The sequence below is a fragment of the Emticicia agri genome (assembly GCF_004168285.1).
GTDB lineage: Bacteria > Bacteroidota > Bacteroidia > Cytophagales > Spirosomataceae > Emticicia > Emticicia agri.
The window spans coordinates 1-52,679 of sequence record NZ_SEWF01000046.1 but is presented as its reverse complement, the minus strand read 5'-3'; the positions used below and the strand labels follow the sequence as shown (position 1 = coordinate 52,679).

Genomic DNA, 52,679 nt, shown 5'->3' with positions numbered 1-52,679 from the left:
TGTATTATCAGAAAAGGATCGTATCAATTTCATTCGTAAGGCATTTGTACTCATAGATTTGCATGGCAAACTATTGATAGCCGATAGAGAGTTTATAGGAAAAGAATGGTTTAGCCATTTGCTTGCCTTTGAGTTAAATTTTGTTATCCGCTTACGTAAGGGGATGTATCGTAAACCAATCGAAGATAGTGGCTACAGTTATGAGGAATTAGAGATGAAAGCAACAAGAAAAGGCTATTCTCAGGCTATTTTTACTGTTTGTGGACAAAAATACAGAATTGAGATGTGGCGTTCTGATAATAAAGGTGAGCCTATTATCTATTTGATTACCAATGTTTTAAATAAAAAAAGAATCGGAAAACAGTATGCAAAACGTTGGAAAATTGAATATTGCCGCTTCGGCGGTCCGATTTAAGCATATGAAGACTAATGGATTTAACTTAGAGGATATGTCATTAACTGATTTGAAAAAAATCCGTTTGATGATTAGCTTAGTAGTTGTCGCCTATATTTTAGCAATAAGGGAAGGAATTATTCAACAAAAAGTGCAAAAAATTAGAACAATAAAATACAAAAATGGAGATAAATATCCTGCCGTCTCTATTTTTAGAAATGGATTGCAAGCTATTAGTAATTGTATAATTAGCTGGTTTGATTTGAACAAATATTTGTCCTTTATTAAGAAAAAAAAATATTCAATAATCCAAATTGTATAGTAGTATATATGTAGATATAATTTTGCCCATTAAACTATTCGTTCAGAAAACAGTTAGTTAAAAAAACTGCTATTTAGGTATCAAGCCTATAAGTACCCAAGCCTTTAAATATTAGAAACTGATTGGATTTATCGGCAATTATCGCTTAGTTTAGACCGAAAAAATCACGTTTAGCCATTTTATAAGCATTAAATACCCGACATTATGTTTCAATTTTTACACAATGATGCTGACTCTGAAATAATTGAGGGGATTTTAAAAGGTGGAAGAGAAAGACAAAAATGCGAAAATATACTCTACGAAAAGTATCTGTACTTTATCAAAGAGGGTGTCAGGAAACATCAAATTGAAGAACATGAATCTGCTTCTGTTTATTCAGACACCATATTAAGTGTCATTGACCACATTCTCGGTCGTCGGTTTGAAGGGCGTGCTTCTTTAAAAACTTATATTTATCAAATTTTTTCAAACCAATGTGTTTCCCTTATCAGAAAAAAAGCGACAAACAGGGCAGCGCCAACTTTTGACACCGTTTTACTTTCTGAAATAATGTATTTAATGGGCGATGATACCCAAAGTATTATTCAGCAAATAATTGAACAGGAAGAGGAAACAACTTTGTTACAAAGGCTTGATGCCGTAGGTAAAAAATGCAAAGAATTATTATTATTATGGGCCAACGGGTACTCTGATAAGGAAATTCTTGATATGCTCACTTATAGCTCTGTTGATGTAGTAAAGGTGAGTCGTATGAGATGCATTGATAAACTTAGAAAAACTTATTAGTCATGGAAAATGAATTAGCTTTAATTGAAAGCTTTTTTAATAATGAACTTTCTGAACCTGAGCGTCAGGCGTTTGAAACAAGGTGTAAAACCAATCAGGCTTTTGCCGAAACTGTTGCACTCTATGTAAAAACTAAATATGGTTTTACACAACTACAACGAGCCAAACGCAAAGCAGAATTTGAAGAATTAAGAAAAAAACATAAAATGCCGGTAATGGCTACTGCTGCTGTAAAATACTCTATTGCAGCCATCATAGTTATTTGTATTACTATACTGAGTTGGTGGTACTTGTCAGAACCGAAACTCACAGAATTGGCCGATGCATACATAAAAGAAAATTTTTCGACTTTAAGTACCACCATGTCGGCAGATAAAGATACTTTTAAAAAGGCTATTTCGCTTTTCAACGAGGGGCAATTAACAAAAGCGGCGGCTATTTTTGATAGCCTGGCAGAGTACAATAATCCTGAAGCCCTGAAATATGCTGGTATCTCCTACTTACGTCTACAAAAATATTCGCTGGCACTTGAACACTTTGCAACACTACAGAAACAGAATCTACAATCAAATCCGGGTACGTTTTATTATGCCCTTACCCTTCTGCAACGCAATCAGAATAATGACCTCACCGAAGCAAAAAAACTCCTTGAAAAAGTACGTAACGAAAAAACAGAAGGCTGGCAGGAAATAGAAAAATGGAGCTTATAAAAAAAATCAGATTTTTTGTTTACCTATTTTATTAAACAGCGACTAACAGTTAAAATAGGAAAATAAGTTCTCATGAATCCTTAAATGACTATTTGCTAAATTGACTAAATCAAACAGGCAGAAAAGCCTTAACCAGATTGCTGAATTATTAAAATTAAACCTCTGGGTCGTAAAAAAGACTCCTTAACAGCTTTTGCGATAATTTCTATAACCAAACAAAATTGGTTTCGTAATAATCCGGACTGATGCTTTAGAAAAAGCGTTTGAAGGGTTATTGCGTTGCTCAAACAGAAACAACTGCGTAGCTGTGACTAAAAACCATATTAAAAATACAATTATTTGTAACGCTATTTTTATAAACTTAAAATTTGCGGATTAACCTGAAAAGATGCTGTTTACCTATTAGAGTCTCTTAAAAGTACCTGTTCATTAAGGCAATCGTATATTTTGCGTATAGACTGATTCGTATATCCCAATAGATATATTGCTGTGACTAAATTCTATTCCAGAGAGGAGTATAGCTGTCTTTTCCCTCTGTGAAAATCAAACAGGGCATTGCCTTATCAATTCTTATTTCTAAGATTAAAGGGTTATAAAAACAATTGTTTTGTCAGGAATAGTATTCCTGACAAACAAAGCCCTATTGTCATTTTTTTAATAAATACGCCTTATCAATAAGCATATATGACAGCTGATTAAATCAGATGGGGCTATTGCTTTGCATTTACAGAGAATTTCACACAACATAATAACCAGAATCAAATACCTCATAAGTATGAGTTAAAACCCGCAAACGCTTTGTACTAAAAGTTACTTTCATGTGAATACCAATTTGAAATCTGATAAGCATTTATTTTTCAGACAAGGCCGTGCTATGTCTTTTCATAAGGATTCTATGAAGTTTTCAATCAATTATTAATCATAAAACCAAATCTCGCACAATGAAACAGTAATCAAATCTCCGGTAAAAAGCTGTGTACTAAAAATTCCCTTTGATGTACTACACCTGTTAAAATCTGATAGCTGCCCATAAGCCAGCTAAGGCTATGCTTTTGCCCTTTTCGAAGGGATATGTGACTAATTACCTCAAATATTAATCAAAAAACCCAAAATTTCGTAAAAAATGGAAGAAATCTGGAGTGCCAATTTTGCAGACTGGAAAATAGAAGGCCAGGAGCTATTTAAAGATGCTGTTTCGTTAGACGGCGATACCATCAAAATTTCTGATCAGGAAAACCCAATGGTAAGTTATACACTTACTTCGCCACTCATCAATGCCTTAGATAATCTGACTTATACTGATGGTTTTACTGATATTGCTATTGTGGCCAATGTAAAACTATTCATCAATCAAGGCGACAACGCCTTCATTTGTATCCACAACGCACACAATGATTTCTGGTTGAATTATCAGGTTTTCGGAGACTCAACGCTTGTAAGCAGCACGCCTAACAGTAAGAATCTTTATGACATTATTGTGCCCGTGCTTACTTACGACAGCAATGAAAGCACAGATGTGCAGGTAGTACTTAAGCCGCAGGCCAACAGCGATTATGATATTTTAGGCGCAGTTACTCAGCTTAAACTGAGATTAGTGATAGACCATACTATGACTCCGCCCCAAAAGTCTTATTTCGAGGTCAGAAACCTGAAAATCATGGGACAACCGATCTCTGCTTTAGAAGCATTAGAGGGAGAGCCAGATCCTGGTACGGGTGGGCCAAAAATACCTCCACCACCAATCAGATAAAATGCTTGGTAGTTTTAAAAAAATAGAATAAATTAATGGGTGCTTAACCTGGTTAAGCACCTATCCTTAGCTCATTACTTATGAATAAAACTTTAATACTCTTTTTATTTTTTATTGTTTTTAGCCTAACTGACAAGTCATCTGCCCAATGTCCATCAGACAGTAGCGTCAAGGCAGCTATAAAAAAATCAGCCTCTCTCCCACTTGATCAGAATATCGCTCAGTTAGAGCGCCTATATAAAACTTCACTGACTTGTGCAACAATTCAGGATTCTACCAGAGGGAATATTTGTAGCAATCTCACCTACCATTATTACTTAAAAAATGATGCACATAAAGCCCTACCTTACATTAAGTTGAGTCTTAAACAATGGGAAAGTTACGCTAAGCAGAAACCGTTAGGCCTTACTTATGCCGCCTATGGTGCAGGGGCTTACCATCATCTCTTCCAGAATTACCTGGAAGCCATTAAATATTATAAACTAACCATTCAATATGCTACTGACCCCTATTGGAAAGGCTATTCATTGAAACTAATTTCAGATCTGGAATTAGAATTAGGTGATTATGAGAGTATGCTCAATTCTTTAAATAAAGCAGAGCGTTTTGCCGAAAACTCTAATCAAAGCCATTTGCTGCAGCTCATGAGTCAGATTTATAATAGCAAAGGTATCGCTTACAGTAGGTTAGAAAATGAGAAAAAAGCGATTGAAAGTCTTCAGATAGCACAGAACTTTTACCAGAAATCTTTTCAGATTTCGAAAAATGATGATGGCGAACTAAAAGGGAATATCTATGCCAATATGGGTATCAGCTATTATAACCTGAAAGACTTTAAACTAGCCGAGACCAATCTGAAGAGAGCGGAGCAGGTTTTTATTCAACTCAGATTTAATTATTTAATCCCCATGCGGATTCACAATAATCTGGGGATTTTATATACCGAGTTTCATAAATACAAAGAAGCAGATAGGGTTTTCAACAAAGCCATTACTGCCCTTCAAGGAAAAAAAAGCGTAGAACTTAGTAGAGTTTATCTGAATTATGCCACTAACCTGCGTGAAGAAAACAAAGTAGATTCTGCTATCAAAACCTTAGAAAAAGCCCTGATGGCGTTTCCTTTATTAGATATTAAGAAACAGAATTTCGGTATAATCAGAAGTAAAAGAACGCTTTTTTATATATTGAGAGATTATGGCAAAAGCCTGTTGATAGCTTATCAGAAAAACAAAAAACCGGAAGTATTGAGCCGCTCGATTCAATACCTCTCTTATGCTGATCAGTTACTGAACCTGATGCGACAAGAACATCAGGGGCAACAATCCAAGAGTTTCTGGCGGGAACACTCCCGTAGCCTTTACGAATCAGCCATTGAGGCTTGTCGTTTAGCCAATGATTCTCAAAAAGCTTTTTATTTTCTGGAAAAATCGAGAGCTATTTTGCTGTTAGATGATTTAAAAGAGAATAATGCCCGTCAATTTTTATCGACACAAGAAAAATTAAAAGAAAAAAATTATCAGGACCAGATTTTTGAATTGCAGACCCAACTCGAAAAACAAACCGAAAATTCGGCACTCTACAAAGAAACTTACAAAAAACTATCGGAAGTTAAAGACCAGTTTACCGGGTTCAAGAAAGATTTAGAAAAACGATTTCCTGCTTATTATGCAGCCAAATATAACGAAGACTTCAAAGATTTAAGCACCTTGCAGCAATGGCTTCAGACAAGTCAGCATCAGGCTTTTATCACTTACTTTGTAGGCGATAGTGCTACATACGCCATGAAAATAAGCCCCGAAACAACTAAACTGATTAAGATAGCCAAAGACCAACAAAATCTTAGCAGTCGGTTTATGAACTTTTGCAGTAATATCGACTCACTTAATAAATCTTTCCCTGATTTTTTAATCCTCTCAAACCAGTTATACACTCACCTGATTCAACCGCTTGCATTAACGGAAGGGAGAATCATTATTTCTTACGACGACCATTTTTTGCCCTTTGAGGCATTCAGCCGTACAGCAAAGAAAGCAGACTTCCTGATACAATCCTTTGCCATCAGCTATGCTTATTCAGCAAATTTTCTTTTAAAGAGTATTGAAGCTAAAAATCAACAAACCTCATGGTTTAATCGGACATCTTTTCTGGGTGTAGCTCCCGTTAATTTTGCCAGAACACTTTCAGTTGATAAACTGCCTCTATCGGCCACTTCTTTAACCAATATTGAAAAAACATTCAGTGGCCATTTACTTCTGGGAAAAGAAGCATCCAAGCATGCATTTATGACTCAGTTTCCTGATTATCGGCTGGTGCAACTATATACTCACGCCGATACCACCCATAAAGGGCCTGTTTTTTATATGCAGGATACTCCTGTATTTGTTTCAGAGATTAATCATGCCCAGACTATCAAGACCGAAATGATTGTTTTATCAGCCTGTAAAACCGGATTGGGGAAAAATATTAAAGGAGAAGGAGTTTTTAGTTTGTCAAGGAGTTTTTCTGCTTTAGGTATTCCCTCATTGATTACTACTTTATGGAGTGTTGATGAGAAATCAACCTATAGCCTGACAGAATTTTTTTATTCGTACCTGAAAGACGGCCTACCCAAAGATGTTGCTCTGCAAAAAGCAAAGCAAGCATTTATGCAGGCAAACAACCGTAATTTATTGCCAACCTTATGGGCATCTTCTATTCTGATAGGAGATACTACTCCTGTTGAAAAACCGGATACAGGGCTTATAATTCTAACAGGTGTTTTGCTTATAGGGGTTGGCTTATTTTTACACAAGAGATACAGGAAATGATATGGTAATAAAAACAAACATTTTTGTTTACGTAAGAGAGGGTTCAACGACTAATGTTCATTAACTGAACATTAACCTTTACGCCCAATGACATATTTTGACTGCTCTGAAGACATCATGCAGATAGTATATCTGGAAGCCGATGTTAATTATACTATCTACCATTTTTTTAACGGAAAAAAAATCATATTACCTACCACCCTTAAACGCCATGAAGCAAAAGAAAATCTGAGGCACTTTCTGCGGGTACATCGTTCTTTCTTACTCAACCCCGATTATATTATTGGCATGCGTAAAGAAGGCAAAAAAGTAAGCATCCAGATGGTAAACGGTAAAGAAGTTTTGGTTTCTCGCAGAAAAAAACCGATAATCAAACACCTGAAAAAACAGCAATTCCTTATTGCCTGATTAAATATTTTATAAAGCCATCAGTACTCGTTAACTGGTGGCTTTTTTATCGTTTTCCCCATCCCTGAAACCTTATTTGTAGCCCTCCCCCTTTCAGCATCTACCTATTTCTTAATAAAAATATAACAGTACTTCTTATCTATTGCGGCATTAGTTTCCGTCTTTTACGGCTCTAACCATTACAGGTTACAAATTTTGTTAAGGTATTGTGCAGAAGAGTTTTCAATGTGTAAAGTCGAAATCATCTGATGTTTCATATCTAATCCATCATCTAAAATGTTAATCAATGAAAAAATCAGTATCATTCATTTATCTTCTATTATTCGTTTCAATCGTTGGTTTTGCGCAAAAACAAAAGAAAATACAATACCCCAGAAATATTATTTTATTAATAGGCGACGGTATGGGCACGTCTCAAATCTTTGCCGGAATCGCCGCCAGTAAACTCCCGCTCAATATCGAACGGAGCAAGGTGATAGGCTTTCATAAAAACCAGGCTACCAACAATTTTATCACAGATTCGGCAGCAGGTGCTACTGCTTTTGCCACCGGAGAAAAAACCTACAATGGTGCCATTGGTGTAGACAAAGACAAGAAAAGCCTGACTACGATTCTGGAAATTGCCGAGCAAAAAGGGCTGGCCACCGGACTGGTTGCTACCTGCAATATTACCGATGCCACTCCTTCATCGTTTATTGCCCATCAGCCTGCAAGAGCCATGATGGACGAAATTGCCGCCGATTTTCTTAAAACAGATATAGATGTTTTTATTGGTGGTGGCCGGAAACACTTTGCACAGCGTAAAGATGGTAAAAATCTTGTTGAAGAGTTGCGCGCAAAGAATTATCAGATTGCCAATTCGATTGAAGAGGTACAAAAAGTTACATCTGGCAAACTGGCGGGTTTTCTTGCAGATGAAAATCCGGTAAAAATATCAGAAGGCAGAGGAGACCAGCTTTTAGTTTCAGCACAAACAGCCCTGAACATACTGAAACAAAACAAGAAAGGCTTTTTTCTGATGGTTGAAGGCTCACAGATAGACTGGGGCGGACACGCCAATGAGACACAGTACATTGTGAACGAAATGCTTGATTTTGACAAAGCCATTGGTGCGGCCTTCGACTTTGCCGATAAAGATGGTAATACTTTAGTAATTGTAACAGCCGACCATGAAACAGGCGGTTTTTCTATTAATGGGGCTAAAGATGGCATAATAGACGGTAAGTTTACTACCAAAGGTCATACGGGAGTAATGATTCCGGTTTTTGCTTATGGCAAGGGTGCCGAACTATTTTCGGGCATCTATTTCAACAATGATATTTTTCATAAAATGAAAAAGGCGTTTAAGTTCAAATAAAGAATAGTTTGGCTAAACTGATAGAAGAAAAGGGTTATCTAAACTATGCTTTTGAGATAACCCTTTTCTTCTATTAATTCACGGGTAAATTCTTGCTGATATTTTGTAGTAAAAGCACGTATGAGGACAATTATTGCTCCATTCATGCAACTCATTTAATAAAACCGTGTCATTAATGAAAGAACATAACCTTTTGTATGGCAAAAGCCCTGAACCGGAATCTTTGGGTTGATTATTTACGCTCGGCACTTACCGTATTGGTAGTGGCACATCATGCCAGTTTGGCCTACACTACCTTTGCCCGATTTGATAAAGTAGCTTATATCAGGTCAACGCATGCCGTTGTAGATAAAAAAAGATGGATAGGGCTTGATATTTTTGAGAATTTCAATGATGTCTTCTTTATGTCGTTGATGTTTCTGATAGGAGGTCTGTTTCTAATTAAAAGTATTGACAAAAAGGGCATAGCTGTTTTTATTAAAGACCGGTTTTTCCGCCTGTTTTTACCTTTTATCAGCTTAGGCACTTTACTGATGCTAATAGCCTATTTCCCGTCTTATTATCTTGCCAAAGAGAATACTCATCTGATTGCGTATGTGAAAGATTTCTTTGTAGTTGAGCAATGGCCTGTAGGCCCGCCGTGGTTTATATGGGTGCTGTTTGTTTTTAATATATTACTTGCCTTATTACACTCTACCATCAGGAAAAATAGTAGAAACATCGCTCATTTTATTACTTTGCTTCAGAATAAACCCGTGTTGTTTTTTATATTCTGGTGGGTAATCACCTGGTTGCTCTATGTACCAATAGCCTATAACATAGGTGCAGGAACATGGACAGGCTTTGGGCCATTTGATTTTCAGTTAAGTAGAGTTCTGCTTTACTTTGGCTATTTTATGCTTGGGGTTTCCATAGGCACTACCAATTTTAATCAGCAATTATTTGCGCTTACTTCACCTATTATCAGGCAATGGTGGCTTTGGCTCTTACTTGCCTTATCTGCATATACTTTACTAACTATTGTTGAACAAAAAGAAATATTAGCCAACATGGTAAAGACCAATCAATTAGGCAGTTTAAGTGGGTGGATGATTTATTTTAGTATCTATACTGCTTCATGTACACTCAGTAGCATTGCATTCTTAACAACTTTCAGAAAATTCGTACAAACATCGTTTTCATGGTGGAACTCGTTGACCGAAAACGCTTATCTCATTTATCTGACCCATTATATTTTTATTACCTCAATCCAGTTTCTTTTATTGACTTATGACATGCCTGCTTTTGTGAAATTTCTGATAACTTTCATCATTTCTCTGACTTTAAGTTGGGGATTGAGTATTTTATTACGAAAGATTAAAGTAATTAATCAGTATCTGTGAGTACAGGTTAAAAGCTATAAAATTCACAAAGCTAATATTAGTTAAATACTATTCTTATGATGAATCTCCTTTCTTAGTCGATAAGTCAAACAGTTAGGGAGATATTTTCAAAAACTCGTATTATTATCCGGTTTTTTGTCGACAAAAGGCTAAATCAATACTATTGCTACTTTTATCATATAAACTGCCTGATTTAATCTACATCGTAATTTTCTTAAAAAAATACCATATACCTTTGACTCAACAAATCAAAATCATCATTCATTTAAAATAATAAAACAATGAAAAAGTCATTCTTAATTTTAGCTCTTAGCTTATTCGCAGTTAGTTTTAGTTTTGCCTCTGCAGAAACACCTGCTATTGTAGCAAAAAAATCAGATCCAAAAATTTCAGTTCAGGATATCAGCAATTTAAGGCTGAAAGTTCTTTTCGCCAATGTTGAAAAAAGTACCGCAAGTGTTCAGATTTATAATTCCAAAGGCGATGTTTTCTATCAGGACTTGAGCGAAACCGATAAACCATTGGTATTAAACCTTTCGCATTTAGATGATGGCACCTATACCTTAGCAGTTGTTTCAGGTAGCGATAAATTATCTTACGATTTCAATATCGAAAGTCAGGTAACCCGTGTAGCAGTATTGAAAAGCAAATAATCGGATGTGTGAGTGGAAAGAAGGGCAAAGGTCGAAAGGTCTTTGCCTTTTGTGTTTATTCAACTATATAAATACTCAAAACCTTTTTAGACTACATAACTATTAAAAAGTCACAAGAAACAGGATATTTTTTTTGCAACAATTGGCTATCAGTATGTCAGGATAGATTTTTTTCAATGTATTATACCCAAACGGCTTATTAGTACCAAGCACTTTGCTATTATATCCCTGATTTCCCACAATTCCCCCTCTCCTTTCCCAACCATTCTACCTTTATACGTATCTTCTTAAAGATTCATCAGTTTTTTCAGAACCTTTGTAGCATTTCAGAATTACAGTACGACTTATCATCAAAAAACCATTAAACATTCACAAAACAATGAAAATGATGAAATTTCAAATCCGCCTGTTACTCGTAACCCTATTATGCGCTGTTTTGGCTTTTTCTTGCAGCCAGGATAACAAAATTGAACCGGATAAGAATAGTAAGCTACAAACCAATGAGCAGGAATATAACCGGATTCTTAGTACCCGCTCAACTTACAGCGGAACTACTTTTGAAATTACCAAAGTAACAAGAGAGGGAAATGTAATGAAGATTGAAGTAGAAGGGGGTTGTACCGAAGCCAATTACAAGATTGTATGGAATGGAATTGCTTTGATGTCTTACCCTATGCAGACAGGAATAGTAGTAAACTATGAAGACAAACCCGGTGAAACCTGCACCGACCCCAAGAAATTTACTTTAGAAGTTGATATGCTGAAACTCTTTGGTACTACCGATATAATTGTACATGTAGCCAACGGCTCAAAAGTAAAAGATATTTCGGTTGACCCTGATGGTTCGGTCAGCGACAGATAATTTATCAAACTTCAAAGTTCAATTTTCTACTTCTGCTGGTCTTTCATCAAACAAAGACCAGCTTTTATTCATATACCTGTGGAATGCTTGTCTGATTGTACCGCACAAGAGAAAACCTGGATTGAGGGCTGTGCCCAACACAATGCTGTTTCGCAGGAAAAGCTATTCAAACATTTCTTCGGTTTTGCTATGGGTATTTGTCTGAGATATCTGCCCGACAAAGCCCTGGCGCAAGAAGCACTCAACGATGCTTTTCTTAAAATCTTCAATCTGTTACCTTACGAATACAAAAAACTATCGTCGTTCAGGGCATGGGCAAGAAGAATTATCATTCATACGGCCATTGATTATTTCAGAAAAGAAAAGAAACATTTTTACCATAACGACCACGACCTTGAAGAGTCTTCCCAACAGGAAAACTTTTTTGACAGAGAATCAGCCGAAGAAATTATCCGGTTGCTGAATCAGCTACCTCCTTTGTGGAAAGTAGTTTTTAACTTATACGAAATAGAAGGCTATAGTCATGATGAAATTGCGCAGATGATGCACATTCCGGCTTCGTCTTGCAGAACCTATCTGACACGCGCCAAACAACAATTAAGGGTATTGATTAACACTCATAACCGAACAATGCAGTAAAATGGAACCTATTGATAAACAAACCATTGAGAAACTGAGGGCGTATGAAACTTCTTATCAAGAGGAAGCATGGGAAGAGTTTGAGCGATTCAGAAAGAAAAAGAAAAAAAGACCAGTGATTATTTTCTGGAGAATGGCCGCCGGAATAGCCATAAGTCTCACTCTTGGTTGGGGAATATATACAATCAATCAATCAGATGGTGAGCATATGACTGTAAGAGCAAGGCAACAACCCCACAATAAGTCTAAAATTGAAGATTCTAAAACCAACAAAAATACCTTAACTGAAAGTATAACTATCAGCCAGAAACCGGTCAATTCACAGAATCAGCTTACTGAAAAATCGGATGCTGTGAAAAATATTGAAGCAAATAGCGCATTAAATATGGGCAAGAAAGACGAAAATTTAAGCCTGAATAATTTGACAGAAGAAAAGCGTTTTCAGCCTGACTTGCTGCAACCACACATTTTTACGGGAGTTTTAATAAGACCCAAAAGACCTTTTATGCGTCCTTATACGAAGCAAGAATCAGAAGAAAACACCGAAAAGAAAGCCAATCCTCTACAACTAAGTATTGCCATTGCCGGCCTGGCCAATCAGGCTGCCAATATAGTAACTCAGCAGAATTTCGGATTGAGAGGAACTACTGAAATTGCTTTAAGTAACAAAACAGAGTTAAGTACAGGTATCTATATAGGTCGTGAAAATCTTAATTTACTCAATACTACTGTTCCTATGTCGTCTCCTATGGGTATGCCTCGGTTGAATCAGGCCAATTATCATTGGCTTAATGTAGAAGTACCACTTAATGTACGCTATCGTGTATGGCAAAAAGGTTCATTAGCCTTCAGTACACAGGCAGGAGTTTCTATGATGGGAGCATTTAACCAGACCTCTCAGCTTTTCTATGAAAATCAGCGGACAGTTGTATTGGTTTCAGTAAGCGAGAATGGCCAGGTGCAGGAAGTAAAAACTACTGTGATTGACAAAGAAGTAAAAAACAATAGCAGTAATGCCCAAAGAATAAGTTTAGGCACAGCCCTTAATTTCTCGTTGGGTATTCACTATCCTTTAGGTAAAAACCAATTATCGGTTGAGCCTTTTTTCAAATATCCTATCGGTGCATTTACTGCCGAAAAACTACATTACAGTACCATTGGGGTACAATTGCGGTGGAGCTTAACTATAAAGGAAAAAAAGTAATTCACGCAAAGAATTTATCTTCTAAACTTCCTTACTTTCTGCTTTTATGCTTTTCCAGCCTGTTTTAATAGTTAAAATGTTCAAAATGAGTTAAAGAAAGTCGAAAATGAGATAACCCCTGTGTTGGCTCATACCATAGCTTTGTAACATCAATTATCTATTGAATATTACATGCAAAGCTATGAACAACGATTTGCTTATTACTATTGACAAAGGCACAACCATCAGATCGAGTCAAATATTAATGCTCAAGGCAGACATTAACTATACCAATATTCTGATGGATGATGGAAGCACGATTCTCTCTTCCAGAACATTGGGTATATTCGAAAAACGGTTATATAGCTATTCGTTTTTCAGACCAAACCGCTCTGTTATTATTAATCTCAATTATATAGCAAGTTTTCAGAAAGAGTCTTTCACCATTAAAATGGAGAACGACGAACTCATCAGTATTTCAAGAAGACGAACCAAACAGTTTCTCAGAAGAATTTAACCTGATTATTCGGTATAAAGAGCTTTCGTGGTAGAAAGAATGGGATTACAGAGAGTGAATTCATAAGCTTATTATGGGTTCCTCTCTTTCCTCAGACTATCTGAACGAGCACTATTTTCAACCCATAAACTACTATTAAGTAAAAAATTTATAAGGGTTTGGTACTATTGAGTGAATAACCATTGATTAAAAGGTATTTGATGTTTTTTCAGATACCTCTTTTTTTATAGACCTTCCAGTAATAGCCTGATATTGGCAATCACTGCCTTGGCATCGTCCCGGTGAATGTAATGCCCGCTATTAGCCAGATAAATTAATGCGCCTCCTTTAGATGAAGAATGTATCAATTGCAACCATCGCTGTATATTCTTTGAGTTTTTTACATGAAAAAATCGCTCATGGTCATAGTCTGTGCTACGGTTAGCTACAGGTACTTCAAATTTCCCACCCACAAAAAAGTAAACAGGCACATTGGGTAAAGGCAAATTCTTGATTACTGCAAAATCTGTGCGTCTTAATTCGGCTAATTCCTGTCTTTCACTCCAGGGTCCGAAATTCAAAGAATCTGAACGGGAAGCTACCTGTTTAGGTTGATACAGGCGGTTATACATCATTTCATCGATTCGCTTTTCAGGCACGCCTATTTCTCTGAAAATCTGATTCCAGTCGTCTTTAGATTCAGTAAAATCTGCCGGGTCAACAAAAACCAGCCCTGCTATTTCATCCGGATAATACCCTGCAAAACTTCTGGCATAAAGCCCCCCCATTGAATGACCTACTACTACATACGGAGGGGGTATATTCATGGTCTTTAATAAGGCTTTCAGGTTTTCAGCCGTTTGCTTGGGTGTGGGCATCTGATAAATCTTGTCCGATTTCTCTACGCCCTGCCTGTTATAAGCAAATACGGGCGCTGATTTTGCTAATTCGTCAATGACTGTATTCCAGCTACCTATGCCTACACCCATACCATTTTCAAAAACAAGCACGGGGCTATTAGGTTTTCTGGTTTCAAGCCCTTTGGTAAAAACGGCGAAGTTCTTTCCGTTTACATTCACTGATTTTTCCTGAGCATCAGAAGTAAATACGAGTAGAAACAGGAAGAAGTTGAGGATGTTTTTCATTTTTTGAGTTTAGCTGAATGAGAAACTGTTTATCTTTGGAAAGATATTAAAAACTGAACTTAATACCCTAATTTTCACCTAAAAAATTAGTTGTACAGGTTTTATTGATTACAGTACAGACATTTCTTACTCTAATGACCCTTTATGAAAAAACTATTCCTTTTACTGCTCACTATTGGTTTGTTCTCAAACGACAATTATGCCCAGACAGATAATCAAATCGTTTTGGGGAAAATTGATAAGGTATACTCAAAAATACTGCATGAAGAACGGTCTATTCTGATTTATACCCCCACTAAAGACACGGACATTTTTACCAAAAAAAAGTATCCTGTTGTCTATTTATTAGATGGTGATGCACATTTTTATTCGGTTGTGGGTATGATTCACCAACTAAGTAGTGTCAATGGCAATACCATTTGTCCGGAAATGATTGTGGTTGGGATTCCGAATACTGACAGGAGAAGAGACCTGACCCCCATACAGGATAATACTTCCTCAAAGCCAACAGGTGGGGGTGAAAATTTCATGGCATTTATTGAAAAAGAACTTATACCACATATTGATTCGGTGTATCCTACCCAACCTTATAAAATGCTGATTGGGCATTCTTTTGGCGGTTTGACTGTAATGAATGCCCTGATTAATCATACCCATTTATTCAATGCTTATGTAGCTATAGACCCGAGTATGTGGTGGGCTCAGATGCGTTTTTTAAAAACTACAAAAAAAGCATTGACCGCTAACAAATACGCAGGAGTATCTCTTTACTTAGGCATAGCCAACACCATGTCTGACGGAATGACTCTTGCCAGACTCGCCAAAGACAAATTACCGGATAATAATCATATTCGTGCGATTTTCGAATTAAACAATCATCTGAAAGCCAATAAACAAAACCAGCTAAACTATAAAAGTAAATATTACCACACCGACGACCATAGTTCGGTACCACTAATAACTGAGTATGACGCACTTCGTTTTATTTTTAGCTATTATCCCGTAAAACTCACAACGAAAGACTATGATGATAACCCTCTTTTAGCAGATAAATACCAGAAACATTATGAGCTGATTTCTAAGCAATTTGGCTATCAGGTAAAGCCCGATGAGGAATCTATCAATAATATGGCATATCAGGCGCTTGGTTCAAACCAGTTTAAAAAAGCCGAAGGGTTATTCAAGCTGAATGTGGCTAATTATCCCGAAAGTTTCAATGTATATGATTCTTATGGCGATTATTTTGTAGCCAAAAAAGATACCGCTAATGCCATCATACAATTTAAGAAAACGCTGACGCTCAAAGACCACCCAGACATCAGAAAGAAATTAGAAGAGTTAACCAAAAAATAGGTCTTTTTTGTATCACGATTTTTCAAATCATCGCCCATTAAACGCAATAATTATTAAAAATATCAGTCTTTCATTAGCATAGGCATATTAACAAACCTCTACCTATACTAATGATTTGAAAAACACATATTTTTTAAATCATTACTGACAATTACAATTAGTACTTGGTGTGCTTACAACGCCCATCAGACATGGGGCACTTCCAATATATCTACCTGAACGTTTACCTATACTCTGGCAATATTTCTGACATTCTGCATCACAGGCTGACCCTTGACCTACATCAGTTACTGTTTGGCCCGGCGAACAGGTACAACAACAATCGCTCAAAGCAATGGCCCATAACAATTGCGTTTCGATACCTGTAATCTGGGTATGAGGTAATATAGAATTCATACTCCCCAGTGTTACCATAGAAAATCCACCAAAGTTGAATTGCGGGATACATCGGGCATAAGGAGCTAAAGCATTACTGGCAGTAGTTAAATGATTGGCTATTACCGACTGAATATTGGCAGGCATGGGTACTGCCCTACATTGCTGACTACTTGCCCAGGCCTGTGCAGCCCCTAAATGCACGCCTCCTACATACAAGGAAAGCATACTGACCCCATTGTCGCAACTCAGGCGCAGGCTTTGCACAACAGCCTGTAAGTCTCGTATAATACCCTCGGTTTGCTGAACAATCTGCTGAGAAGATGCCGAGGGAAGCATACTTCTCAGGCCTGTAATACGGTTTCTGTCAAACACAATACAGCCCATCATTTCTAAAGTAGCATTAAGCAGAACAAGGGCAGCATCACAAGCGGCAATGGCTTCTGCAGATAACCGTCCTGGTTCGGTAGCTGCTCTGCCCCATACAGTACCTAACGACTGGGAAGCATAATAAAAAGTAGATAGCTCGCCTCTGCAAAGTTTTTTTGTTATTCCTCCAGCCACTACAGGGCCGCTTGTGCCTGTCTTGGTCCATACCTGATTATTCCATGTAAGCTGGCTTCCGTTTGCTGAGAGGGTGGCAGTAGTATTATTCCATTCAGGCACTAAAATAGAAGTTGCCCCTGTAAAATAGCCACTTACTTTTTTACCCTGAAAATTGATAAAGAAAAAGATATTATCCTGCTCAATGGTATAGGCTCCTTGTCCATTCACTGACCAACTCCCGCTGATATTCGGAAACCCCGAAAAAGGGCTTTTTGTCCAGAGTTGATTATTCCATAAAATGGCCTGTCCATCGGTGGTAAGTACTGCAGAGGTATTCCATTCTTTGGCATATAAAGTATAATTGTTGGTAAAATACCCATTACTACTGGAGCCGCTAATGGCGAAAACTATAGAATTGCCATTTTGTGAAATACTGGCTCTCTGGTCAGTTTTTCCGTTAATATACCATGTGCCGCTCAATGAGGTTTGCGCTATACTGATTTGTAAAGACAGAGTACCAATGATACACAAGGTCCAAAAGGGTGTTTTCATACAATTAGCTATTAAATAAATAATAAAGCAAGAAAGGGTTTCTATATACAGGCTAAAAATAATGAGTAGAGAATACTTGAGGCAATCCCCTCTGGAGGGTATATTTCTTGTTATTACAACAGAGGTTAGTGCATTTTGCTATAAACATTAAACAAATTTCACTTTTACCAGTTTTATTTAGAGCTTTTGGCTTTATGTGTTAGCTATTTTATAACCTGATTACCTTAAAAAATTTTGTCATGCCTTTAAAAAACCATCTCTCCCCACTTTTCCTGTGCTGTCTATTCATTTCTCAAAGCATTTTCGGGCAAATACTCAAACCCGGATTTGATAAAGCAGAATATATTGAAACCCTGAAGATTAATCAGAAAGTACATATTGCCCTGAGCAAATGGACAAACCCCAGCGATGTGCCAGACCCACAGGAGTATAATTTTCTCTATCGCTCTCCGGTAGTAGCTTTTGACAATATATGGGACTTATGGGTACATAAAACCAAGCCATTGGCAGTTGTTTCGGTACAAGGCAGTATTCAGACCGAAGCCAGTTTTTTAGCCAATCTTTATGCTGCCATGATTCCTGCCAAAGGAGAATTACAGTTAGATAAAGACTTCAGGTTTATCTATACCCTTTCAAACAATCCCAAAGCGGCGGTGCATGTGGGTTGGTTTGTGGCAATGGCTTATTTGTCAAAAACCATTGAACATAAAATAGACTCTTGTTATCAAGCGGGAATCAAAGATTTTATTCTGACAGGCCATAGCCAGGGTGGAGGCATTACTTTTCTACTGAATGCTTATCTCGAAAATCTGAAAACAGCCAAGAAACTCCCACAAGATATCCGGTTTAAAACTTATTGCAGTGCGGGCCCGAAACCGGGTAATTTATTCTTTGCGTATGATTACGAAAACATGACTCAAGGCGGTTGGGCTTATAATGTAGTAAATACAGCCGACTGGGTGCCTGATGTACCTTTTACTGTGCAGACCGTTGATGATTTTACGGCTGTCAACCCATTTTATGGCGCAAAAGCCTTGATAAAAAAACAGAAGTTTCCAAAAAATATAGCTCTGAAGCACGTATATAAGCAAATGAGCAAGCCCAGCTTTAAAGCCCAGAAAAACTATCAGAAATACTTGGGGAAGATGGTTTCGATGGCAGTAAAAAAACAAATCCCTGATTTTATTACCCCTCAATATTACAATAGTAATTATTATGTAAGAACCGGAAATACCATTGTGCTATATGCCGACGACGAATATTTTAAATTATACAGTAACGACCCTAATAATCAGAATATATGGCAACACCATTTGCCAAAACAGTATCTGTATCTAATAGAGAAAATGAAGTAGGGAGGTTTTTCTATGCGGGTTAGCCTATGGCGTATTTCCGTTATTGATACTCTTCAGGGAACACAGTAATTTTACATTAAAAATATTCTGCCATGAAAAACACGCTACTTCTTTTATTACTACTTGTATCGGCAAAATTAGCCGGGCAATCGGTTACTATTCTGCCTACTTCTGCTGATAGTCCATTACAAATCCGAAAAAATGCCATAGGCTTAGACCATCGTAATGCTATTGGCTCGGTAGGTGTGGGGACTTATGCCAGTGCCGAAGAAGGTTATATCCAGACCCATACCAATCATCCGCTTGCATTCAGCACAAACAATACGGGTGCGCAATTGATTTTAAAAACAAATGGCTATTTTGGTATAGGCACAGATAGCCCTCAGTACTTATTAGACCTGACCCACAGAGCAAGAATAAGAACCAGTAACCAGACAGCCGGAATCTGGTTTAGTAAATCAAATAACCATGTAAATGAAGGTGCCTTTTTTGGCAATCTGAACGATACCCAGACAGGTATTTATATCGGTAATAACTGGCGTTTCAGCTTAAGTGATGCTGGTGTAGTGAATATTCCGAATCTGGCAGGTACCGGTACCCGTAATGTTGGGGCAGATGCTAATGGTAATCTGGTGGCATTAGCTGCGCCAAGTGCCGGCACAGTTGGGTTTTCTATTGCTGCCTCTGCGCCTATTACAATTCCGGGCAACAACACTTATATTTATATTGGTGGTAATGAAATTGAATATAATGTTGGTAATGCCTGGAGCAACAATCCAAATCAGTTTACAGCTCCTTCTAATGGTTTATATCATTTTACAGTAAAATTATCCTGGGGAGGTCGTGGAAACGGGCACAGAGCTTTATTTCTTCTGAAAAATTATACCGATTACATCAAAGGTAGAGCAGATTTTCCCGGAAATGACCAACCATTAAAACAATATTTTACAACCACTATTTATTTGAATGCCAATGATAAGATTCAGTTAGTAGTTCAACAAAACTCCGGGTATGACATTGGTTTAAGCGGGGAGTTGTTTGATACTACCGTTTTCAGCGGATTTAAGATAAATTAGCATACATCAGATTTATTAATGTAAATTTTTAAAGAAATTTTATAAATATTTTCTGAAAATTGAAATTTATGGTAAATTTTGAGTCTCAATATTATCTGTCCCTTTTACAACCATAAACCCATCAGAAAATGAGCCTTATTGTTACCATCATTGTTGGCGCCATTGCAGGTTGGCTGGCTGACCTCGCCTTTAAAAGTTTCAGTTTATCTCTTGTGTATCAGATACTCTTAGGCATTGCCGGAGCGCTTGTAGGCCATTGGCTATTAGACGGAGAGCTACACACCATGCTTGGTTTACCCGACATACTAAGCCGAATCGCCGAAGCATTTGTGGGTGCATCGGTAATTTTATTACTGGTCATGCTGTATAGAAGATATTCAAAAAAAGCGTGATACGCTTACAAGGATTAGTACCGTGCTTCGGTACTAATCCTATCCAAGTGCAATCATCTCATAGTTTGCCATACCTTTTTTGGCTCTCTTTTTAATACCCGGTCTCTCAGCTTCAAAAATGGTTTCTCAACCAGTTTATTCAGCAGCAATGCCGCCAATACCGAAGTAATCATACACAGTACAAACATCCATACACTCTCTTTAGCTATACTTAATTTGGCCAGTTGTTCTTGCGAAACATGCACTACAACTTTATGTGTCAGGTAAAGTGCATAAGATAAGGCCGCAATATGAGAAGTAATTTTTGAGGAGAACCTATATAAAAATACTTTCGGGCTAATCGCTGCCATCACTCATATTCAAGGCGGATTAAATGAAAGCCCGATTTACTTATCAGATAAAGCCAGTGAGGGCTTGGAAACATGAGGCTGTAATGGCAATAAAAACAGAGAAAATGGCCAATGCAAGCAGATGTGTTCAAGCCCGGTAAACTTTTGTTTATTAGAGAGTTTTTTCAACTCCCGGTGTAAGGTCATACAATTTTTGGGGTGTTAATTCGTGCGTATCAGGAAAGCTGAATTTAAGGACAATTCACCCGAAAATCAGGCATAAATATAGGCTAAAGCGTTTTATTTTTTTTAATATGTGTACCATTACTACTTTTTAGCAATGAGCAATTAAATAAATATTTTATTGTTAAAACAAATGTTATATTTGCTTCTTAACTTTCTCTTCTTATGCCTAACCCGTTAATTTGTTTGTTGATAGACGATGATCAGGATGATCAGGAAATCTTTATACTGGCTTTAGAAGACTCAGGTCTGAATATGCAGTGTGTCATTAGCCATAATGCCAGCGATGCCCTACAAAAACTCATTGAAGACGACACTTTTTTACCCAATTATATTTTTCTTGATTTGAATATGCCACGTATCAATGGCATACAATTACTCACCGAAATAAAGAAAAATTCTCGCCTCAAACACATTCCTGTCGTTATTTACTCTACCTCTGCACACCCTAAAGACAAAGAAGTTACCCAAAAACTGGGGGCGGCTGCTTTTATTACCAAGCCATCAGGCATTAAAGAACTTTCGCAGATACTAAAAGATTTGTTTCAAACACATGTACAACCTGCTTACTAATAAGCGCTAAACACAGGGCACTCAGACTATGAAAAATGAAGCCGTAAAAATTATAAAAGCCAAGAAAAAATTTATTCTCGAACAATGGTTTCAGAATCAGGTAGAAAATGATGGTTTACGAGAAGATTTAATTACCAATGAAGACCAACGTATCCAATCAGAAGAATTACTGAATTCATTCGCTGCCAGTCTCAGTGAGTCTAACTTTGATAATGCTCAGTCGAGAGATTTTGAGAAAGTGGAAGAAATCTTATCAGGCATTGCTATTGCCAGAGCCAGAAGAGGTTTTTCACCACGTGAAACCGGTGCTTATGTTTTTAGCTTAAAATCGGCTATCTTAAAAACATTATCAGAAGAGATTTCAGACGCTAAGGTATTATATACCGAGAGTATGCGTATCAATAGCCTTTTAGATAATTTCAGTATCGTTACTTTCGAAACTTTCATCAAAGGCCGGGAAGATGTGATTCTTCGCCAGACAGATGAGATTACTGAAATATCTACACCTGTTATTAAGGTATGGGATGGTATTCTGGCTTTACCGATTATCGGTACACTTGACAGTTCTCGTACCCAGATAGTAATGGAAAACCTTTTACAGGAAATTGTTGAAACAGGTAGTTCTATTGCTATTCTTGATATTTCGGGGGTACCAGCCATAGATACGTTAGTGGCTCAACACTTAATTAAAACGGTAAGTGCGACACGCCTGATGGGGGCAGAATGTATCATTAGCGGTATTCGTCCTGAAATTGCACAAACGGTTGTACACTTAGGCATTGATTTATCTGAAATCATTACCAAAGCCAGTTTAGCCAGTGCCTTAAAAACAGCTTTTGGTATGTTAGAATTAGAAGTAAGAAAAAAGGCCGTTCCTAAAACTATATAATACACCTTGCAGTACACATAAATTTGTATGGATAGAATTCCTATTCTTAAGATGGGTGATTTTTTGTTGGTCACCATTCAGGTTGATTTATATGATCAGTTAGCCGAAACACTTGAATCAGATTTAGCACAGATGGTAAAAAAGTACAGCTCTAAAGGAGTACTGATAGATATCTCTGCTGTATCAATCATTGATTCTTTTATGGGGCGTATTCTTGGGAATATCTCCAATATGTCGAAAATCATGGACGCTGAAACCGTAGTAGTAGGGATGCAACCTGCTGTGGCTATTACCTTAGTCGAGCTGGGCTTACCTCTGAAAGGCATACATTGCGCTCTGAATGTCGAAAGAGGAATGGAATTATTACGTTCTAAAGTTATACTCGACACGCCAGAAGACGACGAAGATGATAGTAACCCTGAGTAAAGACAGTATCAGGATAGCCAGAGAACAGGACACAATTTTTTTACGCAACCGGGTAAAGGAATGGGCTACTAAAATTGGTATGGGCTTAGTAAACCAGACCAAACTCATTACAGCTGCCAGCGAACTGGTACGTAATATGCTGAAATATGCCGGAGGCGGCACTGTTGATATTGAAATTGTAAGTAAAGGACGTGAAAACGGCGTAAAATTGGTTTTTAGAGATAAAGGGCCGGGCATTAAAGATATTAATCTGGCTATGCGAGATGGCTATACTACAGGTAAAAGTTTAGGATTAGGACTGCCGGGAACCCGAAGATTGGTGAGTGAATTTGATATTCAATCGGTAGTCGATGAGGGAACAACCATCAGCATAATCAAATGGAAAAATGGATAACAATTTTTTCTTTAGCCAGAAGGTTGAAGACCGTAGCTATCTCTCTTTTATTAAAAGAGAAATACATAGCCTGATTAGCAAAACAGAATTCTCGTCGATGCGTGCAGGAGAGTTAGACATAGTAGTATCAGAACTACTGTCTAACCTGATTAAACATGCAGGTGGTGGCGAAATATTTTATAAATTGAGTAAAGACGAAAACAATTCAAAGGTTTTTGAGATTTATTGTATAGATAGCGGCCCCGGCAATAATAATATGGGTAAAATGATGAAAGATGGAGCGTCTTCATCTAATACATTAGGGCATGGTTTAGGAGCTATTGATCGTTTGAGTAATTTTTTTCAGATTTATTCGGTGGCCGGCTGGGGAACAGTGGCCTATGCAAAAATATTAATGGACCAGGCTCAGAAAAAGATTGTTCAAACCAAAAATGAAATTCAGTTAGAAACATTACAGGTATGTATGCCGGGCGAAGAGGTTTGTGGTGATGGGTATCAGCTGAGAAAAATCAACGATGAAATTCAGATTTTTTTAGGTGATGGTTTAGGGCATGGACCCAATGCACATGAGGCAGTACAAACTGCTATTGAGGCGTTTAATCAGTGTGCCGAAACTGAGCCGACAGATATACTAAGGTTTATGCACCAGAAAGTAAAAAAAACGAGAGGTTTAGTTGGTACTATAGCCAGTTATAACTATACAAAAAAAGAGTGGAAAATATGTGGAGTAGGCAACATTACAACAAGATTATATGAAGGATTAATCAGTAAAAAGGTAATGTCTCACAACGGGATTATCGGGCTCAATATACCATCTTTTATGAATGCTCACGTGCTAACCAATATAGATTATCAACATATCTTTATGTATTCAGATGGTATCAGAAATCACTGGGATTTACATCAGTATCCGACAATCCTGAAATATGCTCCTCCTATTATTGCCGCTGCCATTTTTAAAGATAATGCCCGGCGAAACGATGACATGACGCTGTTGGTAGGAAAAGTAAATTAAGTAACCCGATGGAAGAAATCATAAGAATCAATCTGGACAACGAAATGGATTTAATCATTGTTCATAAACGAACGATGAGACTGGCCGAACTGTGTGGACTTTCTATTGCTTCTCAAACTACTTTCGCAACTGCCGTATCAGAGGTTGCCCGATTGGCTATCAGCTATGGAGATAAATCTTATATCATATTAAGCATTCATTCGCTTCGGTTGAATCAGAAAGAAATAGTGGCTACTATCTTTGATAAAGTTGACCTGAAAGCTATCAACTCAGAGGCTTTTGCTTATGCCCGTCGTCTGCTTGGAGATATTCAGACTGAATATAAGGATTATTATCATGTAACTACACTAAAGTACCGTGTTCAGTTCGGGGGTATTATTTCCAAAGCTAAAATTGAGTCATTCAGAGAATACTTCAAAAATGAGCCTTCTATTTCGGCTTACGATGAAATACGGAAGAAGAATATTCAGTTATTAGAATTAATTGACAAAGTGGCTGAAAGCGAAAACCGATACCGGATGTTGAGCGATAATTTGCCACTGATGATGTTTGTGATTAATAACGATGGAAAAATAAGTTATGCTAATAAGTGGCTGAAAGAATTCATAGAAGGACAGGGGCTAACGCTTACGAATATTACATGGTTTTCTTTATTGCATCTGCCCGATTACCGGGGGTTTTATGCCGATTGGGAAAAGGCCATTCTTACCAAAACGATTTTTAAAGCACAAGGCAGGTTAAAACAAAGAGAAAATCTGATATGGCACCTGATTTCGATGATGCCTGTAAAAAACGACAATGATTTAGTAACCAACTGGATTGGTTTTTTTGTAGATATACATGCGCAGAAAGTTGTTGAAGAAACGCTGCGAGACAATAAGGCATTAAAAATGATTCAGCAGGAGTTGTTGTCTCACCAGAAAGAACTCGAAGTAAAAAATACGACGCTTTCAAGGCAAAATGATTTCATAGAAACTGTACTCGATTCTTCAGTCGATTACATATTGGCGGTGGATTCTGATTTCAGAATTATCACTTTTAATCATAACTATGAGGTACTCACCAGCAAAAAAAGAGAAGAAGTATTAGGCGAAAAACTCACAGATGTTTTTCCGGTGCTTAAAGATAACGGTACTTATGAATTAATTCAGGCAGCACTTGCCGGAGTACCTAATCATACGCCAGTCTATCAATCTGTAATATCTTATAGATTCTACGAAGTATTTTATATTCCGCTATCAGATGATACAGACGAAATTTATGGGGCTGTTGTATTAGGCAGAGATATTACCGACCATATGCAACACGAGCAGAAGCTGAAAGCCATGAATGAAGAGTTGTTGCTCCGGAACAATGAGCTCGAACAGTTTGCTTATATAGCCAGTCACGATTTACAGGAGCCTTTGCGCAAAATCAAAACATTCTCCAAGTTGCTTCATGAGTCTTTGGAATTGAATGATAAGCAAAAAGATTATTTCAATAGAATCATCAATTCGTCGAACCGAATGTCTAATCTGATTAAAGACGTATTAGATTTTTCGCGATTATCAATAACTGATGAACAATTTGTTGCTGTTGATTTGAATGAAGTATTAAATTTGGTGAAAGTTGACTTTGAATTATTGATTGAAGAAAAAAGTGCTGTTATTCATAGCGATACACTTCCTGTTGTACCAGGTATTCAGTTACAACTCACCCAGCTATTCTTTAATTTATTGAGCAATGCGCTCAAATTCTCCAAAAAACAACCTGTGATAACTATTAAAAGCCGGAAGCTGAATTTTGATGAGATAAATAGTATCATTGACTTAGATGCCAACAAAAATTACTACCTGATAGAGTTTCAGGATAATGGCATTGGTTTTGAGCAACAATATGCCCGACAGATTTTTACTATTTTCCAAAGATTGAATGATAAGCAATCGTATGCCGGTACAGGTATAGGGCTGGCTCTCTGCAAAAAAATTGTTGAAAATCATAACGGCTATATAACTGCCACCAGCGAATTAGGCGAAGGAGCAACATTTCATGTATATTTACCTGCTGAGTAATATCTGTTCTCTTAATAGCTACTGTCTCCTTGAAAAACCGCATTATCTTTTACCTCTCAAACGATGTACATATTCTTGATTTAGCAGGCCCTTTGCAGGTCTTTTATGAATCAGGTGAGTATGGTATTCCTTATGAAATACGCTTCGTTTCCGACCAGAACAAGAAACAATTTTCAGCGGGTTTATTTTCAGATAAGCTTACCGATTTTGCTGCTATTGAATTCGACAAAGACGATATTCTGATGATTCCGGGTTTCAGTATTCAATCCAATCTGGAGCCAAACAAAAGTTTTGACGACTGGCTGAGAAAAGCCTTTGAAAACAAAATAACTATCTGCTCGGTTTGCACAGGTGTTTTTGCGCTGGCAAGGGCAGGCATCTTAAACGGCCTTGAATGTACTACACACTGGAAATACATTGAAGCCCTGCAAAGGCAATACCCGAAGGTAAAGGTGATGAAAAACCGCTTATTCGTAAAAAATGATACTATTTACACAAGTGCAGGAATTACGACCGGTATTGACCTGGCGTTATTTCTGATAGAAGAAAGACACGGGGCAAATTTTGCCTATCAGTTAGCCAAAGAACTGGTGATGTACCTACGCCGTGATAGTGCCGACGGTCAGGAGAGTATCTATGTACAATACCGCCAGCATATCAATTACCAGGTTCATTCAGTACAGGAGTGGCTTATTCATCACTTACATCAGAAAACCTCTATTGAAGCCTTAGCCGAAAAAGTAAATATGAGCCCGAGAAACCTGACCCGTCTGTTCAAGGCTAAAACCGGAATTACCATAGGCGAATATGTTGAAAAGTTAAGGGTAGAAAAGGCATTGCAACTCTTAAAAAGAAACGAAAAAATGACCACTATCTCGCAGGAGTGTGGCATTAACCATCCGCACCAATTAGCTACCATTCTCAAAAAGCATACAGGGTACATTCCTAAAGAACTCAAAAAGCTGTCCTGATTCTGACTATTATTGTCCTTTCGTTACCTGTTACAATAGCCTAATTTTGTAGAAAAAACAAAATAATGAAAGCTATTCTCACTTACATTCTCCTTTTTGTGTCGGTGCTGAGTTTTGCACAGACAGCAAGTACTGACCCTTTCGTTTGTCCACCCTGCGATAATGATTGCGATAAACTTACTTTCAATGAAGCAGGCAGATGCCCTCATTGCGGCATGGAATTAATTCAGAAAAGTAAACTCCCCAAGAAAAAAATGACAATCTGTTTTTATTTGCAGGATGGCGTAGAAGTTCTTGATTTTGCCGGGCCTATGGAGGTATTCTCTTATGCAGGAGCTAAAATATTTACTGTTTCTAAAACCAGAAGCCCTATCAAATCGCAGGGGATTCTGAAGGTAACGCCCGATTATGCTATTACCGATGCTCCACCTTTTGATATACTGGCTGTTTTTGGTGGTAATTCGGGCGTTGCCTCTGAAGACCCCGAAGTTATAGCCTGGATAAAAGCCCGAAAACCTACTACACAATATTATTTCTCGGTTTGTACAGGTGCTTTTATCTTAGGAAAAGCAGGTCTTTTAGATAACCTGACCGTAACTACTTTTCATGAAAGCATAGACAGGCTACAAAAAGCCGTACCAAGTGCCAAAGTGTTATCCAACGCACGTTTTGTAGATAATGGTACCATTATCACTACCGCCGGAATTTCAGCAGGTATTGATGGAGCCTTGCATCTGGTAGAAAAGCTGGGAGGAAAAGAAGCAGCTAAAAGAGTAGCAACTTATATGGAGTATGATAAATGGGTACCTGAGCAGGGTCTAATAATACCCCCCCGCCCCTAAAGGGGTGCTTCATTACAGCGAAAAAGTTCGAATACTGTTTTTTACTCCCCTTTAGGGGTCGGGGCAAAAAAAAAGGTGGTGAAACACAATGTTAGCTTTTGCTTGTGGAGTATGTATTAACTCCCTCGTTGTGTGTTTCACTACCCTTTTTATGTATAATTAAAGCCTATTGGCAATAATCCGCTATTAATTTTGTAACCTGATTAGAAACGGTTTGTATCTGTATCACGGTTTCTTCTGTCAGCATCTTCGTCGATTTCTTCAGTTTCTGAATAATCTGCATCGGCGTTTCTGTTCATACCTTCTCTGTCGCCACGGTCACGATCCCGGTCTCTGCCTTGTTGGCTTGAGTTCCATTGGTCTGACTGACCTTGTTGGCCTGTGTTAGTATTACTTTGTTGGCCTTGGTTTGGCATATCTCTGTTACCACTTTGCTGGCTACCTGACTGTTGGTCTTGTTGCCCTTGGTTCCAGTTTTCTTGCCCTTGCTGGCCTTTATTCATATTTGATTGTTGACCTTGTTGGCTGGCATTTCTGTCGCCTTGTTGTTGGCTGCCAGACTGTCCTTGTTGGCCTTGATTCCAGTTTTGTTGCCCTTGTTGGTCTTTATCACTACTTGATTGTTGGCCTTGTTGACCTGTGTTTCTATTTCCTGATTGTTGAGTTGACGTATTTTTTTCGTCTTCCCTTGGCTTATTTTCTTGCGTTGCCATAATTTTAAGTTTTTTGAGGTTAATAGATAAAAGAGAAAATCGTTTTTCTCCTATTTATTCTACAAAAAATTCTATGCCACCTCTCAGATTATTATCCAAAAGGGTCATTCTATTTTGGCGTGGCATAGAATCCTCAAATTTTATTTAGACTGGGTAAAAATTTAGGCAAAAAACGTATGCCTGTATTATACGTAAATCTCCTGCTTACTGGCTTGTATTTTTATAATATCAGAGGGTGACATACTGATTTTTCTATAGGAGACAATTATATGAATCATTATATTGGTTGTTCAGGCTTTTCTAACAAAGACTGGAAAGGTTTTTTTTACCCTGATAATCTCTCGTCAAAAGATTATCTGACTTTTTACTCAGAGAATTTCAATGCTGTAGAAATTAATTCTACATTCTATCGCAAACCCACCAGTAAAACGCTTTTAAACTGGTACGAACAAACCCCTGCTGATTTTCTTTTTTTTATTAAAATTCCACAAACTATCACACATATCAATCAACTGAAAAATGTGCGTCAGGAAGTGAACGAGTTTTGTAAACACATGAGCACCAATTTAAAAGAAAAATTGGGAGGTTTCCTGTTTCAGTTTCCACCTTCTTTTGTCTGTGATAAAGAAAACATGAGCAACGTACTGAATGGGCTCAATCCAAGGTTTTTAAATGTAGTTGAGTTCAGACACAAGTCCTGGTGGAACGAGGGAATTTATGAATTTCTAAAAGAACAAGGCATTATTTTTTGTGGGGTAAGTATTCCTAAAGATGTGCCTGATGATGTAATTATTAATCATCCTGATACCTTATATTATCGGCTTCATGGAACACCCATTCTGTTTAAATCTGAATATAGTGAAGAGGAATTACAGATTTTAGCTGAAAAAATTATAGCAAGTAATAAAAATGCTTTTGTGTTTTTTAATAATACCTGGGGAACTGCTGCCATAAAAAATGCCTTGTATTTGCAAAAACTATTACGATCTAACCATTACTTTTCTTAATTTTGAGCTTATGAGAATGGCTCCGATGCTCTAATATCTTCCCGATGTCTTTCTGACATTTGCTGCCTTTTTACAAAGGCCTGTTTTTTCATTGTCTTTCATTTCAAAATATATTCATTGGCATTTCATCAGACTCATCTGATGTTGTGTTGATAATTCATTTTTATCTCTCAATTGTCATGCAAGAAATCTTAGATATAAACCAAATTCAACAATTCATTCAGCAGGGATTCATCAGAATTGATAATGCTTTTTCGGCAGATATAGCACAAGAAGCAAGAAATATTCTCTGGAAAGATACTGGCTGCGACCCCAACGATAAAAGCACCTGGACAAAACCTGTGGTTCGTTTGGGCATGTACACCCAAGAGCCATTTATTAAGGCTGCCAATACACCTGCGCTACATCAGGCTTTCAATCAGTTGGTTGGGCAAGGCAACTGGATACCTTGTATGAGCATGGGTACATTTCCGGTACGTTTTCCGTCGGCAGAAGAACCGAATGATACCGGGTGGCATATAGATGCCAGTTTTGCAGGTGATGACCCTGCTGACTTTTTTGAATGGCGTGTAAATGTTCACTCAAAGGGTCGGGCTTTATTGATGCTCTTTCTTTTTTCTGATGTCAGTGAAAAAGATGCCCCTACCCGTATTCGTGTGGGGTCTCATATTGATGTAGCACGCCTATTACAATCGTATGGTGAACGGGGACTTTCATTTATGGAACTGGCAACGAAACTAACAGAAATGTCTGAAAGAGAAGAAGTGTCAGCCACCGGAAAAGCAGGGACTGTGTACCTATGTCATCCATTTATAGCCCATGCAGCGCAGGCACATCAGGGTACCGAACCTCGTTTTCTGGCGCAACCTCCCCTTTTACTCAGAAACGCTTTAGTAATTGAGGATAAGAATGGAGAATATAGCCCTGTTGAGCAAGCCATCAGATTGGGCTTACATAAAAGGTAAGGCTAAAAATAAAACACCTTACTTAGCCATATAGGGTAAGTAAGGTGCTTGATAGGTTTCTTCATCAACTACTTAAACTGATGCGTTCTGAATATCCGGATAATTTCCTGCTCATTGCCTGGATTTTGTATCGAAAGAGCCGTGGAATTCATTTCGTCTTTGTAAATAATTGCCCTCAGTATAATAAAGATTATTACGAATAAATATGTTTTATAACGTGAGCTCACCAGTGCGTGAGGCATATTTTCTGATTGGGCTGCGAACTCTGAGATTGTGCAATGCACAGCCAATAACCATTAGCGAATCCTGATATTGGAATAGCTTTAGTTTCAATCTATCAGTTAAAGAACGAAGTCTTTTAATACCTGCATTACCATGTTCAGCAATCACTCTTTCCTTAGATTTTGCTTTGTTGGTATCTTTGGATTCTTGTGACAACTCACCCTTTTTTTGTTTCTTTTTAGGGATGATTATTGTAACATTTATTGGATTATAAGCTAAATACCCTAAATCAACCCTTAAACTGGTATTTTCCGGAAAATGATAGTTTTCCTGATCGCAAATAGCTTTGTCGTGAATTTTCCCTTCATAAGTCTGACTTAAAAACAAGACTTCTGAACCGTCGTCAAAGATAATATTGTTCTTTATGGTGTGGTCTTTTTTTTACCGCTGAACAATTCTTTTTGTGATTCATAATCCACATTTCGAGCTACCGGACGCTCTGTGGCATCCATTGAAAAAGTATTATCCGGATGCTTTTCCAAGACAGTTTGTAACTCCTCATTACTGCGGCAAGGAGTTAATTTTGATTTCGATAAGGTTTCTAAAAGCAAATTATTTAAAATTTTGACTATCCGACTTACTTTGCCTTGTGAAATCCCAAAATTAGCTCCCTGAAATTCTTGCAGGGGAGCATTTTTTAAATAAACCATTAAAAAAAATAGTTTATCTCTGTGAGAACCTAATCTTTCGTTACTACGAATTTCATATTTTGGAATTACTCGTAATTGACCTTGTAAGGTATGCCAGCGAAAGTAGTTTTCACTAATTGGCTCAAAATGCCTTAATAAAAAGTCGAATTCAATAACTTTTAGGCTTGTTAGCGATAAAAATCGCTTCTCATTAGTATGTGTATCTTCGTAAGTTAGTGCCATCAATGCAAAGTTACGCACGCACACGTTTTAAATTAGCTTTTTTTTCGTAATAATCTTTAATGGTATTATCTTGTTTTTCTTTAGCAATCACCGCTCTCTTGCCATTAATACTGGTTTCTTCATAAGAAAGCGGTTTGGGATTACCGTCTTTGTTAATATCACCATTATACCAGCCGTGGTCAAAATAGATTTTATCAGAGCCTCTTTCAAAATAACCTACATAGCTGTCTATTCCTTGTAAGGGTACTAATTTCCAGTCCTGAGTAGGAAATCGTAAAGAAAACGCCGGATTTTCAATGGGAAATAATTTATCCCACTCAGGGTCTATATACTCAGCAGGCTTATTACAAGCGGCTATAGCAAATAGTAGCAACAGAAATGTTATAGCTTTCATAGTTCACCAGATTTCATCTATCCATATTATATTTACTCGATACCTCTGTTAGCTGTAATTGAGTACCGTTGAGTAGATGGATTTCATACGTGGCGTTGAAAGTCCCGCCCCAAAATATCCCATTAATATTTATCTTGTTATTAGCCTTATCCCAACTGCCTTTTGTTTCATTATAAGTAATCGGAGGGGTGCCACACCAACCGGCATTCTGTCGGGTGATAAGTAACCCATTGGCTTTAAATCCGTATCCGGGTTTATCCTGCTCAAATTGAGATGCCCGATGAAAACTAATCAGTGATTTATTTTCAATAGATTCATATTTATCTAAAACCCATGTCCCTATAATCGGGTTTTCAGGGTCATATTTTTCCCTACAGCCCAACAGCAGTCCGGCAAAGAGCAAAGCAACAATATAGCGTATATTCTTAGTCATAGGAGTGAGTTTTTATATAAGATACTTTTTATAGCAAAACAGTTGGAGTGTCATAAGAATTTGTCCTGAAATGTCATAAAATGTGGTGAAAACTATCTTTTTAAGGAAGTAATAGAGCATTTAATTCAGGTAAATCATAAAAATTTAAAAATATTTATTATACAAGCTACCTTTTTTTACATAGTAGCTTGTATATTTGAATATTATTTACTTTAAACATTTACAGATTATGAAAAACTTTCTTTTATTCGCCCTCCTACTTACCTGTATTTCAGGTTTTGCCCAATGCAACCTTGATTTATCGTTGACTTCCAACAAAACCGAATACTTCGATGGCTCAGGCGCCCTGCAACGTTCAGTTGATGAAAGCAGTACTATTGAAATCATCAAAAAACAGGTATTGATTAACCCCGGAAATAGTGGCAATATCATGACCGCAACTATTACTTCTTATACCTGCGAATGGCCTACGGCTTACAAAGAAGGCAAAAGCGTAATCAAAGCCGATTTTGATGACCCATCAGGTAATACACGCCATGCTACTATGACCCTTGAGGGAAAAGATGGAAAAGTAACTTTTACCATGGAAATAGCCGAAATGGCTGACAGAGTAATTAAGGTTACGATTGATACTTTTAAAGAAAAGAAATAAAACTGCCCTATAGAAAAGAAGCAAACTATAAGAACCCAAAAATGATATTGGCGACCCCAATATCATTTTTTTATTAATTAATTATTGTTTTACATTAATTAATTATATATTTACATCAAATTTCGTTCAATCATTATCAATCAGAACGGTTTTTATCTTTTCAGAAGCCCCTCAAAAAGGAGCACGGAATTGTATTGTTTAAAATCTATAAAATTATGAATCAGCTATCACTCAAAAACATCAACAAAACCTATGGCAACGGGGTCAGAGCCATTGAAGAAGTAACCCTCGAACTCAGCAATGGCATGTTTGGCTTATTAGGTCCTAACGGTGCCGGAAAATCTTCATTAATGAAAACTATTGTCGGCCTGCAAAGGCCTGATAGTGGCAGCATTACACTGAATGGGATTGATATAGTAACCGACACCGATTTCATTAAACAGCAGTTGGGTTTCCTGCCGCAGGATTTTGGCGTGTATCCCAAAATATCAGCCTACGATTTACTGAATCATCTGGCAACGCTGAAAGGGGTTGTGAATAAAACAGCCCGGAAAGAACAGGTATTGGCACTGTTAGATAAAGTTAATCTGTATCAGCATCGCCATAAAGAAGTTCATACTTTTTCGGGTGGTATGCGCCAGCGTTTTGGTATTGCTCAGGCTTTACTGGGTAATCCGCAAGTGATTATTGTTGATGAGCCTACTGCCGGACTTGACCCCGAAGAACGCAACCGCTTCAACAACCTGTTAAGCGAAATAGGCGAAGATATGATTATTATCCTTTCAACCCATCTGGTAGAGGATGTAAAAAACCTCTGTCCTAACATGGCTGTGATGCATCAGGGCAAAGTCATTGCTCAGGGCAAACCCTCTCATTTTATTAATTCGCTGGCAGGTGCCATCTGGAAAAAAACCATTGATAAGAAAGAAAGAGGTGCATACGAGCAACATTTCAGCATTATTTCTACCCAACTCACCGAGGGTAAGCTGAGTATTCATGTCTATGCTGAAACTCAACCCGACAGCCATTTTGAGCTGCTCTCACCTACGCTGGAAGATTACTATTTCTTTATGATGAACCAACAAAAACAGGCCGCATGAAAACCACAACACAGTTTAAATATCTTCTCGCATTTGAGTTGAGTCTCTTTTTCAAAAGAGTCTGGATATATGTCGTTTTATTGGCGTTTTTAGGGCTGGGTTTTGTAGGCGGTTCTTCATTTTCAGCATTCACTACTGAAAATACTTTCCGCAATTCACCTTTTGCTATTACCTATATTTTAGGGTATTTATCGCTCATCTGCATATTTTCGTCAAGTATCTTAGCTGCACAGGTATTGTTCCGTGAGCAGGAGCATCATTTTTCTATGGTGTTGTATGCCACTCCTTTAAAGAAAATCAACTTCTTTCTGAGCAGATTTCTCATTGTTTTTGGTATCAATAGCTTCACTTTTTTTCTGTTAGTAACAGGCTTTGCCGTAGGGCAAACCATGTCCCGCTTTGATGCCAGCGAGATGGGGCCTTTTCATCTCTGGTATTATTATCAACCTTTTTTGTTGCTTACCCTACCCAATGCTTTTTTCTGTTCTGCTGTGGTGTGTAGTATAGGCTTACTCACAAAAAACAAGTTACTTGTCTATATATCGGGCTTATTTATTTTCATTGCCTATCAGGTATCGCTCATTTTTTCAGGTTCACCCCTGATTGCAGGAGCCTTACCTCCTACCGAGGAATCTATGCAAATGGCTGCCCGATTTGACCCTTTTGGCTTGTCAGCCTTTTTGCATCACACCCTTCAATGGTCTGCTATTCAACGCAATACCACACTGACTGCTCTTACAGGCACAATGTTGTTCAACAGGTTATTTTATGGGATAGTATCTTTTATACTACTGTTGGTATCGCATCAATTATTCAGTTTTTCGGTTGATAGTAAAAGCAGAAAGGTAAAGGAAAAAGCCCAGACAAAAGGTTTTATTCCGGCTTATCGTGCAGTTCTCCCCCAGGCTTTCAGTGTACCACATTCGTTTAAATCACTGCTCAGTCTGGTAAAAATTGACCTGACATTTGTACTGAAAAGTATTCCTTTCCTGCTGATTCTGATAGGTATGGTTTTCTTTGTTTCGATGGAAATGTATGGAGAAATTGAACAGGGTATTCGCATTCCCGAAAACTATGTAAGCACCGCTTTAATAGTCAATACTATTTTAGAGACTTTCCCTGCGCTTTGTAGTTTAGTGATTTTGTTTTATAGCAACGAACTGCTCTGGCGAAGCCGCTCGTCGAACTTTCATCTGATAGAAAACACTACACCTGTGAGCCTGTATATACAGTTTTTTGCCAAGTGGTTTTCAATGGTTTGTATCATTCTTCTGCTGATTACAGGTGTGGTGCTGACAGGTATCGTTTTTCAGTTAGTGTATCATTATCCGCACATCGAATGGTTTACGTATATAAGTATAAGTTATTTAGCAGGACTACCACTCATATTAAGTGCAGGTATTGTAATAGCCATTCAACAATTGAGCAAAAACAGATACGTTGGGCTGGTATTGTCCACCATTTTTGTACTGCTCACTACCACCAGTATCGGCACTGCGATACACATTACACATCCTCTGCTTAGGATAGGAAATGCTTTTGGCGGAGAATACAGTACTATGAGTGGTTTCGGGGCTCATCTCATTGCATTTAGCTGGCGAATGTTGTTTGGGGTTTGTACTACTTTTATTATCATGCTATTGGCTGTTCAATTCCAACAAAGAGGTAGGAAATCATGGAATTTGCCTATCGGAATAACTCTTCTGGTATTAGTAATAATGGCTACTGCCTCGGGTATTTATATCAATAGTCAGTTAGACTTAACAGACCAGGAAAGCACACTTGAATGGCAGGCCAATTATGAGAAAAAATACCGACAATTTCAAAATCTACCCAAGCCGACTATAAGGGCGGTACAAACTAAAATTGATGTATTTCCCGAAAAAAATGCGTATAATGTCTCAGCCACTTATACCTTGCAAAACAGTACCAATCAACCTATTACGAAGCTTTTGTTTTATCTCACTCCTGAGATTTCGCTGAAAAGCCTGCAAGTGGCTGGGCTAAAAGTAAATACTGCTGATGAGGAGTTCGGACATTACTGGATTAACCTGCCGAAACCTTTACAGTCTCAGGATAGTATTCAGGCAGATTTTGAACTAAGCTATACGTGGAATGCTTTTACAAAACTGAGTCCTTTCAATGCACCCGTAGAAAACGGCGCATTTATGCGTATCAGCAATTATTTTCCGCAATTAGGTTATCAGTCCGGCAACGAAATTGATAATGAAGTAGAACGAAAAGCACGTAATTTAGGCAAGGCAACTCCACACAAAAACCTGGAGGCACCCCGTCAACAAGAAGCAGAATGGTTGACAATAGATATGCAAATTTCTACTTCTGCCAATCAGACAGCCATCGGTATAGGCGAATTGGTGAACCATTGGACTGTCAATAACCGCAACTATTTTCATTACAAAACCGATGTACCTGTCCGGTTCAGGTTTGGCGTGTCTTCTGCCAATTATGCTGTCAGAAAAATCCGTCATCGGGGTATTGACATTGAAGTATATTACCACCCTACCCACCACGAAAACGTTGCCGGATTAATAGCCAATGCCAAAAACACGCTTGATTATTGCGAGACTAATTTTGGGAAATACCCTTTCAACACCATTCGCTTTGCCGAAATCTCGGCATTCAGCAAAGGTTTTGCAGCTACTGCCTATCCGGCCACTATATTTATGACCGAAAACATGGTTTTTCATGCCAATATCAAAGGAGATAAGCAACAGGATGTGATTAATGAACTGGCAGGCCATGAGCTTTCTCATATATGGTGGGGAAGCACCCGATTTGTACCCGACGAAAGAGAAGGGGGAAGATTTCTGAGCGAAACCCTTGCGATGTACACCGAACTGATGCTCGTAAAAAAAATGTACGGACAAAAACGGGTATTAGAAAACGTGCGGATGCACAAAAACATCTACCTGAGTGACAGAGGTTTCAGCGATGAGCAACCACTTTATAAAACTGATTACAGCAATCTGCATCAGTTTTACTCAAAAGGCATGGTAGCTATGTATCAACTCTCTGAACTCATTGGCGAGGACAAAGTAAATACCGCCTTGCGGAATCTCTATCAGAAATATGCAGGTAGTAATACACTACCCATTACTACCGATTTTCTGAATGAGTTATATGCACTTACTGATGCCTCTATACACCCTGCCATTGATGATTTGTTTAAAAAGATTATCATCTACCAACCCATTGCCCAATCTATCCAGGCACGGCAAATTGATAATCAATATGAAACCATTTTTGAAGTGATTGTTAATAAATACCAGGAAGATGGTAAAGGCAAACAGGCTAAGGTAGATTTTTCGGGTACTATTGAAGTGGGATTTTCTTTTAAAGATGGGAAGGAACAGGTAATGAGTTTCCCTGTTAATCATAACAAAGCCAGTATTAAAGTAACCCATACTGAAAAGCCTGTAAAACTTGTTTTAGACCCTCATGAGAAAATGATAAAGGGTGATGAGGGGACAATTTATCGGGTGAAGTGAATAATTTATTAATCATTTCAAGCCATCAGCGCATTGCTGTTGGCTTTTTTTATTACCTCTTTCCAGTCTATTTCTACAAGTCTTATTCTGAGAATCTGCAATAACTCTTTCCATATTAAAATCAAATTAAAACAAAATTAAAACCGAAGCAGTCTTTTCTCCGTAATTACCAATAAAATAGTTATTACAATAATCACACATTTATGAAAACAATCAGATTCTATACGGCATTTCTTCTTTTGGGTCTTATTATCTCATCTTGTGAAGATGACAGCAAAACTATCGACATCATTAAGCCTGATGTAACGTTTTTCACCTTGGTTGATGGCAATAAGTTACTGAAAATCAATGCCATGAGTTCAGAAACGGCCATGACCACCACAAACATTACAGGCTTACAGGCAAGTGATGCCATAACGGCTATTGATTTTCGTCCTGCCACCGGAGAACTCTATGGCGTAAGTTCTCAAAATCGTATTTATGTCATTAATCAGGAAAATGGCTCTGCCCGTTTAATCGGTGCATCTGCGCTTAATCCTGTAGTGAGTGGCTCGGCAGTGGCGCTTGATTTTAACCCGACAGTGGATAGAATCAGGCTCGTAACCAGTAGCGGGCAAAACCTGCGTTTACACCCTGAAACAGGCGCAGTAGCCGCCACTGACGGCGCTATTAACGGCGGTTCAAGTCCGGGTATTGAAGCCGTGGCTTATACCAATAATATGGCAGGGGTTACTACTACTGTTTTATATGATATTGACCCGAAATCGGATAAATTATACAAACAAGACCCACCTAACAATGGCACATTGGTAGAAGTCGGTGCTTTGGGTATAGATGTAACGATGGCGGCAGGTTTTGATATTAGCCCGGAAGGAGATATAGCCCTTGCAGCCGTAATGACAGGCGGAAAATGGGAACTGCATCAGGTAGATTTAACCACAGGTAAACTCAGTAAATTAGGCAATTTACCATCAGGCAATATCATAGGGCTGGCTATTCCTACCGCTCCGGTGGCCTATGGTGTTGATGATGCCAATAACCTGCTGATTTTTAATTTCATGAAAGCAGGTACACCTGTTAGCAAAACCATCACAGGTTTGCAGAACGGAGAAACCATCTTAGGGATTGATATGCGCCCGGCTACCGGACAACTCTATGCCTTGGGTAGCACAAGTCGTATATATGTCTTAAATATGTCGTCAGGGGCAGCTACTGCGGTAGGTACTGCACCATTCGCCACACTTTTGTCAGGAACCAGTTTCGGGTTCGATTTTAATCCTACCGTTGATAGAATCCGGTGTATCAGTAATACAGGGCAAAATCTGCGTTTACACCCTGAGACAGGAGCCATTGCGGCCGTAGATGGCGCATTAAATCCGGCCACGCCAAGCGTTACATCGTCGGCTTATACCAACAATTTTGCAGGTACTACTACAACAGCCCTCTACAACATTGACCATATGACCGACAAACTGACCAAACAAGACCCACCTAATAACGGGACTCAGGTAGAAGTGGGCAATTTAGGAATTAATGTTGAGGCGGCCGGAGGTTTTGATATAGGTAGCCGTAGCGGAACAGCCTACGCCGTGTTGCGGGTAGCAGACAAATCTGCTATTTACACTATCAATCTAACATCAGGAGCAAGTACTAAAACCATCGACTTGCCAACTACTATGCGCGCCTTTACTATCGGTTTAGGGTTTTGATAAATTTGTGAGAATTGAGAAACAGCCTTAAAGCATTTGCTTTAGGGCTGTTTTTTTGCGCGCCTAAAGGGGAATTTAAGTAATTAAAATAATGAATCTTATACCATCTTTCCATTCGACGACAGGCTTACTTTTAAATAGAATGATTAATTTGAAATATTTTCTTTAAATTATTGAAATTTTCGAATAGTCTATGGAACAGTTCATCAGAGCCATCAGGCAAATGATAAGTATTTCTGACACTGAAACAGATTCCCTTCTCGGATACTGTTACCTGAAAAGTTTCAGCCGAAAAACTTATCTCAGCACCCCCGGTAAAATATGCAATGAAGTTTTTTTTATCACGAAAGGCATCAGTCGTAATATTCTGATTGACAATGAAGGCGTAGAACATACGACTAATTTTACGATCGAAAATCAGTTTATAGCTGACTACGCCAGTTTCTTACAGAAAACGCCTTCTATCTATTATCTTCAGGCACTCGAATCGATTGAAGCCGTAGTGATGCCAAGAGAAGCGATAGAATGGGGATACCATAACCTGAAGCAAGGCGACAGGTTAGGCAGACTCATTGCCGAATATTATTTTGTTTATCATGATAACCAGATACGAAAGCAATATTTTGAAACACCCCAACAACGCTACGAAACTATCACACAGGTTTTCCCGGATATACACAACCGTGCACCACAACACATGATAGCTTCTTATCTGGGTATTACTTCTGTTCACCTTAGCCGATTAAAACGTACTTACGTCTGAAAATTGATTAATACCTTCAAAATCTAAACATTTGTTATCGTTTTTAGCTAAAAAGCGGATATAATTTTGTGGCTGTAAATTTTAAACAGAACCATGAAATTTTCGGCGAAAGAGAAAAACAGAATGAAAGAAAAATATGGCTCCTGGGCAGTTGTTACAGGTGCGTCATCAGGTATAGGTTATGAATTAGCCCTAAGATTAGCTGAAGCCGGAATCAACTTATTAATTAACGCCCGTAATGAGCTGAAACTGGAAGAAATCAGACAAGATTTTCAACGAAGGTTTGCTGTACAAGTGCTTTCGGTACCAGGAGATGTTTCAAGTGAAGATACCATCAATACCATTATTGAAAGTAGTAAAAATTTAGAGGTGGGTCTTTTGATTGTTTCGGCAGGTTTTGGAACATCCGGTGAATTTATCAATAATTCTATAGAAGCCGAGAAATCAATGCTAAGGGTCAATTGTGAGGCCTTACTGATACTTACTCATCATTTTAGTAAGGTGTTTGTTCAGCATAAACGAGGTGGAATTATCCTGATGAGTTCGATGGTGGCATTTCAGGGAGTACCCCATGCAGCCAATTATGCCGCTACCAAGGCCTATGTGCAATCGCTGGCAGAAGCTTTGGCGATAGAACTAAAACCACTGGGAGTTGATATACTGGCCGCAGCTCCCGGGCCGGTAAAAAGTGGTTTCGGGCAAAGAGCTGATATGAAAATGGGCTTTTCTCTGACACCGGAGCAAATTGGCGCTCCTATCTTAAAAGCCTTAGGCAGAAAAACCACGGTTCTTCCTGGCACATTAACCAAGTTTTTGGTTTACTCTCTAATGACAGTACCCCGCCGGGTAAAGGTACTTATCATGAATAAGGTAATGGGCAACATGACCAGGCATCAGGCACAATCGACGTAATGACGAGCATATTATTGCTTTCAGAGAAAGTAAGAAGCTGTTTGAGTTAAATTTTGAAGGTAAAAAAGAGCGGTTTTTGCTTCAAGACAAGATTTAAAAACCGGAGTTTAGCAGAGCTAAATGACGGTTTTTAAAGCGCAGTATTGAACAAAAAACGACTTTTTTAATTCAATAAGATTAACTCAAACAGCTTCTAATATATGGCATGTGAGAATTAATGGACAAAATGACAGTTTTAATGCTAATGAAGATTATTAGAAGCATAGCATTCTTTGTATTGATTTTGTAAAGCATTATTGGTTTTTTAGAGCCTTTTATTTTTTGACTTTGAGCTATTAATAGTGCTCATACCAGCTAAACCTTTTCTGAACAATTTGCGCTCTTTCTTCTGCCAAATAGGAAAGAAATGCCGAAGAAACAGGAGAATGTTTTTTACCTTTTAGCCATATCAAACTCCAGGTAGTTTTAATCGGCAGACCATCAATTGGAATAATGTATAACTCATTATTATATAGCTCATTTCTTATGCCTATGAGCGGCATAATTGAATACCCTAACCCAGCTAATACTGCTTGTTTTACCGCTTCATTAGAAGTAAGTTCCATCTTTTTTAAGACTGAAATATCACTATTATCAATAAATTTTTCCATAGTTTGTCTGGTACCTGAACCTTTTTCCCTAAAAATCAGAGGTAAATTCGCAAAGATTTCCTTTATGGGATTATCATTATCAGGCTTCATGTGAGCATTTCCTACCAGGTATAATTTGTTTTGAAGTAAATCAAGTTTCTCCACGTTTAATATAGTTGGCAAAATAGAAACAAGAGCGAAGTCTACTTCATTATTTTCAAGACTTTCTACAACCTTACTTTTATTAGTTACATCCATCACTAATTCTATTCCAGAATGTTTATGCATAAAATCAGCAAGAAAGTATGGCATAACATACTTTCCTGTTGATACTACCGAAATCTTTAATCGGCCTGTCAACTGGCCTTTATATGCCAAAGTTTTATAATTGATAGCATACACCTGATTAATAATATTTTCAGCCGCTTCTGCAATCTCTCGTCCAAAATCGGTTATATGAATTTTTCTACCGACTACCTCTGTCAGAGGTATATCAAACTGGTCCTGAAAATTTTTTAACTGAATAGAAACGGCTGGTTGAGTCAGGTTTAAATCTTCAGAAGCTTTGGTTACACTTTGTGTCTGCACAACTTTTAAAAAAATTTGCAACTGATTTAGTGTATAATTCATAAGATATATTTATGATTTTTATTACAAATATAAATAAAAATTTATTAATTGAAATACTCAACTTTGTGCCGTTAAAAATAAACTCAATTCAAAATGACAAAAATAACAATTGCCAAAGGTGATGGAATAGGGCCTGAAATAATGGACGCTACACTTGAAATAATTTTAGCAGCAGGCGCTAAAATTGAAACCGAAGAAATAGAAGTAGGTGAGAAAGTGTATCTGTCGGGTAATACTTCGGGTATTGCTCCAAAGGCCTGGGACATTATCAGAAAAAATAAAATAATTCTGAAAGCTCCTATTACTACACCACAAGGCGGAGGTTACAAAAGCCTGAATGTAACAACCAGAAAATTTCTCGGGCTTTACTCAAATGTAAGACCTTGCATGAGTTTACACCCATTTGTGAGCACCAAGCATCCGGTAATGGACCTTGTTATTATCAGAGAAAATGAAGAAGATTTGTATGCAGGTATTGAACATCAGCAAACTGACGAAGTGGTACAATGCCTGAAATTAATCAGCAGACCCGGATGTGAAAAAATTGTTCGCTATGCTTTTGAATATGCCAGACAGCAAAACAGAAAAAAGGTAACCTGTTTTACCAAGGACAATATCATGAAGCAAACAGACGGTTTGTTTCATCAGGTATTCGATGAAATTGCCAAAGAATATCCGGAAATAGAAAACGAGCATTGGATAATTGATATTGGCGCAGCTAAAATGGCTGATACTCCGGAGGCATTTGATGTAATTGTGATGCCCAATTTATATGGAGATGTGCTGAGTGATGTGGCTGCCCAGATAACAGGGTCAGTAGGGCTGGCAGGCTCAGCTAATATAGGGGAAGAATGCGCTATGTTTGAGGCCATACATGGTTCGGCACCAAGAAGAGCCGGGCAAAATATAGCTAATCCTTCAGGTTTATTACAGGGGTCGATTATGATGCTGAACCATATCGGACAAACCGCTATTGCAGAAAATGTGCAAAACGCATGGTTAAAAACATTAGAAGATGGTATTCACACCTATGATATTTTCAAAGAAGGAATCAGTAAACAGAAAGTGGGTACTAAAGAATTTGCTAAAGCGGTGATTGCCAATCTGGGGAATAAGCCCACGCTTCTAAAGGCCGTCTCATACGCCAACAGTTCTCATTTAAATCTGCCAAAATATAAACGAAAACCTTCTGCCAATAAAGATTTAGTCGGTGTTGACGTGTTTGTTCACTGGTCAGGTACAAATCCAGATGAATTAGCAAACAAAATTAAGCGAATTGAAAGTGAATCGCTCCATCTGAATATGATTACCAACAGAGGTATAAAAGTATGGCCTAATGGGTTCAAAGAAACCTTCTGTACTGATCACTGGAGATGTCGCTTTAAACCCGTTGAAGGAGTTGAGATCAGCAAAAAAGCAATCATCAGGCTTTTAGAAAATGCCCTTAATGAAAACATTGATACTATCAAAACAGAAAACCTTTATTCATTTGACGGAAAACCCGCTTACTCATTAGGGCAAGGTCAATAAACTTATCTATTATGAATATTCAACTTATACAAGGAGAGTTCAGCTCTCAGGATGCTTTAGAACTCATCACTCAATTGATACATATAAAAATAAAGTATCACGAAAATAAAATAGCTACTAATAGCAACGAAGAAGATATAAAATATAGAGAGTCAAAAATAAAAAGATTACAAAAAGAACTCTTCGATTTTAGAAGTAGCATTAGAAGAGAAGAACCGGGCTTGAGATTGGACGCTATTATTACGATTGAGCATTCCTGAAAAAATAGTGCGAAAGCTGTTATTGATTTCTAATGTTCATCTCCTTTATAGCAGGAGTGTGTAGGATATATCCTACACACTCCTGCTATTTATGAAATAGTTTTGAAAATTCACATACATATATAATCATGGCTAATAAACTATTTATCGTATGTCCATTTTCAGGTCTGGAAACTTTTATACGGAAAAAATATGGCAATGAAGTTTTCTTTCTGACTTACGCAGGTACTGTATTAGAGACGCACGATTTCGTATATAACTTAGGTGTAAAACATCTTATTTTTAAAGAAAGAATAAAAACAATTTATATAGTAAATGATACCTCATGCAGATTTATTAATAGTATTATTAAAAGAAAAAAGTTAGCAGGGCTAACCTGCGAGAAGGTCATTGAAGAACTATATATCGAATATTATTTTTCTTACTTTCAAAGCCAGCAATATTTGCACAACAATATAATTTGGCAGAATTAAATATTCAAACGCAGATAAATAAAATTTTGAATTATACACTTTTTAAAGATTTCATTTCTGAATCAGGCATAGAAATAAAGGGTATTATTACATCAAAAGAAAATAATTTATTTAAAGAGTTACCATCAAAAATACTATAGATAAAATTTATAAGTAAACGAAAACCTTCAGGTATCTGGCATCAATAAAGTTTGGTAGTTGTTAAATGTCCTGAAATTTTGTAATCTACATCAGGCACAATCAGTTTAATAATTGTTTCAGCGTTTCTTCATTATTCTCTTCAAAATAAGGATGATGATATTGGTGGAGTTTCATAAGTACCTGTAGTAAATGATTCTTCTCCTCAATACTTAAGTTGCCAACAATATGGCCAGCCATTTTCTGAATTCCGTTCTGAATCAGCCCATACTGTGTGCGACCTTTATCAGTCAGTGATAAAAGTTTTGAGCGGGCATCTGCCGGATTGTCTCTTTCTTGTAGCATGCCATCACGGAGCAATCTTTTCAGCACTTCATTCCCTGACGATTTCTCCTGAATACACATACGCAGAACATCTATTTTCTTAAACTCCTTATTGGGAAAAAGAGAAACCAGAACGGCGAAGTCGTCGAGTGAATATACTTCTGTATTACGAAATACCCTTCTGGCATAAAACTGTGCATACTTATAAGCAATACCCAAAAACATTGAAATTAAGCCATCTTGTGATGGAACAGGGTTTTTGGGCACTTGTTGCGATTGATTGGCTTGATTAATTATCCATGATACAAATTGCTCCTTTTGCCAGCGTTGTGCATGGGTTTGTTGCTGATATGCCTCAGCCAGAGCAATAATTTCCTTTAAAATAGTATAGTCCATAGCTTGAAATTTTAGCAATTTAAAAAAAAATAGTTTTACATCATACTATAAAAAATATTTTTGTCTTATATAAAACATTTTTATTCTTATAAATGTTCTATATAAAACTAATCTAATTCATTTGGTATGAAAACCACTAAATTCTACTCTATTTTTTTCTTAACATTATTTAGTTTCTGCGCTTTTGCCCAGAATACAGGAAATATTTACGGAAAAGTTACTGACAAAAATACCCAGGAACCCTTGATAGGTGCTACTGTAAGCGTTGAGCAATCTACCCAAGGCACTACTACCGACCTTGAAGGCAACTTTCGTCTATCGCTCCCCGTTGGCAGCTACAACCTGAAAGTCACTTGTGTGGGTTATCAAACCCTTGTTAAATACAATATTAACCTGACCTCAGGGAATGCGCAGTCTGTAAACTTTGAGTTACAAGCTGAAACTTCGGCTTTGAGTGAAGTAACAGTAAAAAATCAGAAAGAGAAATCGGCTATTGCATCAGATGTTATTACCCCGCTTTCTGTACAATCTCTTACGGTTGAAGAAATCAGAAGCAATCCGGGCGGTAATTTTGATGTATCAAAGGTGATTCAGGCACTGCCGGGTGTGGCCGGAACTACCGGAAGTGGGGGATTTAGAAACGATATTGTGCTCAGAGGTGGAGGGCCAAACGAAAATATCTATTACCTTGATGGTATCGAAATTCCTGTACTCAACCACTTTTCTACACAAGGTAGTGCCGGAGGTCCTGCCGGTATCATCAATACCGCCTTTGTCGAAGACATCAAATTGAGTACCTCAGCTTTTAATGCTCAATATGACAATGCTCTTTCGGGTGTTTTTGAAATCAACCAGAAAGTGGGTAATTCCGAGCGTCTGCAAAGTAATATCCGGTTGAGTGCTACTGAACTGGCGGCTACTTTCGACGGCAAAATCAGTGATAAAACCAATTTCTTACTTTCGGGGCGTCGTTCGTACCTACAACTTCTCTTCAAGCTGATAGACTTGCCTATCAGACCTAATTATTGGGACTTTCAAACCAAAATTACCCATAAATTAGGCGCTAAAACAACATTAAACCTGATAGGTGTAGGAGCAATTGATGATTTTAAATTTGCGCTACCCAAAGACCCAAGCCCCGAAAACATATATATCTTCCGCAATTCTTCGCTTATCAATCAATGGAATTATACAGCAGGAGCCTCTATCAGACATCTGATTAATAAAGGGTTTATCAATATTGCCCTGAGCCGTAATCATCTGAATAATTCATTAGAAAGGTATGAAGATAATAATAATCCGAATCCTGAGTTGCAGAATCTGTTTTCCCAATCGAAAGAAATTGAAAACAAGCTGCGGGCATATCTCAAAAAATCTCAGAATGGTTTTACTTATAGTGTAGGCGGTGTGATACAATATGTGAATTACCGGAATGATTTCTTTCAGAAAATAAGAAATGAAGTACTTGACGAAAACGGCAATATCATTCAGCCGGAAGTAGCTTATCGTTTTATGACTGACTTAAATTTCTGGAAGTATGGTGCTTTTGCGCAGGTTGGAAAAACCTTTTCTAATCAGGTAAGTTTGTCTGCCGGGTTAAGAACTGATATGAACAGCTTTACCAACGAAGGCCAGAATCCGCTCAAAACGCTCTCACCACGTCTTTCTGTATCTGTCCCTTTCAGCAGTAACTTCAGACTTAATGCCGCTTGGGGAAGCTATTATAAAATACCTATTTATACGGTGTTAGGTTTTAAAGATGCACAAGGCAATTATACCAACCAAAATAATAAGTACATCAGTACCATACACTACGCATTGGGTTTGGAGTATCTTCCTAAACCGGATTTAAGATTTACTGTAGAAGGCTTTTATAAAGATTACCGCAATTATCCGATTACCACCCTGAATAATCTATCCTTAGCCAACCTGGGTGGCGATTTTGGAGCCATTGGCAATGAAGCCGTGCAATCGGTGGGTAAAGGACAGACTTATGGAGTTGAGTTCTTTGTGCAACAGAAACTTGTGAAACGGAACTTTCTGACACTTTCATACACCTTTGTACGAAGCAAATTTGGTGGACAGAATACCGATTTAAGACCCTCTGCCTGGGATGTCCGTCATCTGGTTTCGCTGATTTACGGTCTTAAACTAAATAAACAATGGGAGTTAGGAGTAAAATATCGCTTTGCCGGGGGTAGCCCATATACACCCTATGACCTGGCTGCCTCTCAGCAAAATTACCTGACACTTGGACAAGGAATCTTTGATTATACCCAATTAAATTCGGTTCGTCTGAAAGCCTTTAATCAGGTGGATATACGTGTGGATAAAAAATGGAATTATTCTCGCTGGACATTGGATTTATTCTTAGATATACAGAATGTATTTGCCTTTAAAAATGCGTCTATTCCTTATTTTACCTTTAAACGCAAAGCTGATAATTCTGACTTTGAAACGACCGATGGCCAAGGTATCAAGTCTGACGGGTCAAATGCTATTCCGGTTATTTTAGATAATCTATCAGGAAGACCAACCCCAAGTGTTGGATTTATTATAGAATTTTAAACCTGTTAAAATGTATGATTTTTAATTCAGGCATTAACAAACGAGAATTTAATTACTATTATAAAGTCATTATTGAAAACGAAGTAACAAACGAACATGAGGTATCCGTCAATCAGCTTTTAAACTTGTTGAAAGATTATGTTTTTCAATCTCTCAGACAGTTTAAATCAGGGAAAAAAATGAATCTCATCTATTCTACTCACTATTTTTTCAGAGAAACAATAGAGAAAGGATTCTATAGTTTTGAATGCGACATCATTGATTTTACAGCTAATAAAGTAGCCATTGAAGCTTATCTTTATAATGAAAATCATTCAAAACTCATGATGAAGTGGTTTAGTGTATATGAGCGGAAGGTATTTAAAAAAATATAAAGTTTTGACAGGTTTATCGAATTTCCTTCAAAAAAACAAACAATAGATTTTTCAGAATCTTAATAGACTCCTCCTTCCTTCCAATCAGAAACAAACCGGCCAGTAAAAAGAATGATTGTACTGGCCGGTTTGTTTCAGGTTATTAATCAACCCCCTATTCTGTTGCCAATAAGAGACTGTTTGTCTTTGAATGTTAAATGAAAAAATATTAAAAACGGCCAATTAAAATTGACAATAATGATTTTTGAGAATAGGTCAAATATCAATCTGTTCTCAAAGTAAACAGAACTTTGTATCCGCTTAATAAATGTTTATACTCAAATAAAAAATTAATGCAGAATAACAGCATATACTAATGAGGGTGGTATCAAAATTGCAATACTTATATACGTACAATTGAAAAATAATATATTTAAGCTCTTTGTGGAAAAGAGATTATATCTATAGCAACAATTGTTAAACAGGCGTACATAATATTTATTCCTCAACTGCCAATGAACCACCTTTCCATCTCTGGTAAACTGTTGTGTTTGATTTTTTGCTTACTGCTGTCCTCTATTACTTTTGCTCAATTATCTCAAACAGGCAAAAGTGCTAAAAAAAAGCAAGTCATTACTGCACCAACTCAAACTACTTATCCTGACCTTGCACTGAATGAAAGTGTTAACGATGAGGTCATAATTAAAAACCTTATAAATTACAAAGTTTCAGAACCTGTACCTGATAGCCCTACTTCAGTATCAGCCAGCCCCACCAGTATTTGCGCAGGGAGTAATGTTTCTTTGACGGCCACTTGTGCAACCGGTACAGTAACCTGGTATAATCAGGAAACCGGAGGAACAGCTATTGGTACAGGCTCACCATTAATAACAAGTCCTGCTGTTACAACAACCTACTACGCCTCCTGCTTTGTTAGTGGAGCACCCGCAAGAATAGCGGTAGGTGATAGTGAAAGTAGTAGAGTATCTGCGGGAACAGTAACTGTTACAGGCATACCTGCCAATCCGACAAGCGTTTCGGTTAATAAAACGACTATCTGTCTGGGGGAGACTGTTACTTTAACTGCCAATTGTAGCAGTGGAACGGTAACCTGGTATAGAGAAACAACTGCCATTGGAACCGGGTCAGGTTTAATCCAAAGTCCTACCGACGAGCAGACGAGATATTTTGCTAAATGTATAAACGGCTCATGCGAAAGTAATTTTGTAGCTGTAGATGGGGTAAATGTGAATCCTTTACCGGATTTTCCGACAGACGTTTCGGTTAGCGAGACAAATATTTGTTCAGGCACTGCTGTCACATTATCAGCTAATTGTAGCACCGGAACGCTTACTTGGTATACTCAGGCAACCGGAGGATCGGCTATTGGCATAGAAACAGACCTTAGCCAGAGTCCGACTACAAATATTATATACTATGCTGCTTGTATAGGTGAGTTTTGCGAAAGTGTACGTGTAGCTACTACAGAAGTAAATGTTACAGCTATGCCGGGTATTCCAACAGATGTTTTGGTAAATAAGACCAGTACTTTTATCGGCACAACCGTTTATTTAACCGCTACTTGTAGTTCGGGGACAGTTACCTGGTACAATCAGGGTACAGGGGGTGATGCAATAGGCACAGGGTCAGGGTTAAGCATTGCACCGTCAACTACTACCATCTACTATGCCAGCTGTAAGAACGGGTCTTGCGAGAGCAACAGAGAGGCAACCAGTGAAGTAACAGTTGCGACTTTGACCGACCCGACAGCTGTTTCTGTCAATAAAACGAGTATTGTGAGTGGGGCAAAAGTGATATTTAGCGCTACTTGCAGCGGTGGGCAAGTAGTTTGGTACAATCAGGAGAGCGGAGGTAACGAAATAGGTGTCGGTACGTCAGTCGGATATTACCCAAGCCAAAATATGACTTTCTATGCTACTTGCAGAAATGGTATTTATGAAACCACTAGGGTAGCCACCAATGCCGTGAGTGTGATTAGTATGCCGCAGTTGCCTTATATGGTAAGTGATAATATTAATCCGGGAGAGACGTCCTCAGAACTGGACGAACTGACCAATGTAAATGGGACGCTATTTTTTACCACTGAAAACCCTGAGTATGGACGGGAATTATGGAAGACTGACGGGACATTAGAAGGAACGATGCTTGTAAAGAATATTAACCCCGGCCCAGACCCTTCGTATACCAACTCGCTTAAAAAGGTGGGTAATCTTTTGTTTTTGCGGCAAGTGATGGTGTACATGGCAATGAATTATGGATTAGTAATGGAGAAGCCGATGGAACTGTGATGGTAAAAGATATAATTACTGGCATTACCAATACCGAGATTGGTTTCATCACTGATGTAAACGGAATAGCCTATTTTACAGTAAACGATGAAACAACCGTCGGGAAAGAATTATGGAAAAGTTACGGAACAGCCAATGGTACTGTACTACTAAAAGATATAATGCCCGGAGTAAACAGTTCTGAACCTAGTATCCTTATCAATATGAATGGTACTTTATTTTTTACAGCCATTGGAGAAGGTTCGGGTAGGGGGATGTTCTTGAATAGAATTTAATAACTCATCAAAATCCTGACACTCTTCATAATCAAAGCCCCTTTCTGAAAAGTAAATCGCTTGTTTTACATCAAAATGTATGAAAATGGTTCTGATAACTTCTTGCCAACCTTCTCTTACCTTTTTGTGTGAGTTAGTGCATAGCTCAAACCATTTCGAAAAAGTATCAAAATCGCCACTAAAATCGAATATATTATTACTTAACGTGAGTTCGATGGTTAAAATATTGTATTTCAATTAGTTATAATAAGAATTGGAGTAAAAATGAGAAATTTATGAATTCCCGTCCATAAACCTCAAAAATCACCCCAATTCTTATGCAATATAATGAAAATAAGCTAATTGAAATCTTTGTGAGATGCGATGATTTCTGTCAATTATTTGATAATTGGTTAGCAAAAAGGGGGGTACCTGCAAACCAAAACCAACCCTTAAGTACCTTAAGTGATAGTGAAATTTTGACACTTATTATATTCTATCATTATTCAGGATATAAATGCTTTCAGTACTATTATCAAGATTTAGTAAGGAATGTTTTAGTGAAAGATTTCCCTAAAATACCTTCATATAATCGTTTTATTGAATTAATTCCCTATCAGACTCTGAGATTACAAATGTTCTTAAAATACCTTTCTTTGTTTTCTATTAGGACGGGTAATTATTTTATTGATAGTAAGAAAATGCCCGTTTGTGATAATAGACGAATTCATTCAAATAAAGTCTTTGTAGGGTTTGCTGGTCGTGGAAAATCTTCTACTGGTTGGTTCTATGGACTAAAAACCCACCTGATAATCAATGAATTAGGTCAAATTATTAATTTCGCCCTTACACCAGCCAATATCTCTGATAATGATGACAGACTTATGAATTATATGTTTGATGGTCTAAAAGGACAATGCTTTGGTGATAAAGGATATCTAACTAAACTCTTTGAACAATACTATCTCAGAGGGCTTTTATTGATTACTAAAGTCAGAAAAAATATGAAAAATAAACTGATGAAAATAAAAGACAAAATCAACCTAAAAAAACGGGCTTTGATAGAATCTGTCAATGACATTCTAATGACTGTTTTTGACATAGATCATACCAGACATAGAAATCCTATCAATGCTATGGCTCATACTTTTGGTGGACTAATTGCATATTGCTTTTATGAGACTAAACCAGCTACTTTCATCATTAAATAAACATCGAATTCACGTTA

Annotated in this window: 54 protein-coding genes; 43 read left to right on the top strand and 11 right to left on the bottom strand. The window is 37.7% G+C overall.

What is annotated here, in order from left to right:
• From EWM59_RS22425 to EWM59_RS22360, 14 genes are all read left to right on the top strand, one after another.
• On the top strand, nt 1-415 hold a 415-nt coding region (locus EWM59_RS22425; protein WP_165372270.1), incomplete at its 5' end, for a transposase.
• On the top strand, nt 366-716 hold the full coding sequence (locus EWM59_RS22420) for a hypothetical protein (RefSeq protein ID WP_130022438.1): 351 nt from the start codon (nt 366-368) through the stop codon (nt 714-716). The genes EWM59_RS22425 and EWM59_RS22420, both read left to right, overlap by 50 nt.
• A 204-nt stretch (nt 717-920) precedes the next feature.
• Nucleotides 921-1,502 carry an RNA polymerase sigma factor gene (locus EWM59_RS22415; RefSeq protein WP_130023491.1) on the top strand — a complete coding sequence of 194 codons (582 nt, stop codon included), beginning with the start codon at nt 921-923 and terminating at the stop codon, nt 1,500-1,502.
• A gap of 2 nt (nt 1,503-1,504) precedes the next feature.
• A complete protein-coding gene (locus EWM59_RS22410) occupies nt 1,505-2,212 on the top strand; it encodes a hypothetical protein (RefSeq protein ID WP_130023490.1) in 708 nt (235 codons plus the stop codon).
• Between the two features lie 1,123 nt (nt 2,213-3,335).
• Nucleotides 3,336-3,962, top strand: coding sequence for a hypothetical protein (locus EWM59_RS22405; RefSeq protein WP_130023489.1), 627 nt, complete (start codon nt 3,336-3,338; stop codon nt 3,960-3,962).
• 80 nt (nt 3,963-4,042) lie between these two features.
• Nucleotides 4,043-6,769 carry a CHAT domain-containing protein gene (locus tag EWM59_RS22400; protein ID WP_130023488.1) on the top strand — a complete coding sequence of 909 codons (2,727 nt, stop codon included), beginning with the start codon at nt 4,043-4,045 and terminating at the stop codon, nt 6,767-6,769.
• An 87-nt stretch (nt 6,770-6,856) separates the two neighbouring features.
• Nucleotides 6,857-7,177: a LytR/AlgR family response regulator transcription factor gene (locus EWM59_RS22395; RefSeq protein WP_130023487.1), complete on the top strand. Its 321-nt coding sequence runs from the start codon at nt 6,857-6,859 to the stop codon at nt 7,175-7,177.
• Between the two features lie 286 nt (nt 7,178-7,463).
• Nucleotides 7,464-8,534 (top strand): alkaline phosphatase, encoded by a 1,071-nt coding sequence (locus tag EWM59_RS22390; protein WP_130023486.1) that lies wholly within the window; start codon nt 7,464-7,466, stop codon nt 8,532-8,534.
• A gap of 197 nt (nt 8,535-8,731) precedes the next feature.
• Entirely contained in the window at nt 8,732-9,916 is a 1,185-nt protein-coding gene (locus EWM59_RS22385) for an acyltransferase family protein (protein WP_130023485.1), read from the top strand.
• 281 nt (nt 9,917-10,197) lie between these two features.
• On the top strand, nt 10,198-10,569 hold the full coding sequence (locus EWM59_RS22380) for a DUF3244 domain-containing protein (protein ID WP_130023484.1): 372 nt from the start codon (nt 10,198-10,200) through the stop codon (nt 10,567-10,569).
• A 385-nt stretch (nt 10,570-10,954) separates the two neighbouring features.
• A complete protein-coding gene (locus tag EWM59_RS22375; protein WP_130023483.1) occupies nt 10,955-11,431 on the top strand; it encodes a hypothetical protein in 477 nt (158 codons plus the stop codon).
• A gap of 78 nt (nt 11,432-11,509) precedes the next feature.
• Nucleotides 11,510-12,070, top strand: a complete 561-nt coding sequence (locus tag EWM59_RS22370; protein WP_229239415.1) for an RNA polymerase sigma factor — start codon at nt 11,510-11,512, stop codon at nt 12,068-12,070.
• 1 nt (nt 12,071) lies between these two features.
• Nucleotides 12,072-13,274 carry a hypothetical protein gene (locus EWM59_RS22365; RefSeq protein ID WP_130023482.1) on the top strand — a complete coding sequence of 401 codons (1,203 nt, stop codon included), beginning with the start codon at nt 12,072-12,074 and terminating at the stop codon, nt 13,272-13,274.
• Nucleotides 13,275-13,455: 181 nt separating this feature from the next.
• Complete coding sequence (locus EWM59_RS22360) at nt 13,456-13,770, top strand: LytR/AlgR family response regulator transcription factor (protein WP_130023481.1); 315 nt, start codon at nt 13,456-13,458, stop codon at nt 13,768-13,770.
• 224 nt (nt 13,771-13,994) lie between these two features.
• On the opposite strand, the gene EWM59_RS22355 is transcribed toward EWM59_RS22360, so the two are convergent.
• Nucleotides 13,995-14,894: an alpha/beta fold hydrolase gene (locus EWM59_RS22355; RefSeq protein WP_130023480.1), complete on the bottom strand. Its 900-nt coding sequence runs from the start codon at nt 14,892-14,894 to the stop codon at nt 13,995-13,997.
• A 144-nt stretch (nt 14,895-15,038) separates the two neighbouring features.
• On the opposite strand from EWM59_RS22355, the gene EWM59_RS22350 reads away from it, so the two are divergent.
• Nucleotides 15,039-16,247 carry an alpha/beta hydrolase-fold protein gene (locus tag EWM59_RS22350; RefSeq protein WP_130023479.1) on the top strand — a complete coding sequence of 403 codons (1,209 nt, stop codon included), beginning with the start codon at nt 15,039-15,041 and terminating at the stop codon, nt 16,245-16,247.
• A 141-nt stretch (nt 16,248-16,388) separates the two neighbouring features.
• Here the strand turns inward: EWM59_RS22350 and EWM59_RS22345 are convergent, their stop codons facing one another.
• Complete coding sequence (locus EWM59_RS22345) at nt 16,389-17,720, bottom strand: hypothetical protein (RefSeq protein ID WP_130023478.1); 1,332 nt, start codon at nt 17,718-17,720, stop codon at nt 16,389-16,391.
• A 239-nt stretch (nt 17,721-17,959) separates the two neighbouring features.
• On the opposite strand from EWM59_RS22345, the gene EWM59_RS22340 reads away from it, so the two are divergent.
• From EWM59_RS22340 to EWM59_RS22330, 3 genes are all read left to right on the top strand, one after another.
• Nucleotides 17,960-19,075, top strand: coding sequence for a lipase family protein (locus EWM59_RS22340; protein WP_130023477.1), 1,116 nt, complete (start codon nt 17,960-17,962; stop codon nt 19,073-19,075).
• A gap of 92 nt (nt 19,076-19,167) precedes the next feature.
• The gene (locus tag EWM59_RS22335) at nt 19,168-20,151 is read left to right on the top strand and encodes a C1q-like domain-containing protein (protein WP_130023476.1); all 984 of its coding nucleotides are present in this window, start codon (nt 19,168-19,170) and stop codon (nt 20,149-20,151) included.
• A gap of 128 nt (nt 20,152-20,279) precedes the next feature.
• Entirely contained in the window at nt 20,280-20,543 is a 264-nt protein-coding gene (locus EWM59_RS22330; RefSeq protein WP_130023475.1) for a GlsB/YeaQ/YmgE family stress response membrane protein, read from the top strand.
• A gap of 53 nt (nt 20,544-20,596) precedes the next feature.
• Here the strand turns inward: EWM59_RS22330 and EWM59_RS22325 are convergent, their stop codons facing one another.
• On the bottom strand, nt 20,597-20,893 hold the full coding sequence (locus EWM59_RS22325) for an acyltransferase (RefSeq protein WP_130023474.1): 297 nt from the start codon (nt 20,891-20,893) through the stop codon (nt 20,597-20,599).
• A 387-nt stretch (nt 20,894-21,280) separates the two neighbouring features.
• Between EWM59_RS22325 and EWM59_RS22320 the strand changes: the two genes are divergently transcribed.
• The 8 genes from EWM59_RS22320 to EWM59_RS22285 all read left to right on the top strand — a co-directional run bounded on the left by EWM59_RS22320 (nt 21,281) and on the right by EWM59_RS22285 (nt 28,276).
• The gene (locus tag EWM59_RS22320) at nt 21,281-21,688 is read left to right on the top strand and encodes a response regulator (RefSeq protein WP_130023473.1); all 408 of its coding nucleotides are present in this window, start codon (nt 21,281-21,283) and stop codon (nt 21,686-21,688) included.
• Between the two features lie 28 nt (nt 21,689-21,716).
• Nucleotides 21,717-22,577, top strand: a complete 861-nt coding sequence (locus EWM59_RS22315) for an STAS domain-containing protein (RefSeq protein WP_130023472.1) — start codon at nt 21,717-21,719, stop codon at nt 22,575-22,577.
• A 27-nt stretch (nt 22,578-22,604) separates the two neighbouring features.
• A complete protein-coding gene (locus EWM59_RS22310) occupies nt 22,605-23,003 on the top strand; it encodes an STAS domain-containing protein (RefSeq protein ID WP_130023471.1) in 399 nt (132 codons plus the stop codon).
• Entirely contained in the window at nt 22,984-23,397 is a 414-nt protein-coding gene (locus EWM59_RS22305) for an anti-sigma regulatory factor (protein WP_130023470.1), read from the top strand. The genes EWM59_RS22310 and EWM59_RS22305 overlap by 20 nt, the downstream gene beginning before the upstream one ends.
• Nucleotides 23,390-24,412 (top strand): ATP-binding protein, encoded by a 1,023-nt coding sequence (locus EWM59_RS22300; protein WP_130023469.1) that lies wholly within the window; start codon nt 23,390-23,392, stop codon nt 24,410-24,412. The genes EWM59_RS22305 and EWM59_RS22300 overlap by 8 nt, the downstream gene beginning before the upstream one ends.
• Before the next feature lie 8 nt (nt 24,413-24,420).
• Nucleotides 24,421-26,463 carry a sensor histidine kinase gene (locus EWM59_RS22295; RefSeq protein ID WP_130023468.1) on the top strand — a complete coding sequence of 681 codons (2,043 nt, stop codon included), beginning with the start codon at nt 24,421-24,423 and terminating at the stop codon, nt 26,461-26,463.
• Between the two features lie 29 nt (nt 26,464-26,492).
• Nucleotides 26,493-27,434: a GlxA family transcriptional regulator gene (locus EWM59_RS22290; protein ID WP_130023467.1), complete on the top strand. Its 942-nt coding sequence runs from the start codon at nt 26,493-26,495 to the stop codon at nt 27,432-27,434.
• A gap of 65 nt (nt 27,435-27,499) precedes the next feature.
• On the top strand, nt 27,500-28,276 hold the full coding sequence (locus tag EWM59_RS22285) for a DJ-1/PfpI family protein (protein WP_130023466.1): 777 nt from the start codon (nt 27,500-27,502) through the stop codon (nt 28,274-28,276).
• A gap of 203 nt (nt 28,277-28,479) precedes the next feature.
• Here EWM59_RS22285 and EWM59_RS22280 read toward each other — a convergent pair whose 3' ends face one another.
• Nucleotides 28,480-28,989 carry a hypothetical protein gene (locus EWM59_RS22280; protein WP_130023465.1) on the bottom strand — a complete coding sequence of 170 codons (510 nt, stop codon included), beginning with the start codon at nt 28,987-28,989 and terminating at the stop codon, nt 28,480-28,482.
• 269 nt (nt 28,990-29,258) lie between these two features.
• Between EWM59_RS22280 and EWM59_RS22275 the strand changes: the two genes are divergently transcribed.
• The 3 genes from EWM59_RS22275 (at nt 29,259) to EWM59_RS28605 (ending at nt 31,164) form a co-directional block, all read left to right on the top strand.
• Entirely contained in the window at nt 29,259-29,996 is a 738-nt protein-coding gene (locus EWM59_RS22275) for a DUF72 domain-containing protein (protein ID WP_130023464.1), read from the top strand.
• 179 nt (nt 29,997-30,175) lie between these two features.
• A complete protein-coding gene (locus tag EWM59_RS22270; protein WP_130023463.1) occupies nt 30,176-30,961 on the top strand; it encodes a phytanoyl-CoA dioxygenase family protein in 786 nt (261 codons plus the stop codon).
• Between the two features lie 80 nt (nt 30,962-31,041).
• Entirely contained in the window at nt 31,042-31,164 is a 123-nt protein-coding gene (locus tag EWM59_RS28605; RefSeq protein WP_262709301.1) for a hypothetical protein, read from the top strand.
• Nucleotides 31,165-31,171: 7 nt separating this feature from the next.
• On the opposite strand, the gene EWM59_RS22265 is transcribed toward EWM59_RS28605, so the two are convergent.
• From EWM59_RS22265 to EWM59_RS22250, 4 genes are read right to left on the bottom strand one after another with little or no spacing between them, the layout of a single operon-like run.
• Nucleotides 31,172-31,570, bottom strand: coding sequence for a transposase family protein (locus EWM59_RS22265; protein ID WP_229239414.1), 399 nt, complete (start codon nt 31,568-31,570; stop codon nt 31,172-31,174).
• Nucleotides 31,571-31,605: 35 nt separating this feature from the next.
• Nucleotides 31,606-32,115, bottom strand: a complete 510-nt coding sequence (locus EWM59_RS22260; RefSeq protein ID WP_130023461.1) for a transposase family protein — start codon at nt 32,113-32,115, stop codon at nt 31,606-31,608.
• Between the two features lie 10 nt (nt 32,116-32,125).
• Nucleotides 32,126-32,509 (bottom strand): hypothetical protein, encoded by a 384-nt coding sequence (locus EWM59_RS22255; protein WP_130023460.1) that lies wholly within the window; start codon nt 32,507-32,509, stop codon nt 32,126-32,128.
• A gap of 13 nt (nt 32,510-32,522) precedes the next feature.
• Nucleotides 32,523-32,942 carry a hypothetical protein gene (locus EWM59_RS22250; protein ID WP_130023459.1) on the bottom strand — a complete coding sequence of 140 codons (420 nt, stop codon included), beginning with the start codon at nt 32,940-32,942 and terminating at the stop codon, nt 32,523-32,525.
• A gap of 229 nt (nt 32,943-33,171) precedes the next feature.
• Here EWM59_RS22250 and EWM59_RS22245 point away from each other — a divergent pair, with 229 nt between their 5' ends.
• The 6 genes from EWM59_RS22245 to EWM59_RS22220 all read left to right on the top strand — a co-directional run bounded on the left by EWM59_RS22245 (nt 33,172) and on the right by EWM59_RS22220 (nt 41,587).
• Nucleotides 33,172-33,594 carry a hypothetical protein gene (locus EWM59_RS22245; RefSeq protein ID WP_130023458.1) on the top strand — a complete coding sequence of 141 codons (423 nt, stop codon included), beginning with the start codon at nt 33,172-33,174 and terminating at the stop codon, nt 33,592-33,594.
• A 215-nt stretch (nt 33,595-33,809) separates the two neighbouring features.
• Nucleotides 33,810-34,694, top strand: a complete 885-nt coding sequence (locus EWM59_RS22240) for an ABC transporter ATP-binding protein (RefSeq protein ID WP_130023457.1) — start codon at nt 33,810-33,812, stop codon at nt 34,692-34,694.
• Nucleotides 34,691-38,203: an ABC transporter permease/M1 family aminopeptidase gene (locus EWM59_RS22235; protein WP_130023456.1), complete on the top strand. Its 3,513-nt coding sequence runs from the start codon at nt 34,691-34,693 to the stop codon at nt 38,201-38,203. The genes EWM59_RS22240 and EWM59_RS22235 overlap by 4 nt, the downstream gene beginning before the upstream one ends.
• Nucleotides 38,204-38,406: 203 nt before the next feature.
• On the top strand, nt 38,407-39,912 hold the full coding sequence (locus EWM59_RS22230; RefSeq protein WP_130023455.1) for a DUF4394 domain-containing protein: 1,506 nt from the start codon (nt 38,407-38,409) through the stop codon (nt 39,910-39,912).
• A 193-nt stretch (nt 39,913-40,105) separates the two neighbouring features.
• Nucleotides 40,106-40,675 carry a Crp/Fnr family transcriptional regulator gene (locus EWM59_RS22225; RefSeq protein ID WP_130023454.1) on the top strand — a complete coding sequence of 190 codons (570 nt, stop codon included), beginning with the start codon at nt 40,106-40,108 and terminating at the stop codon, nt 40,673-40,675.
• A gap of 93 nt (nt 40,676-40,768) precedes the next feature.
• Entirely contained in the window at nt 40,769-41,587 is an 819-nt protein-coding gene (locus EWM59_RS22220) for an SDR family NAD(P)-dependent oxidoreductase (RefSeq protein ID WP_130023453.1), read from the top strand.
• Between the two features lie 177 nt (nt 41,588-41,764).
• On the opposite strand, the gene EWM59_RS28830 is transcribed toward EWM59_RS22220, so the two are convergent.
• Together EWM59_RS28830 and EWM59_RS22210 are read right to left on the bottom strand one after the other, a co-directional pair.
• The gene (locus EWM59_RS28830; protein ID WP_130023452.1) at nt 41,765-41,881 is read right to left on the bottom strand and encodes a hypothetical protein; all 117 of its coding nucleotides are present in this window, start codon (nt 41,879-41,881) and stop codon (nt 41,765-41,767) included.
• 41 nt (nt 41,882-41,922) lie between these two features.
• Complete coding sequence (locus EWM59_RS22210; RefSeq protein WP_130023451.1) at nt 41,923-42,846, bottom strand: LysR family transcriptional regulator; 924 nt, start codon at nt 42,844-42,846, stop codon at nt 41,923-41,925.
• A 93-nt stretch (nt 42,847-42,939) separates the two neighbouring features.
• Between EWM59_RS22210 and EWM59_RS22205 the strand changes: the two genes are divergently transcribed.
• The 3 genes from EWM59_RS22205 to EWM59_RS22195 all read left to right on the top strand — a co-directional run bounded on the left by EWM59_RS22205 (nt 42,940) and on the right by EWM59_RS22195 (nt 45,109).
• Nucleotides 42,940-44,376, top strand: coding sequence for an NADP-dependent isocitrate dehydrogenase (locus tag EWM59_RS22205; protein ID WP_130023450.1), 1,437 nt, complete (start codon nt 42,940-42,942; stop codon nt 44,374-44,376).
• Between the two features lie 11 nt (nt 44,377-44,387).
• Nucleotides 44,388-44,636 (top strand): hypothetical protein, encoded by a 249-nt coding sequence (locus EWM59_RS22200; RefSeq protein WP_130023449.1) that lies wholly within the window; start codon nt 44,388-44,390, stop codon nt 44,634-44,636.
• Nucleotides 44,637-44,764: 128 nt separating this feature from the next.
• Nucleotides 44,765-45,109 carry a hypothetical protein gene (locus tag EWM59_RS22195; protein WP_130023448.1) on the top strand — a complete coding sequence of 115 codons (345 nt, stop codon included), beginning with the start codon at nt 44,765-44,767 and terminating at the stop codon, nt 45,107-45,109.
• A gap of 240 nt (nt 45,110-45,349) precedes the next feature.
• On the opposite strand, the gene EWM59_RS22190 is transcribed toward EWM59_RS22195, so the two are convergent.
• A complete protein-coding gene (locus tag EWM59_RS22190; protein ID WP_130023447.1) occupies nt 45,350-45,967 on the bottom strand; it encodes a MarR family winged helix-turn-helix transcriptional regulator in 618 nt (205 codons plus the stop codon).
• Nucleotides 45,968-46,093: 126 nt separating this feature from the next.
• On the opposite strand from EWM59_RS22190, the gene EWM59_RS22185 reads away from it, so the two are divergent.
• From EWM59_RS22185 to EWM59_RS22165, 5 genes are all read left to right on the top strand, one after another.
• On the top strand, nt 46,094-48,535 hold the full coding sequence (locus tag EWM59_RS22185) for a TonB-dependent receptor (protein WP_130023446.1): 2,442 nt from the start codon (nt 46,094-46,096) through the stop codon (nt 48,533-48,535).
• Between the two features lie 14 nt (nt 48,536-48,549).
• Nucleotides 48,550-48,909, top strand: a complete 360-nt coding sequence (locus EWM59_RS22180; protein WP_130023445.1) for a hypothetical protein — start codon at nt 48,550-48,552, stop codon at nt 48,907-48,909.
• Nucleotides 48,910-49,403: 494 nt separating this feature from the next.
• A complete protein-coding gene (locus EWM59_RS22175) occupies nt 49,404-51,197 on the top strand; it encodes an Ig-like domain-containing protein (RefSeq protein ID WP_130023444.1) in 1,794 nt (597 codons plus the stop codon).
• On the top strand, nt 51,197-51,472 hold the full coding sequence (locus tag EWM59_RS22170) for a hypothetical protein (RefSeq protein ID WP_130023443.1): 276 nt from the start codon (nt 51,197-51,199) through the stop codon (nt 51,470-51,472). The genes EWM59_RS22175 and EWM59_RS22170 overlap by 1 nt, the downstream gene beginning before the upstream one ends.
• Before the next feature lie 317 nt (nt 51,473-51,789).
• Nucleotides 51,790-52,662: an IS982 family transposase gene (locus EWM59_RS22165; RefSeq protein WP_229239262.1), complete on the top strand. Its 873-nt coding sequence runs from the start codon at nt 51,790-51,792 to the stop codon at nt 52,660-52,662.
• The last annotated feature ends 17 nt before the right edge of the window (nt 52,663-52,679 follow it).

Coding starts and splice junctions, on each gene's coding strand:
- EWM59_RS22385 (WP_130023485.1), top strand. CDS start 8,732: ATGGCAAAAGCCCTGAACCGGAATCTTTGGGTTGATTATTTACGCTCG.
- EWM59_RS22410 (WP_130023490.1), top strand. CDS start 1,505: ATGGAAAATGAATTAGCTTTAATTGAAAGCTTTTTTAATAATGAACTT.
- EWM59_RS22350 (WP_130023479.1), top strand. CDS start 15,039: ATGAAAAAACTATTCCTTTTACTGCTCACTATTGGTTTGTTCTCAAAC.
- EWM59_RS22315 (WP_130023472.1), top strand. CDS start 21,717: ATGAAAAATGAAGCCGTAAAAATTATAAAAGCCAAGAAAAAATTTATT.
- EWM59_RS22255 (WP_130023460.1), bottom strand. CDS start 32,509: ATGAAAGCTATAACATTTCTGTTGCTACTATTTGCTATAGCCGCTTGT.
- EWM59_RS22175 (WP_130023444.1), top strand. CDS start 49,404: ATGAACCACCTTTCCATCTCTGGTAAACTGTTGTGTTTGATTTTTTGC.
- EWM59_RS22300 (WP_130023469.1), top strand. CDS start 23,390: ATGGATAACAATTTTTTCTTTAGCCAGAAGGTTGAAGACCGTAGCTAT.
- EWM59_RS22400 (WP_130023488.1), top strand. CDS start 4,043: ATGAATAAAACTTTAATACTCTTTTTATTTTTTATTGTTTTTAGCCTA.
- EWM59_RS22405 (WP_130023489.1), top strand. CDS start 3,336: ATGGAAGAAATCTGGAGTGCCAATTTTGCAGACTGGAAAATAGAAGGC.
- EWM59_RS22330 (WP_130023475.1), top strand. CDS start 20,280: ATGAGCCTTATTGTTACCATCATTGTTGGCGCCATTGCAGGTTGGCTG.
- EWM59_RS22295 (WP_130023468.1), top strand. CDS start 24,421: ATGGAAGAAATCATAAGAATCAATCTGGACAACGAAATGGATTTAATC.
- EWM59_RS28830 (WP_130023452.1), bottom strand. CDS start 41,881: ATGCTTTACAAAATCAATACAAAGAATGCTATGCTTCTAATAATCTTC.
- EWM59_RS22235 (WP_130023456.1), top strand. CDS start 34,691: ATGAAAACCACAACACAGTTTAAATATCTTCTCGCATTTGAGTTGAGT.
- EWM59_RS22210 (WP_130023451.1), bottom strand. CDS start 42,846: ATGAATTATACACTAAATCAGTTGCAAATTTTTTTAAAAGTTGTGCAG.
- EWM59_RS22200 (WP_130023449.1), top strand. CDS start 44,388: ATGAATATTCAACTTATACAAGGAGAGTTCAGCTCTCAGGATGCTTTA.
- EWM59_RS22245 (WP_130023458.1), top strand. CDS start 33,172: ATGAAAAACTTTCTTTTATTCGCCCTCCTACTTACCTGTATTTCAGGT.
- EWM59_RS22310 (WP_130023471.1), top strand. CDS start 22,605: ATGGATAGAATTCCTATTCTTAAGATGGGTGATTTTTTGTTGGTCACC.
- EWM59_RS22275 (WP_130023464.1), top strand. CDS start 29,259: ATGAATCATTATATTGGTTGTTCAGGCTTTTCTAACAAAGACTGGAAA.
- EWM59_RS22355 (WP_130023480.1), bottom strand. CDS start 14,894: ATGAAAAACATCCTCAACTTCTTCCTGTTTCTACTCGTATTTACTTCT.
- EWM59_RS22230 (WP_130023455.1), top strand. CDS start 38,407: ATGAAAACAATCAGATTCTATACGGCATTTCTTCTTTTGGGTCTTATT.
- EWM59_RS28605 (WP_262709301.1), top strand. CDS start 31,042: ATGCGTTCTGAATATCCGGATAATTTCCTGCTCATTGCCTGGATTTTG.
- EWM59_RS22390 (WP_130023486.1), top strand. CDS start 7,464: ATGAAAAAATCAGTATCATTCATTTATCTTCTATTATTCGTTTCAATC.
- EWM59_RS22335 (WP_130023476.1), top strand. CDS start 19,168: ATGAAAAACACGCTACTTCTTTTATTACTACTTGTATCGGCAAAATTA.
- EWM59_RS22420 (WP_130022438.1), top strand. CDS start 366: ATGCAAAACGTTGGAAAATTGAATATTGCCGCTTCGGCGGTCCGATTT.
- EWM59_RS22305 (WP_130023470.1), top strand. CDS start 22,984: ATGATAGTAACCCTGAGTAAAGACAGTATCAGGATAGCCAGAGAACAG.
- EWM59_RS22190 (WP_130023447.1), bottom strand. CDS start 45,967: ATGGACTATACTATTTTAAAGGAAATTATTGCTCTGGCTGAGGCATAT.
- EWM59_RS22375 (WP_130023483.1), top strand. CDS start 10,955: ATGATGAAATTTCAAATCCGCCTGTTACTCGTAACCCTATTATGCGCT.
- EWM59_RS22260 (WP_130023461.1), bottom strand. CDS start 32,115: ATGGCACTAACTTACGAAGATACACATACTAATGAGAAGCGATTTTTA.
- EWM59_RS22225 (WP_130023454.1), top strand. CDS start 40,106: ATGGAACAGTTCATCAGAGCCATCAGGCAAATGATAAGTATTTCTGAC.
- EWM59_RS22340 (WP_130023477.1), top strand. CDS start 17,960: ATGCCTTTAAAAAACCATCTCTCCCCACTTTTCCTGTGCTGTCTATTC.
- EWM59_RS22195 (WP_130023448.1), top strand. CDS start 44,765: ATGGCTAATAAACTATTTATCGTATGTCCATTTTCAGGTCTGGAAACT.
- EWM59_RS22180 (WP_130023445.1), top strand. CDS start 48,550: ATGATTTTTAATTCAGGCATTAACAAACGAGAATTTAATTACTATTAT.
- EWM59_RS22165 (WP_229239262.1), top strand. CDS start 51,790: ATGCAATATAATGAAAATAAGCTAATTGAAATCTTTGTGAGATGCGAT.
- EWM59_RS22270 (WP_130023463.1), top strand. CDS start 30,176: ATGCAAGAAATCTTAGATATAAACCAAATTCAACAATTCATTCAGCAG.
- EWM59_RS22170 (WP_130023443.1), top strand. CDS start 51,197: ATGGTAAAAGATATAATTACTGGCATTACCAATACCGAGATTGGTTTC.
- EWM59_RS22285 (WP_130023466.1), top strand. CDS start 27,500: ATGAAAGCTATTCTCACTTACATTCTCCTTTTTGTGTCGGTGCTGAGT.
- EWM59_RS22395 (WP_130023487.1), top strand. CDS start 6,857: ATGACATATTTTGACTGCTCTGAAGACATCATGCAGATAGTATATCTG.
- EWM59_RS22345 (WP_130023478.1), bottom strand. CDS start 17,720: ATGAAAACACCCTTTTGGACCTTGTGTATCATTGGTACTCTGTCTTTA.
- EWM59_RS22320 (WP_130023473.1), top strand. CDS start 21,281: ATGCCTAACCCGTTAATTTGTTTGTTGATAGACGATGATCAGGATGAT.
- EWM59_RS22205 (WP_130023450.1), top strand. CDS start 42,940: ATGACAAAAATAACAATTGCCAAAGGTGATGGAATAGGGCCTGAAATA.
- EWM59_RS22220 (WP_130023453.1), top strand. CDS start 40,769: ATGAAATTTTCGGCGAAAGAGAAAAACAGAATGAAAGAAAAATATGGC.
- EWM59_RS22185 (WP_130023446.1), top strand. CDS start 46,094: ATGAAAACCACTAAATTCTACTCTATTTTTTTCTTAACATTATTTAGT.
- EWM59_RS22325 (WP_130023474.1), bottom strand. CDS start 20,893: ATGGCAGCGATTAGCCCGAAAGTATTTTTATATAGGTTCTCCTCAAAA.
- EWM59_RS22250 (WP_130023459.1), bottom strand. CDS start 32,942: ATGACTAAGAATATACGCTATATTGTTGCTTTGCTCTTTGCCGGACTG.
- EWM59_RS22360 (WP_130023481.1), top strand. CDS start 13,456: ATGAACAACGATTTGCTTATTACTATTGACAAAGGCACAACCATCAGA.
- EWM59_RS22380 (WP_130023484.1), top strand. CDS start 10,198: ATGAAAAAGTCATTCTTAATTTTAGCTCTTAGCTTATTCGCAGTTAGT.
- EWM59_RS22280 (WP_130023465.1), bottom strand. CDS start 28,989: ATGGCAACGCAAGAAAATAAGCCAAGGGAAGACGAAAAAAATACGTCA.
- EWM59_RS22240 (WP_130023457.1), top strand. CDS start 33,810: ATGAATCAGCTATCACTCAAAAACATCAACAAAACCTATGGCAACGGG.
- EWM59_RS22415 (WP_130023491.1), top strand. CDS start 921: ATGTTTCAATTTTTACACAATGATGCTGACTCTGAAATAATTGAGGGG.
- EWM59_RS22365 (WP_130023482.1), top strand. CDS start 12,072: ATGGAACCTATTGATAAACAAACCATTGAGAAACTGAGGGCGTATGAA.